The organism is Methanobrevibacter thaueri, from assembly GCF_015062905.1.
Lineage (GTDB): Archaea > Methanobacteriota > Methanobacteria > Methanobacteriales > Methanobacteriaceae > Methanocatella > Methanocatella thaueri_A.
This window is the reverse complement of the sequence record NZ_SUTK01000005.1, coordinates 1-56,524: the sequence shown is the minus strand read 5'-3', so window position 1 is coordinate 56,524 and position 56,524 is coordinate 1. Positions and strand designations below refer to the sequence as shown.

Annotated in this window: 67 protein-coding genes, 2 tRNA genes and 1 pseudogene (1 of these 70 cut by a window edge); 35 read left to right on the top strand and 35 right to left on the bottom strand. The window is 38.8% G+C overall.

Annotated features, from left to right (window positions below; all coding sequences use genetic code 11):
* Positions 1-1,236 carry the 3' portion of a cytidyltransferase gene (locus E7Z79_RS02155; protein ID WP_303738335.1) on the top strand. The gene continues 45 nt to the left of window position 1, outside the view, so the window shows 1,236 of its 1,281 coding nt (coding positions 46-1,281); its start codon lies off the left edge, out of view; it ends in the stop codon at positions 1,234-1,236.
* Here the strand turns inward: E7Z79_RS02155 and E7Z79_RS02150 are convergent.
* The 6 genes from E7Z79_RS02150 to E7Z79_RS02125 are packed head-to-tail and all read right to left on the bottom strand — an operon-like array spanning position 1,217 to position 5,982.
* A complete protein-coding gene (locus tag E7Z79_RS02150) occupies positions 1,217-1,960 on the bottom strand; it encodes an NAD(P)-binding domain-containing protein (RefSeq protein WP_303738334.1) in 744 nt (247 codons plus the stop codon). The genes E7Z79_RS02155 and E7Z79_RS02150 overlap by 20 nt on opposite strands.
* Before the next feature lie 11 nt (positions 1,961-1,971).
* The gene (locus E7Z79_RS02145) at positions 1,972-2,832 is read right to left on the bottom strand and encodes a DUF89 domain-containing protein (RefSeq protein ID WP_303738333.1); all 861 of its coding nucleotides are present in this window, start codon (positions 2,830-2,832) and stop codon (positions 1,972-1,974) included.
* 2 nt (positions 2,833-2,834) lie between these two features.
* A complete protein-coding gene (locus E7Z79_RS02140; RefSeq protein ID WP_303738332.1) occupies positions 2,835-3,038 on the bottom strand; it encodes a MoaD/ThiS family protein in 204 nt (67 codons plus the stop codon).
* 4 nt (positions 3,039-3,042) lie between these two features.
* Positions 3,043-3,960, bottom strand: a complete 918-nt coding sequence (locus E7Z79_RS02135) for a TIGR00269 family protein (RefSeq protein ID WP_303738331.1) — start codon at positions 3,958-3,960, stop codon at positions 3,043-3,045.
* 8 nt (positions 3,961-3,968) lie between these two features.
* The gene (locus E7Z79_RS02130) at positions 3,969-5,126 is read right to left on the bottom strand and encodes a VWA domain-containing protein (RefSeq protein WP_303738330.1); all 1,158 of its coding nucleotides are present in this window, start codon (positions 5,124-5,126) and stop codon (positions 3,969-3,971) included.
* 1 nt (position 5,127) lies between these two features.
* Complete coding sequence (locus E7Z79_RS02125; RefSeq protein WP_303738329.1) at positions 5,128-5,982, bottom strand: MoxR family ATPase; 855 nt, start codon at positions 5,980-5,982, stop codon at positions 5,128-5,130.
* 77 nt (positions 5,983-6,059) lie between these two features.
* On the opposite strand from E7Z79_RS02125, the gene E7Z79_RS02120 reads away from it, so the two are divergent.
* Positions 6,060-6,452: a hypothetical protein gene (locus E7Z79_RS02120; protein WP_303738328.1), complete on the top strand. Its 393-nt coding sequence runs from the start codon at positions 6,060-6,062 to the stop codon at positions 6,450-6,452.
* Between the two features lie 2 nt (positions 6,453-6,454).
* On the opposite strand, the gene E7Z79_RS02115 is transcribed toward E7Z79_RS02120, so the two are convergent.
* Entirely contained in the window at positions 6,455-8,059 is a 1,605-nt protein-coding gene (locus E7Z79_RS02115; RefSeq protein ID WP_303738327.1) for a dihydropteroate synthase-like protein, read from the bottom strand.
* Positions 8,060-8,338: 279 nt separating this feature from the next.
* On the opposite strand from E7Z79_RS02115, the gene E7Z79_RS02110 reads away from it, so the two are divergent.
* Genes E7Z79_RS02110 through E7Z79_RS02080 form a run of 7 tightly spaced genes read left to right on the top strand, consistent with a single transcriptional unit; the run spans position 8,339 to position 12,800 of the window.
* On the top strand, positions 8,339-8,860 hold the full coding sequence (locus tag E7Z79_RS02110) for a pyruvate ferredoxin oxidoreductase subunit gamma (protein ID WP_292602900.1): 522 nt from the start codon (positions 8,339-8,341) through the stop codon (positions 8,858-8,860).
* An 11-nt stretch (positions 8,861-8,871) separates the two neighbouring features.
* On the top strand, positions 8,872-9,123 hold the full coding sequence (porD, locus tag E7Z79_RS02105; RefSeq protein ID WP_292602902.1) for a pyruvate synthase subunit PorD: 252 nt from the start codon (positions 8,872-8,874) through the stop codon (positions 9,121-9,123).
* Entirely contained in the window at positions 9,124-10,272 is a 1,149-nt protein-coding gene (porA, locus tag E7Z79_RS02100; RefSeq protein ID WP_303738326.1) for a pyruvate synthase subunit PorA, read from the top strand.
* 5 nt (positions 10,273-10,277) lie between these two features.
* Positions 10,278-11,144: a pyruvate synthase subunit PorB gene (gene porB, locus E7Z79_RS02095; RefSeq protein ID WP_303738340.1), complete on the top strand. Its 867-nt coding sequence runs from the start codon at positions 10,278-10,280 to the stop codon at positions 11,142-11,144.
* A gap of 9 nt (positions 11,145-11,153) precedes the next feature.
* On the top strand, positions 11,154-11,657 hold the full coding sequence (locus E7Z79_RS02090) for a 4Fe-4S dicluster domain-containing protein (RefSeq protein WP_303738325.1): 504 nt from the start codon (positions 11,154-11,156) through the stop codon (positions 11,655-11,657).
* 7 nt (positions 11,658-11,664) lie between these two features.
* On the top strand, positions 11,665-11,907 hold the full coding sequence (locus tag E7Z79_RS02085; RefSeq protein WP_303738324.1) for a 4Fe-4S dicluster domain-containing protein: 243 nt from the start codon (positions 11,665-11,667) through the stop codon (positions 11,905-11,907).
* A gap of 50 nt (positions 11,908-11,957) precedes the next feature.
* Positions 11,958-12,800 (top strand): fumarate hydratase, encoded by an 843-nt coding sequence (locus E7Z79_RS02080; protein ID WP_303738323.1) that lies wholly within the window; start codon positions 11,958-11,960, stop codon positions 12,798-12,800.
* A 16-nt stretch (positions 12,801-12,816) separates the two neighbouring features.
* Here E7Z79_RS02080 and E7Z79_RS02075 read toward each other — a convergent pair whose 3' ends face one another.
* The 5 genes from E7Z79_RS02075 to E7Z79_RS02055 all read right to left on the bottom strand — a co-directional run bounded on the left by E7Z79_RS02075 (position 12,817) and on the right by E7Z79_RS02055 (position 15,356).
* The gene (locus E7Z79_RS02075; RefSeq protein WP_303738322.1) at positions 12,817-13,701 is read right to left on the bottom strand and encodes a PhoU domain-containing protein; all 885 of its coding nucleotides are present in this window, start codon (positions 13,699-13,701) and stop codon (positions 12,817-12,819) included.
* Positions 13,702-13,709: 8 nt separating this feature from the next.
* Positions 13,710-14,576, bottom strand: a complete 867-nt coding sequence (locus E7Z79_RS02070) for a hypothetical protein (RefSeq protein ID WP_303738321.1) — start codon at positions 14,574-14,576, stop codon at positions 13,710-13,712.
* A 164-nt stretch (positions 14,577-14,740) separates the two neighbouring features.
* Positions 14,741-14,813 (bottom strand) — tRNA-Thr (locus tag E7Z79_RS02065).
* Positions 14,814-14,845: 32 nt separating this feature from the next.
* A tRNA-Leu gene (locus tag E7Z79_RS02060) sits at positions 14,846-14,928 on the bottom strand.
* A 74-nt stretch (positions 14,929-15,002) separates the two neighbouring features.
* Positions 15,003-15,356, bottom strand: coding sequence for a hypothetical protein (locus E7Z79_RS02055; protein WP_303738320.1), 354 nt, complete (start codon positions 15,354-15,356; stop codon positions 15,003-15,005).
* A 138-nt stretch (positions 15,357-15,494) separates the two neighbouring features.
* On the opposite strand from E7Z79_RS02055, the gene E7Z79_RS02050 reads away from it, so the two are divergent.
* The 7 genes from E7Z79_RS02050 to E7Z79_RS02020 all read left to right on the top strand — a co-directional run bounded on the left by E7Z79_RS02050 (position 15,495) and on the right by E7Z79_RS02020 (position 20,730).
* Positions 15,495-15,662, top strand: coding sequence for a 4Fe-4S binding protein (locus E7Z79_RS02050; RefSeq protein WP_366208977.1), 168 nt, complete (start codon positions 15,495-15,497; stop codon positions 15,660-15,662).
* Positions 15,663-15,670: 8 nt separating this feature from the next.
* Positions 15,671-16,447, top strand: coding sequence for an adhesin (locus E7Z79_RS02045; RefSeq protein ID WP_303738319.1), 777 nt, complete (start codon positions 15,671-15,673; stop codon positions 16,445-16,447).
* Positions 16,448-16,459: 12 nt separating this feature from the next.
* Positions 16,460-17,740: an oligosaccharide repeat unit polymerase family protein gene (locus E7Z79_RS02040; RefSeq protein WP_303738318.1), complete on the top strand. Its 1,281-nt coding sequence runs from the start codon at positions 16,460-16,462 to the stop codon at positions 17,738-17,740.
* Positions 17,741-17,998: 258 nt separating this feature from the next.
* Positions 17,999-18,631: a cobalt transporter CbiM gene (gene cbiM, locus E7Z79_RS02035; RefSeq protein ID WP_303738317.1), complete on the top strand. Its 633-nt coding sequence runs from the start codon at positions 17,999-18,001 to the stop codon at positions 18,629-18,631.
* Positions 18,624-18,932 carry a PDGLE domain-containing protein gene (locus E7Z79_RS02030; RefSeq protein WP_303738316.1) on the top strand — a complete coding sequence of 103 codons (309 nt, stop codon included), beginning with the start codon at positions 18,624-18,626 and terminating at the stop codon, positions 18,930-18,932. Before cbiM ends, E7Z79_RS02030 begins: the two co-directional genes overlap by 8 nt.
* A 118-nt stretch (positions 18,933-19,050) precedes the next feature.
* A complete protein-coding gene (gene cbiQ, locus E7Z79_RS02025) occupies positions 19,051-19,881 on the top strand; it encodes a cobalt ECF transporter T component CbiQ (RefSeq protein ID WP_303738315.1) in 831 nt (276 codons plus the stop codon).
* 9 nt (positions 19,882-19,890) lie between these two features.
* On the top strand, positions 19,891-20,730 hold the full coding sequence (locus E7Z79_RS02020; protein WP_303738314.1) for an ATP-binding cassette domain-containing protein: 840 nt from the start codon (positions 19,891-19,893) through the stop codon (positions 20,728-20,730).
* Here the strand turns inward: E7Z79_RS02020 and E7Z79_RS02015 are convergent, their stop codons facing one another.
* The 4 genes from E7Z79_RS02015 to E7Z79_RS02000 form a co-directional block, all read right to left on the bottom strand.
* A complete protein-coding gene (locus E7Z79_RS02015; RefSeq protein WP_303738313.1) occupies positions 20,731-20,931 on the bottom strand; it encodes a hypothetical protein in 201 nt (66 codons plus the stop codon).
* A 45-nt stretch (positions 20,932-20,976) separates the two neighbouring features.
* Positions 20,977-21,207 carry a FeoA family protein gene (locus tag E7Z79_RS02010; protein WP_303738312.1) on the bottom strand — a complete coding sequence of 77 codons (231 nt, stop codon included), beginning with the start codon at positions 21,205-21,207 and terminating at the stop codon, positions 20,977-20,979.
* Between the two features lie 127 nt (positions 21,208-21,334).
* The gene (gene feoB, locus E7Z79_RS02005; protein ID WP_303738311.1) at positions 21,335-23,353 is read right to left on the bottom strand and encodes a ferrous iron transport protein B; all 2,019 of its coding nucleotides are present in this window, start codon (positions 23,351-23,353) and stop codon (positions 21,335-21,337) included.
* Positions 23,354-23,507: 154 nt separating this feature from the next.
* Positions 23,508-24,005, bottom strand: a complete 498-nt coding sequence (locus E7Z79_RS02000) for a hypothetical protein (RefSeq protein WP_303738310.1) — start codon at positions 24,003-24,005, stop codon at positions 23,508-23,510.
* Positions 24,006-24,066: 61 nt separating this feature from the next.
* Here E7Z79_RS02000 and E7Z79_RS01995 point away from each other — a divergent pair, with 61 nt between their 5' ends.
* Entirely contained in the window at positions 24,067-24,528 is a 462-nt protein-coding gene (locus E7Z79_RS01995; protein WP_303738309.1) for a MarR family transcriptional regulator, read from the top strand.
* Here E7Z79_RS01995 and E7Z79_RS01990 read toward each other — a convergent pair.
* A complete protein-coding gene (locus tag E7Z79_RS01990; RefSeq protein WP_303738308.1) occupies positions 24,525-25,238 on the bottom strand; it encodes a hypothetical protein in 714 nt (237 codons plus the stop codon). The genes E7Z79_RS01995 and E7Z79_RS01990 overlap by 4 nt on opposite strands.
* A 138-nt stretch (positions 25,239-25,376) precedes the next feature.
* Here E7Z79_RS01990 and E7Z79_RS01985 point away from each other — a divergent pair, with 138 nt between their 5' ends.
* Genes E7Z79_RS01985 through E7Z79_RS01975 form a run of 3 tightly spaced genes read left to right on the top strand, consistent with a single transcriptional unit; the run spans position 25,377 to position 27,603 of the window.
* Complete coding sequence (locus E7Z79_RS01985) at positions 25,377-26,630, top strand: tripartite tricarboxylate transporter permease (RefSeq protein WP_303738307.1); 1,254 nt, start codon at positions 25,377-25,379, stop codon at positions 26,628-26,630.
* Positions 26,631-26,638: 8 nt separating this feature from the next.
* The gene (locus E7Z79_RS01980; RefSeq protein ID WP_303738306.1) at positions 26,639-27,340 is read left to right on the top strand and encodes a hypothetical protein; all 702 of its coding nucleotides are present in this window, start codon (positions 26,639-26,641) and stop codon (positions 27,338-27,340) included.
* Positions 27,337-27,603 (top strand): hypothetical protein, encoded by a 267-nt coding sequence (locus tag E7Z79_RS01975; protein WP_303738305.1) that lies wholly within the window; start codon positions 27,337-27,339, stop codon positions 27,601-27,603. Before E7Z79_RS01980 ends, E7Z79_RS01975 begins: the two co-directional genes overlap by 4 nt.
* Here E7Z79_RS01975 and E7Z79_RS01970 read toward each other — a convergent pair whose 3' ends face one another.
* The gene (locus E7Z79_RS01970) at positions 27,604-28,509 is read right to left on the bottom strand and encodes a 50S ribosomal protein L11 methyltransferase (RefSeq protein ID WP_303738304.1); all 906 of its coding nucleotides are present in this window, start codon (positions 28,507-28,509) and stop codon (positions 27,604-27,606) included.
* Positions 28,510-28,634: 125 nt separating this feature from the next.
* Here E7Z79_RS01970 and E7Z79_RS01965 point away from each other — a divergent pair, with 125 nt between their 5' ends.
* Positions 28,635-30,059 (top strand): CpaF family protein, encoded by a 1,425-nt coding sequence (locus tag E7Z79_RS01965; RefSeq protein WP_303738303.1) that lies wholly within the window; start codon positions 28,635-28,637, stop codon positions 30,057-30,059.
* 5 nt (positions 30,060-30,064) lie between these two features.
* Positions 30,065-30,967: a type II secretion system F family protein gene (locus E7Z79_RS01960; RefSeq protein ID WP_303738302.1), complete on the top strand. Its 903-nt coding sequence runs from the start codon at positions 30,065-30,067 to the stop codon at positions 30,965-30,967.
* 6 nt (positions 30,968-30,973) lie between these two features.
* On the opposite strand, the gene E7Z79_RS01955 is transcribed toward E7Z79_RS01960, so the two are convergent.
* On the bottom strand, positions 30,974-31,690 hold the full coding sequence (locus tag E7Z79_RS01955) for a DUF4012 domain-containing protein (protein WP_303738301.1): 717 nt from the start codon (positions 31,688-31,690) through the stop codon (positions 30,974-30,976).
* A gap of 750 nt (positions 31,691-32,440) precedes the next feature.
* Between E7Z79_RS01955 and E7Z79_RS01950 the strand changes: the two genes are divergently transcribed.
* Both E7Z79_RS01950 and E7Z79_RS01945 read left to right on the top strand, forming a co-directional pair.
* Complete coding sequence (locus tag E7Z79_RS01950; RefSeq protein WP_303738300.1) at positions 32,441-33,055, top strand: TetR/AcrR family transcriptional regulator; 615 nt, start codon at positions 32,441-32,443, stop codon at positions 33,053-33,055.
* Positions 33,052-33,894 carry a CPBP family intramembrane glutamic endopeptidase gene (locus E7Z79_RS01945; RefSeq protein ID WP_303738299.1) on the top strand — a complete coding sequence of 281 codons (843 nt, stop codon included), beginning with the start codon at positions 33,052-33,054 and terminating at the stop codon, positions 33,892-33,894. The genes E7Z79_RS01950 and E7Z79_RS01945 overlap by 4 nt, the downstream gene beginning before the upstream one ends.
* A 143-nt stretch (positions 33,895-34,037) precedes the next feature.
* On the opposite strand, the gene E7Z79_RS01940 is transcribed toward E7Z79_RS01945, so the two are convergent.
* The 5 genes from E7Z79_RS01940 to E7Z79_RS01920 form a co-directional block, all read right to left on the bottom strand.
* Positions 34,038-34,307 (bottom strand): elongation factor 1-beta, encoded by a 270-nt coding sequence (locus E7Z79_RS01940; protein WP_303738298.1) that lies wholly within the window; start codon positions 34,305-34,307, stop codon positions 34,038-34,040.
* Positions 34,308-34,327: 20 nt separating this feature from the next.
* On the bottom strand, positions 34,328-34,489 hold the full coding sequence (locus E7Z79_RS01935) for a zinc finger domain-containing protein (protein ID WP_303738297.1): 162 nt from the start codon (positions 34,487-34,489) through the stop codon (positions 34,328-34,330).
* Position 34,490: 1 nt separating this feature from the next.
* Positions 34,491-35,153, bottom strand: a complete 663-nt coding sequence (locus E7Z79_RS01930) for a delta 1-pyrroline-5-carboxylate synthetase (RefSeq protein WP_303738296.1) — start codon at positions 35,151-35,153, stop codon at positions 34,491-34,493.
* 50 nt (positions 35,154-35,203) lie between these two features.
* Complete coding sequence (gene pth2 / locus E7Z79_RS01925) at positions 35,204-35,542, bottom strand: aminoacyl-tRNA hydrolase (RefSeq protein WP_303738295.1); 339 nt, start codon at positions 35,540-35,542, stop codon at positions 35,204-35,206.
* 135 nt (positions 35,543-35,677) lie between these two features.
* On the bottom strand, positions 35,678-36,226 hold the full coding sequence (locus E7Z79_RS01920; RefSeq protein ID WP_303738293.1) for a hypothetical protein: 549 nt from the start codon (positions 36,224-36,226) through the stop codon (positions 35,678-35,680).
* 200 nt (positions 36,227-36,426) lie between these two features.
* On the opposite strand from E7Z79_RS01920, the gene E7Z79_RS01915 reads away from it, so the two are divergent.
* Entirely contained in the window at positions 36,427-38,205 is a 1,779-nt protein-coding gene (locus tag E7Z79_RS01915) for a ribosome biogenesis/translation initiation ATPase RLI (protein WP_303738292.1), read from the top strand.
* A 1,048-nt stretch (positions 38,206-39,253) separates the two neighbouring features.
* Here E7Z79_RS01915 and E7Z79_RS01910 read toward each other — a convergent pair.
* The 5 genes from E7Z79_RS01910 to hmdC form a co-directional block, all read right to left on the bottom strand.
* Positions 39,254-39,658 (bottom strand): hydrogenase iron-sulfur subunit, encoded by a 405-nt coding sequence (locus tag E7Z79_RS01910; protein WP_292602974.1) that lies wholly within the window; start codon positions 39,656-39,658, stop codon positions 39,254-39,256.
* Between the two features lie 9 nt (positions 39,659-39,667).
* Entirely contained in the window at positions 39,668-40,807 is a 1,140-nt protein-coding gene (locus E7Z79_RS01905) for a Coenzyme F420 hydrogenase/dehydrogenase, beta subunit C-terminal domain (protein ID WP_303738291.1), read from the bottom strand.
* Between the two features lie 10 nt (positions 40,808-40,817).
* Positions 40,818-41,831, bottom strand: a complete 1,014-nt coding sequence (locus E7Z79_RS01900; protein WP_303738290.1) for a molybdopterin-dependent oxidoreductase — start codon at positions 41,829-41,831, stop codon at positions 40,818-40,820.
* A gap of 17 nt (positions 41,832-41,848) precedes the next feature.
* The gene (locus E7Z79_RS01895; RefSeq protein WP_303738289.1) at positions 41,849-42,199 is read right to left on the bottom strand and encodes a pilus assembly protein; all 351 of its coding nucleotides are present in this window, start codon (positions 42,197-42,199) and stop codon (positions 41,849-41,851) included.
* A gap of 458 nt (positions 42,200-42,657) precedes the next feature.
* A complete protein-coding gene (gene hmdC / locus E7Z79_RS01890) occupies positions 42,658-44,154 on the bottom strand; it encodes a 5,10-methenyltetrahydromethanopterin hydrogenase cofactor biosynthesis protein HmdC (RefSeq protein ID WP_303738288.1) in 1,497 nt (498 codons plus the stop codon).
* A 443-nt stretch (positions 44,155-44,597) separates the two neighbouring features.
* On the opposite strand from hmdC, the gene hmd reads away from it, so the two are divergent.
* The 7 genes from hmd to E7Z79_RS01855 all read left to right on the top strand — a co-directional run bounded on the left by hmd (position 44,598) and on the right by E7Z79_RS01855 (position 49,927).
* Positions 44,598-45,611, top strand: a complete 1,014-nt coding sequence (gene hmd / locus E7Z79_RS01885; RefSeq protein ID WP_303738339.1) for a 5,10-methenyltetrahydromethanopterin hydrogenase — start codon at positions 44,598-44,600, stop codon at positions 45,609-45,611.
* A gap of 129 nt (positions 45,612-45,740) precedes the next feature.
* Entirely contained in the window at positions 45,741-46,739 is a 999-nt protein-coding gene (gene hmdB / locus E7Z79_RS01880) for a 5,10-methenyltetrahydromethanopterin hydrogenase cofactor biosynthesis protein HmdB (protein ID WP_303738287.1), read from the top strand.
* A 24-nt stretch (positions 46,740-46,763) separates the two neighbouring features.
* Positions 46,764-47,246: a DUF3236 domain-containing protein gene (locus tag E7Z79_RS01875; protein ID WP_303738286.1), complete on the top strand. Its 483-nt coding sequence runs from the start codon at positions 46,764-46,766 to the stop codon at positions 47,244-47,246.
* Positions 47,243-48,028, top strand: a complete 786-nt coding sequence (locus E7Z79_RS01870; RefSeq protein WP_303738285.1) for an SAM-dependent methyltransferase HcgC family protein — start codon at positions 47,243-47,245, stop codon at positions 48,026-48,028. The genes E7Z79_RS01875 and E7Z79_RS01870 overlap by 4 nt, the downstream gene beginning before the upstream one ends.
* Complete coding sequence (locus E7Z79_RS01865) at positions 48,029-48,727, top strand: Nif3-like dinuclear metal center hexameric protein (RefSeq protein ID WP_303738284.1); 699 nt, start codon at positions 48,029-48,031, stop codon at positions 48,725-48,727.
* Positions 48,724-49,374, top strand: coding sequence for a hypothetical protein (locus tag E7Z79_RS01860; protein ID WP_303738283.1), 651 nt, complete (start codon positions 48,724-48,726; stop codon positions 49,372-49,374). Before E7Z79_RS01865 ends, E7Z79_RS01860 begins: the two co-directional genes overlap by 4 nt.
* A complete protein-coding gene (locus E7Z79_RS01855) occupies positions 49,367-49,927 on the top strand; it encodes a FeGP cofactor biosynthesis protein HcgF family protein (RefSeq protein WP_303738282.1) in 561 nt (186 codons plus the stop codon). Before E7Z79_RS01860 ends, E7Z79_RS01855 begins: the two co-directional genes overlap by 8 nt.
* Here E7Z79_RS01855 and E7Z79_RS01850 read toward each other — a convergent pair.
* The 4 genes from E7Z79_RS01850 to radB are packed head-to-tail and all read right to left on the bottom strand — an operon-like array spanning position 49,913 to position 52,949.
* A complete protein-coding gene (locus tag E7Z79_RS01850; RefSeq protein ID WP_303738281.1) occupies positions 49,913-50,290 on the bottom strand; it encodes a putative zinc-binding protein in 378 nt (125 codons plus the stop codon). The genes E7Z79_RS01855 and E7Z79_RS01850 overlap by 15 nt on opposite strands.
* The gene (locus E7Z79_RS01845; protein ID WP_303738280.1) at positions 50,287-51,003 is read right to left on the bottom strand and encodes a ferredoxin; all 717 of its coding nucleotides are present in this window, start codon (positions 51,001-51,003) and stop codon (positions 50,287-50,289) included. The genes E7Z79_RS01850 and E7Z79_RS01845 overlap by 4 nt, the downstream gene beginning before the upstream one ends.
* Positions 51,004-51,009: 6 nt before the next feature.
* Positions 51,010-52,185 carry a pyridoxal phosphate-dependent aminotransferase gene (locus E7Z79_RS01840; protein ID WP_303738279.1) on the bottom strand — a complete coding sequence of 392 codons (1,176 nt, stop codon included), beginning with the start codon at positions 52,183-52,185 and terminating at the stop codon, positions 51,010-51,012.
* A gap of 59 nt (positions 52,186-52,244) precedes the next feature.
* Positions 52,245-52,949 (bottom strand): DNA repair and recombination protein RadB, encoded by a 705-nt coding sequence (gene radB, locus E7Z79_RS01835; RefSeq protein WP_303738278.1) that lies wholly within the window; start codon positions 52,947-52,949, stop codon positions 52,245-52,247.
* Positions 52,950-53,166: 217 nt separating this feature from the next.
* On the opposite strand from radB, the gene E7Z79_RS01830 reads away from it, so the two are divergent.
* Entirely contained in the window at positions 53,167-54,069 is a 903-nt protein-coding gene (locus E7Z79_RS01830; RefSeq protein WP_303738277.1) for a hypothetical protein, read from the top strand.
* A gap of 3 nt (positions 54,070-54,072) precedes the next feature.
* Here the strand turns inward: E7Z79_RS01830 and E7Z79_RS01825 are convergent, their stop codons facing one another.
* Entirely contained in the window at positions 54,073-54,654 is a 582-nt protein-coding gene (locus tag E7Z79_RS01825) for an L-threonylcarbamoyladenylate synthase (protein WP_303738276.1), read from the bottom strand.
* Positions 54,655-54,690: 36 nt separating this feature from the next.
* On the opposite strand from E7Z79_RS01825, the gene pgsA reads away from it, so the two are divergent.
* Both pgsA and E7Z79_RS01815 read left to right on the top strand, forming a co-directional pair.
* Complete coding sequence (gene pgsA / locus E7Z79_RS01820) at positions 54,691-55,257, top strand: archaetidylinositol phosphate synthase (RefSeq protein WP_303738275.1); 567 nt, start codon at positions 54,691-54,693, stop codon at positions 55,255-55,257.
* The gene (locus tag E7Z79_RS01815) at positions 55,254-55,496 is read left to right on the top strand and encodes a DUF357 domain-containing protein (RefSeq protein ID WP_116592543.1); all 243 of its coding nucleotides are present in this window, start codon (positions 55,254-55,256) and stop codon (positions 55,494-55,496) included. The genes pgsA and E7Z79_RS01815 overlap by 4 nt, the downstream gene beginning before the upstream one ends.
* 809 nt (positions 55,497-56,305) lie before the next feature.
* Here E7Z79_RS01815 and E7Z79_RS01810 read toward each other — a convergent pair.
* A pseudogene (locus E7Z79_RS01810) lies at positions 56,306-56,524 on the bottom strand (lipoprotein-releasing system ATP-binding protein LolD); the annotation flags it as partial.

Sequence of the window (56,524 nt, the reverse complement as noted above, 5' to 3'; positions counted from 1 at the left end):
AAGGGCCATGAACATCTGATTGGCGAAGCGCGCAAGCTGGGGGATGAGCTGGACAAAAAGGTTGTCGTCTATCTAAATAAGGGATTCAGTGCAAACCATGCTCCGTTTTTTGTTGATTTTGATGCCCGCCGCGAAATGGCACTGGCTCTGGGGGCGGATGACGTCAAAGCATTTGAGGGACTTCATCACAGACTGGTATTATCATACAGCGTGCCGATAAGGCTTAAGCAGATGATTGATGACGGAGTGACAGATTACATCACTTCCGCAAGCATTTCACTCGATGAGATAAAGTCAAAGGCTCAGAAGTTCATCGATGAGGGCAACTTTGTCGGAATGCCCAAAAGCTATACCAACAGAAACGAGATTCGCTGGTATGCAATCAACGAATTTTTAGGCTCAAAGCTCAACTACCATGTTGTCGACGAGTTCAACAAGGACAAATACTCAGGAAGACTGATAAGACAGTCCATAATTGACAACGACATGATGATTACCAAACAGGTGCGGAAACTGCTTCCAAAGACCACCGTTGAAATCCTTCAGAGGGAGATTGATGCGGGAAGAACCCCTGGCGAGCGCAACTGGAAGGACATCTATAAACGGATGAACACCTATTCACGGGGAAACCTTGAAAAGATAGCTTACCTCAATGGAAATACAATCAATGAAATCATCAAAAGAAGGGTATACAGGGATCCCGAATCAATCTGGGCAGTGTTCAGGAGATCTGATTACGGGCCTGTAATGACACGTCTGGCAATCAGCGCCATTGAAATGGAAGTTACAAAAAAGGAAGTCATGGACCTGATGAAAAGCTATGAGTCCCAAGGCGTGATTCCCGACAATCAGAAGGTGCAGAGGGTTATCGACCGTGCATGGTATGTGGCATGTGAAGGCGAAAAGGGAATAAGCGCACGGGATGCGAACGAAAGGTTTCGAAGTGAAAACATTGCCGTCGAAACTCCTCCGGCAAGTCTTGAAGCCGGACTGAATCTGACCAAATTTGAAACAAAAATCACAAAAGAGGGCATAAACACTGACCTGTATGTCGATAAGAACGGAAAGATATCAGTTCAGTTCAAAAGCGAAGGCAAAAAAATAAAAACAAATTTGAGATTGCCTGCCCTGGAAGTCACATACTTAAGATACATTATGGATTCCCATTTCATTCCGGTTAGCGGAAGTATAAAAAAAGCCAAAAAGGGATTTAAGGTTAAGGTCGATATTGGCTGAGCTTTTCTAATGCCGCCCTGACCATTATTAACTCATTTTCATCAAAGTAATTTATTATTTCTTCCAGTTCCTCTGATTTTCTTTTGGAACTTTTCAGGGTATTGTTTATTCTGGACAATGACTTCTCCTTGAAATCATCCCCTTCGGTTAATGAGAGCATCTCAAAGAATTCATCTTCAAGACCATTGCTTTTTGCGATTTCAGCAGATTCTATCAGAAGTGCAGACAAAGCTTTTGTATATGTGCTTCTGAGCAGCTTCAACATGCTTGCATCACCGACATTGGCGCTGATTATTTCCGTTTGAATAAAATCATTTAAAAACAGCAATTCCGCAGCGTCCTCACCTGAAAGATACAAAATCGGATTGCCGGAATCGATTTTGCCTATGATGGCGCCATCCACCAAATTGTCAACGGCTTCATTGATTTTAGATGCGGTGTCTGGAGAAACGTTGTTCAAATCCAAATAGATTCCCTTTGCATATTTTCCATATCTTTCCGCAACGCTCAAGGCATTTTTCGGCGAAGTCGCTGAAATCAGAATATCAGACCTGCAGGCCACATCCTTAAAGGTATCCAGGACTTCAATGCCTGACTTTTCAATATTGCTCATTGTTTTTGGTGAGCGGTTTTCGGCCGATGTGATGAAACTAATATCATCTGATTTGAGCAGTTCAACCAGAGTTCGTGAAACCTTTCCAAAACCTATAAAACCGATTATCATAATCTCACTGGTTATTTTTTAAATAGAAGCATGTCATGCAGGTTTACGCCTATGTCCTTGGAAATTGTATTGCATTTTGCGCATAATAAGAAATAGATGTCCTTGTCTGACAGGTCAATTTCGGTCAATCCCTCATAATTTCCCATTCCCTTTGAGATTACAAAATCATGGCTTTCGAATATTTCCCTGAATTCGTCTGAAATTTCGCTGTCCACATATCCGACAGTTCCGCAGCCTATCTCAACGATTTCACCATATTCATCCAATCCCGCATCCAGGGCCTCCTCCATGCATGCATCATTCAGGATAGGCTCTGACTTGACCGCTATTGTAATCTTCAATCCGTATTCCCTGATTTTTGCCAAAAGTAGTTTGTCGAATACAATTTCGCCGGTATTGTCCACGAGATATAATACCTTATCATGAGTTTTCAGGGATTCTTCAAATTCTTCAATGTCCTTTACTGCCAAATCCTTTTTAAGGGCTGTTTTGATTACGCTTTCAATGTCATCATCCAAAGTGAATGCACCGAAATCCAGAATGTTACCAATGATAGCTATCTTGACATGATTTTCCAGACTGCTGTCCTCTTCAAGTATCTTTTTGACATCAGGCAGATACTTCAAGGCAATTTCATTTCCCTCAATCTTTTCCTTGCGATAGGGATCCCTGCAGCCTGTCTTTTCCTTTATCATCTTATGCATTGCAGAACCTGTGCCGTTTGAATTGGTATCCAATTTGAAGTTGCTGCTTAAAAACTTAAAGATATCTTCCATTATCTCCATCTTAAGAGTTTCGTCATCTGTTGACAGGTCCATTGCTTCACGAGCCTGTCTTAAAAAGCAGGGCCCGCATTCATAACTGATCTTCAAGCTTAACCCCCATAGATTATTTGGACGATTTGGATTTCATCATCTTCCTCGATGACTGTATCCTCAATGACCAGTTCGCCGTTCTGCTTGGATACAACAGTCTGGGCGGAAAGTTCAAGCTCGTCAAGTAAATCTTTGATAGTGTAATCTTCATTAGGTATTTGCCTTTTTTCGTTTAAATCCTTATATTTCAATGTGAATTCCATATTTTCATACTCCTAACTCTTCTAAAAATGAACAGGCTTTACATAAATCGTTTGCTGAAGGCTCTCCACATCTTTTGCATCTCCCATGAGCATACTCCTTCTGCATTTCCTTTTTTAGAACGCCCTTGATCTTATCATATCCCCGTAATGTTGAGTACTTGATTGTAGGGTGCTTTTCGGCCAGCTGATTGATGACCTCGGAAACCTCGCCCCTGAATGACTGCATTGCATATGGGCAGCTGTCAAAGTGGACTTCAAGCTCCTTTGCAACCACATATATGCCGATTTCACGTTCTGGAATTTCCCTTAAAGGCTTGATTTTAACCGTAAACTCTTCAGCTTTTGATTCTGTTTTTGCACCTAGCTTTGTCAGGTTATCGGTGTTTCCCTCAAGATAGTTCATCATGATGCCCTGGACCTCATCATCAAGATTGTGTCCTGTGGCTATTTTTGTGGCTCCCATTTCACGGGCGGCTTTATTTATAATTGTCCTTCTGAACACTCCACAGTATGTGCATGAACCCTTATGGTTCGGCCTTTGCATGATCTCATCAAGGGTTATCCCGTAATCCTCCTTCAGGGACACTACCTTATGCTCTATTCCTAATCTTTCGGCATGCCTTTTTGCAATGTCGACACCCTCCTGGCGATAATTGGCAATTCCCTCATCTACTGTCACCGCACAGAGGTCTATCAAATTCATTTCACGAAATGAGTTCAGTATCTCCAATGTTGTGACGCTGTCCTTTCCTCCTGAAAGGGCCACCAGAACCTTGTCTCCCTTGTCCAGGAGCTTTTCCTTCTTGACGGTTTTGATGACTTTCTTTTCGATTGATTCTATGAAACAATCCTTGCACAACAATTGTCCTGATTGCTCTCTTTTATAAATAACTTTAGGATTACCACATTTACTGCATTGCATAATACTACCTACATCTGTTCTACAAAGCGCGCCAGCTGATTTAAGGTGTTGACCTCAAATACATGCGCTCCCGCATCACGATACAGTGAAACGCAACTGTCCACTATATCCCATTTGTTCTTGTCTTCGGGATTCAGGATGACCACCTTTTTGGCATCCCTTACCATTTCCTCAACAAGCTCCACACTTGCCGGAATCTTATTCACTTTCGGGCCGGCCCAATCCCTGCAGTCTGATAAAATGATTACATAAGATTTATTGTTGATGTTTGCCTTTTCCTGGAACTGCTTGAAAGCGGAATACATGTCCGAAGTCCCATGCACCATCATGTTCTTGACCCTCATGTCCTTGACCTTGATAAAGGAATCGATGAGATACTCTTCCTTCAATGCCTTTGTTGTCTCTATTACCTTATTGTCGAATTCGAAGGTTCTGGACCTTTTAAAGGCTGTCTGGGCTGAAAACATCAGCATGAAAAACCAGCTGCTGATCCATTCGCATGAGCCGCTGATGTCATTTAGGAATAAATGTTCATTCTTATGGGGCCTTGGCTTTGCCTTTACAAGCTCCAGCGGCACGCCGCCATATTTCAGATTTGCCCTCATTGTTCGTCTCATGTCAATCTTATGGGAGTTGGCCTGAATCTTTCTTCTTGAACGCTTGTTGGCGATTCTTTTTCCCAGCCTTTGACAGATTTCAAGCATTCTTGGGTCGAACCTGTTCAGCTTTGTCAAATCCTTGTTCATCAGTTCCCCATCACGCTCCAGCCTTTTTGCTTCCTCAAGCAGAGGCTGGCCTGAAAGCATCTTCAGCTTTTCATTGTCGACTTTTTCCTTTCGAATCCTCTTGCCAATTGTATCCTGCTTTTTAATGATATACTTATTTGATTTAGGACCTGTTCCTCTGTATGCTTTGCTCTTGTTAAGGTCCTCCTTGATTTCCTTTTCAGGGTCAGGCAATGCGAATACTTCTTCAAAAACCTTTAAAAATTTAGGAATGTCATATCTGTCCTTGACATAAATTGCAAGCAAAGCTGTCTTAAGCAGGTCCCTATCCGTTTCACCCAGTTGGCTGTAGATCTGCATGGCCGCCTGTGTGCTTCTGATACTTACCGGAAGCCCTTCCTTTCTCAAGTCAGCTGATAGTGTTGCAATCTTTCTTATCATGTTATCTCTTGTCGAAAATATCCTTTTTGACACGTTTCTTGTCGCTTTCGGTTTTGATGGCTACGCCGACACTGTCCTCAAGGGACTTGTCAATGTCCTTGGTTCCCAGATTTGTGACTGACTTTACCCAGTCAACGGTACCCCTTACAGAAGGCTTTTTCATAAGATTGAGATTTCTTATCTGATGAACGAGTTTGACCACATAGGAGACTGTCTCATCATCGGCATCAGGCAGTTTGGATTTGACGATTTCGATTTCCCTTTCAACAGTCGGGTATGGAATGTATAAGAAAAGGCATCTGTCCTTTGTCTCATCGAGAAGTGACCTTTGTGAGTTTGAAGTAAGAATAACGATCAGGTCATTTTCTAACTGGAATGTTCCAAGATCGTTGATTGTGATTTCCTGCTCTCCCAATGCCTGAAGCAGGAAGCTTTCTACCTCTTCATCGGCCTTGTCGATTTCATCTATCAGCAAGACTGAATCCTTATCGTTCAGGAATGCATTGAGCAGAGACCTCCTTATGAAAAATTCGTCATCAAAGATTTCATCCACATTGTTTGAATCGTTTCTTGCAGCTTCAAGGTGAAGCAGCTGCTTTTGATAATTCCATTCGCCGACAATCTGTTCAAAAGTGATTCCCTCATAACATTGAATCCTGAAAAAATCCCTGTCAAACGCCTTTGCTATAACCTTTGCAAGCTCTGTTTTTCCAACACCCGGAGGCCCTTCAATAAGCATCGGCTTACCGAGCAGGAATGACAGATAAAGGGTTGTTGATATTTCAGTGTTAGAAACATAACTTTCTTCCAAAAGCATCTTGTCGATGTCTTTAATACTAATGTTTTCAATTTGCAACTTTTAACCTTCCTAAATTTTTGTTACTAAAATAATTATAACGATAAATTTATTTATACTTTATTATAATAGTTAAAATGATTAGAATTAAGGGAGGTAAAAATATGGAATCCGGTAATGCAATAATCATTGCATTGATAATAATTATAATAGCCGTTGTTGGAGTGTTCTTCTTTATAAACTCAAATGGAATTGCCACACAGCCGGACAATCAGATGGTTGATTCTTCAAATGTCAACACCGCAAACGTCAATTCCAATCCTACAGCTCCAACTGACAGCCAGTCACAATCTTCAGTGTCCAATGCAGAGCCAACTACATCAAGTTCCAGCAATGACCAGCAAGATAATAGCAATCCTGGCCAGGACACAAGTTCACAGGATGCCAGTTCACAGGACACTAGTGACGCTAGTTCAACACCTCAGGCTGGACAGTCCGAAGGAACATACGATCCAACAGACTTTGACTAGAACTATTTTTTAAATTCATCAGGATTTTTGAACAATTCAAAATCCTGAACATAATCTTTTCCAGTAATCATCGCTATTTCTGCCTTTTGAAGTTCCGAACCCAGATAGGCAGCATGCTCCATTCTTGTTACAAGATTTTTGGTTATTATCTCTTCATAGACCTCTTTTGCCGAATGGCCAACAATTACCAAATCGGGCTTGTTTTTCTTAAAATGAGTTGCGGTAATCTTACTTGACCCCACAGTTGTTCCATAATCAACGTTTATCTTGAAACTGCCGGCCTTATCCCTTACGAATTTCATAGGCTTGATTTGCCTTGTCTCTTCAATGCCTTCGCGCTCATTCAGGATGATATCATTTCTTTTATGCTTATCCTTGAAGGCAACCAGGTTAATTCCCAAATCCTTTGGGATTGATTTTCTGTGCTTTGCAAGAAACATCATCTTGGAAGCGGTTGAAAGCTCATAAACGCTTCCCCTTGTTTTACCACTTTCTTCAGGAGTGAAAAGTATGCTCACGCCCAATTCCATACCTATTCCTGCCAGAAGCACATTGACACCACCTGAATCGGCATCCATAAGCTCAGTTACATTGCCGACACCAAAAAACATTGGTGCAGGATTGGTTTTGTGGAATTCGTGACATGCAATGATTGATTCGACAATGCTTGCACTATTGACAGGGTCCAGAATCAAATCTGCAACATAGCGAAGCCCTTCAGTGTCCTTAATCAATTGATGCATTGCCTCAACCCTTTCGGCAGGGGATTTTGGGGATTTTCCCTGTGAAAAATTGGTTGGCAGCAGCACTGCAGGAATGTCCTTTTCCTTTAGGATTTCCTGAATCTCAGAGTTGTTTCCCAAATCAAGACTCAAAACAAAGTCGATGCCGTTTTCAGCAGCCACCCTTATCTCATCGGGATTCAGCGTATCTATGCTTAATGGCCTGTCGCCGACAATCGGCCTTAAGGTTTCAATCAGCTCGGGAATCTTATCTGAGAAATCCTCACCTGCAGCCATTCCAATGTCAATCATGTCCGCACCTGAATCGACAAAGTATTGGCATTTGTTGATCAGTGCCTCCTTTGATAAAAATGGCGCATTTGCGATTTCGGACAGGACCCTCATCGGGAAGTCTTCACCGACAGGAAGGTTCTTGATTAGAATGTTATTTGGTTTTTCGAGAAGCCTTTCAATATTTTCCTTATCGTTTTCAAACTCATCGATGAACCTGAATGCCTCCTTTCGCTTTTCCTCTTCAATCAGCTTATCGGCAGGCTTGTCTTCAGACAGGTCGATGCTTCCAATCAGATTCAGCACCATTGCAAGGTCGGCACCATCGGTTGAGCCCTTGAATGTAGGTATTCCAAGCTCCTTGGTGATTTCCTTTGTTCCTTTCTTTATCAGGCCCGGAACCAGAATCATGTCAATGTCATCAAGTTGATCGCTGAAACAAGTTTTTACCTCTTTAATAATTTGTCTTGGAGTTAGAAATGCAGCAACCTGAGTATTGTCTGCAATGTGCACTATTATGTCTTCCTTTGAAGCGGAGACCACTTCCTTTATCAATGGATATGCCAACTCACCTGTAATTATTAAAACCTTCATAAAACTTCCCAACCAAATTATTTTTATAATAATATTATATTTTTAAATATATTAAATTTTAATTTTTTTTAAAAAAAGTATTATTTTTCAAAAAAGATATAGAAACTGTAAAATGAAAAAAGAAAAATTATAAAAAGAATTTCAAAAAAATAAAGAAAAAATAAAAGATTTAAACAAAAAAATTAAAACAAAATTATCCAAAAATGAAAATTTAACATAAAATTTATATATTTTGTAATTTATAATGATTATACATGATAAATATATGGAGGAGAATTAATGATTGAAATTCGTTTTCATGGCAGAGGCGGGCAAGGCTCTGTAACAGCTGCTGAAATTTTGGCAAAAGCTGCATTCAAAGACGGCAAATCTGTTCAGGCTTTCCCATTTTTCGGAGTTGAACGTAGAGGTGCTCCAGTTATGGCTTTCACAAGAATTGATGATGAGCCAATCAAAATGAGATACCAAGTATACAACCCAGACTACGTATTGGTTTTAGACGAAGGACTGTTAAATGTAGTAGATGTATTTTCCGGAATTAAGGACAACACTGAAGTAATTATTAACACTAAAACATTCGAAGGTAGTGGAGATCATGAAGTCCACAAAATCGATGCGACCGGAATTGCGCTTGACATGTTAGGACGCAACATCGTGAACACAATTATCTTAGGATACTTTGCTAAAAAGACAGGAGTTGTAAGTATCGATTCACTTCTTGAAGTTATTAAAGAAACCTTCCCTGGAAAAATTGGAGAACTTAACGCGGAAGCTACCAAAAAAGCTTACGATATGGGATAATAGGTGAGATTATGGTAAATATAGGATGTGTAATTAAAACACCAGGAAATACTAAAAACAATAAAACTGGAAGCTGGAGAACTTTCAAACCTATATTGGATAAAGAATCATGTATTGATTGTGATAACTGTATATTATTCTGTCCAGATTCCTGTATAAACAAACAACATGATATTGATTACGATTACTGTAAAGGATGTGGAATTTGCGCATACGAATGTCCTTCAGATTCAATCGAAATGATACAAGAAGAGAGTGATTAGATGGTAAAAGAAGTAATGACCTCAAATAAAGCAGTTGCAGAAGCTGTAAGATTAGCTAAACCACAAGTTATTCCTGTTTATCCGATTACTCCACAAACTACAATTTCAGAATACTTAGCTCAATATGTTGCTGACGAAAAGATTGATGCTAAATATGTCAAAGTAGAATCAGAACACAGTGCTATAAGTGCTGCGGTTGGAGCAAGCGGTGCTGGAGTAAGGGTATTTACAGCAACATCTTCACAAGGATTAATGTTAATGCACGAAATTTTATATGCAGCAGCAGGTATGAGAACACCTTTCGTATTGGCTGATGCAAACAGAGCAATTTCTGCTCCATTAAACATTTGGAATGACCAGCAAGATTCCATTGCACAAAAAGATGCAGGTTGGTTACAAATCTATGTTGAAGATGCTCAAGAAGCATTAGACACAACCTTAATGGCTTATAAAGTTTCAGAAAATCCTGATATATTATTACCTTCAATGGTATGTTTAGACGGATTTATCCTGACCCACACAGTTGAACCTGTTGAAATTCCAGATCAAGAAAGTGTAGATGAGTTCCTACCTCCATATGTTCCAGAACATGCATATCTTGATCCTAAAGACCCAATGTCCATCGGTAACTTTGCCGACCCTGAATATTACATGGAAGCAAGACACGACATGGACGTTGCAATGAACAATGCCCTTGACGTAATCCAAAAGACCTGCGATGAATTTGCAGAAATATTCGGAAGACAATATGGTCTTGTTGAAGGATATAAAACAGATGATGCTGAAATCATTTATGTCGCTATGGGATCACTCTGCAGTAGTATCAGAGTTATCGTAGACGAGTTAAGAGCAAAAGGCGAAAAAGTCGGATTGCTCAAAATCAGATCATACAGACCGTTCCCTGTTGATGCAATCAACGATGTTGTGAAAAACTGCAGCAAACTTGCAGTTGTTGACAAAAACTTCGCAATCGGAATGGGTGGAGCATTATTCGGCGACATGAAACTTAAAATTGACAAAGAGATTTATGGATTCATTACCGGTTTAGGCGGAAGGGACATTACCCCTGAAGCACTGACTGAAATTTATGAAATTACCAAAAATGGTCCTGAAAATGATGTCACATGGATTGGACTTAAGGAGGAATAAAAATGGTGGACATTCCTGATAAAAATTTATTAGCACCAGGACACAGAGGATGTGCTGGTTGTGGAGCATCCATCGCAGTTAAATTAGCTTTAAACGCATTAGGTGAAAATACTGTAGCCGTTTCCGCTACAGGTTGTCTTGAAGTTATGACCACACCTTACCCTGAAACTGCATGGGAAATTCCATTCATCCACGTAGCATTTGAAAACTCAGGTGCTGTAGCATCCGGTGTAGAAAGTGCACTCAGAATTCAAGGAAAAGATGACGTGAATGTTGTTGCTTTCGGTGGTGACGGAGGAACAGTAGATATCGGTCTGCAATCCTTATCCGGAGCTATGGAAAGAGGACACAACATGACATACATCTGTTACGATAACGAAGCATACATGAACACAGGTATCCAAAGAAGTGGAGCAACCCCATACGGTGCAAGCACTACAACTTCACCAAGCGGTGTTGCAAGTTTCGGTGAAGACAAACCTAAGAAAAATATGCCGATGATTATGGCAGCACATGGAATACCTTATGTCGCAACAGCTTCAATTGCATACCCTGAAGATTATGTCAACAAGGTCAAAAAGGCTGCAGAAACCAAAGGTCCTGCATATATCCACTTACAACAACCATGTACTACCGGTTGGGGATTCCCTTCTGAAAGAACAATCGAAATGGGTAGATTAGCTGTAGAAACTGGATCATGGATTTTATATGAAATCGTGGACGGCAAATTCGAAATCACTTACAGGCCTGAAGAAAGAAAACCGGTAAAAGAATACTTGGCTCCACAAAAAAGATTCAGACACCTGAATGACGAGCTCATTGAAAAAATCCAAAAATATGTTGATGCAGAGTGTAAAGAACTAGGCTTATAAGGTGATACAATGGAAAGTATTGTTGTAAATAGCAATTTGTGTGATGGATGTCTCAACTGTTCAAATATGTGCGCATCAATCCATAATGCTAGCAGAATAAAAATAATAGAACATGATTCTTCCTTTTATTCCATTGTATGTCAACATTGTGAAAGTGCACCATGTATAAAAATCTGTCCTACCGAGGCAATCACCGACGATGGCGTCGACACTGAGAAATGTATCGGTTGCGGATTGTGCGTAATGGTTTGTCCATTCGGTGCAATGACTTTCCAATCAAAAGTTGCCGAAAAATGTGACCTCTGTGCCGACAGAGAAGAAGGACCTGCATGTATCAAAGCATGTACCAAAAGAGCTATTACTGTTGCCGATCCTGAAAAGGTCAGAGCCAAAAACCAAGAGAAATACTTGGCCAAAATGGCAGGGCTGTATGAACCGGACAGTAGTGGAAAAGGTAGCTTTGTCCATGTGATTACAAGTCAGGCAAGAGCAAGACTTGTCTTAGACGAATAGAAAAATTATGTTTAAATCAGGAAATTGTACTGAATGTACAACCTGTGGAAGTTGTCAACAAACACCAAATGTTGACACTCCAACCTTATTTTGTATGAATTGCCAACCACCATCAGAGGCTCCATGCTTATTGGCATGCAAGGAGAATGCCATCGAGATTTTGGGCGGTGCCATAACCATCAACAGCGACAATTGTACCCGCTGCAGGGATTGCGTTGAAGTTTGTCCACTGGATGTAATCAAAATTTAAATATTCCAAAAATCAAAAATAAGATTAATTAATTTTACAAGGTTATTAATTTGATTACTAAAGATGTTATTAAGGAAACAGTCTATGAACTTTACAGGCAAGCGGTTATCGTTCTTGGTGATGATGTAAAAAAATCACTTGAAGATGCTCTTAAAATAGAAGAACATGAACTTGCAAGGTTAAATATTGAAGCTATCTTAAAGAATATTGAACTTGCAGAAGAAAAAGGAATTCCGATGTGCCAGGATACAGGTCTGCCGGTTGTTTTTGTGAAGTTAGGTAATGTGGAAGTTGAAAATCTGCGTGAAGGCATTGAAGAGGGAATTAAAAAGGCCACAACAGATGTTCCAATCAGGCCGAACATCGTAGATCCCCTCACACGCGAAAACACCAACATAAACGTTGGGGATTACATTCCTCCAATCGACATTGAACTGATTGATGAAGACTACATTGAAATAACAATATTGCCAAAGGGATTCGGTTCAGAAAACAACAATGCAATGAAGATGGCCCTTCCTGCCGAAGGTATCGAAGGCATCAAGGAATTCGTTGTCGAATCAGTTCTTAAGGCAAAAGGAAAACCATGCCCTCCAACTGTTGTGGGCGTTGGAATCGGAGGAACTTCCGATTTATGCTTAAAACTAGGTAAAAAGGCATTGCTTGGAAAAATCGGCGAAAGAAACCCTGACCCTCAGATAGCCAAACTTGAAGAGGAAATCCTGGAGGAAATCAATGCATCAGGAATAGGTCCGATGGGACTTGGCGGAAAAACAACCACTTTAGATGTAAAAATTCTAAAAGCTCATACCCATACTGCAGGTCTTCCAATCGGCGTCTGCATCCAATGTTGGGCCGACAGGCATGCCACAACAAGGATATATGACGAATAGAGTCAGTAAAAAAAAATTATCTGAAAGTCCTTGGAGTTGTCGGTCTTGGAATGTTGTCATGAAACTCGACTGCAACATCCATCATTTCAACGGAAATGTCTCCAATCCTTTTGAATGCCTTGATGAGTCTGAACAGGTAGATGAAATAGTTTGAACGTTCCTTTTCATCAAATGTGCTTTCGGCCATTTGGGTCGCAATCAGATTGATGGCCTTGGATTGCATGATATGAATTGTCTCTTCCTGTTTCATCAAATCATCCTTTAAGTCAGTATCTCCTTCGATGAATGCCTTCATGGATATTCTGATCATGGACTGTGCTGTCTTGTACATCTTTTTGAGTTTCTTCAAGACATTCTTATCGACTTCATAAACATCATTGATGACGAATTTTGCAATATGGCCGCAATAATCGCCTATACGCTCAAGGTCATATGCAATTTCATTGTATAAAATTGATTTTGAAATTTGAGAATGCTTGTTGAGACTTACGATTGTCTCTACAGATGTCCTTATTTTTTCAACCATGTTGTTTGTGGCATAATCCATTTCCAGGGCCTTATTGGCCTTATCCTCATCATATTCCAAAACCGCATCAAAGGACATTTCAAGCTGGGAGTGGACATGCTTTGCCATGTTTTCCAGCATATCATTAATCAGGGCGTTTCCGGTATTGGTTTTTGTTCTTGAATAATCTCCTACAGAGGAGACTATTTCTTCATAGTTCTTCAAATCAATCATATATGCCCTTTTGACAGTTCCGTCTTTTACAAGAGGCTGCAGGAGCTGAGTGACATACCTTCTAGAAATGCCCAGCTTTTCAGCTATCTCATCCTGAGTTGAGGGATTTTCGTATAAAATAAAATCCAATATGTCCTTTAATGTTTTATCCTTTTTGCCCATTTTATCAACTATTTCCTATAATCGTCAAGCAGGTCATTAGATTCGAACTGAATATTGCCTGAAGATTTATTTATACCGGCATCATGCTTTTCATCAACACTTTGATCTTGGGATTGGACTTCGGAGTTGGCATTAGGCCTTTTTGGTCTGTGATACCTTTTTGTGCGAATCTCTTCCATTTTTTTATCATAATCAAAATCTGTATGTTTTTTTGAATGATGAACCTTTTTAACATTATGCGCGAAATTTTCATTATCATTATGCTTAATTATCCTAAACTCTTTTTCAGAATCTTTTGCAGACATTAAAATTCTGATTATCACGAATAAAATCAAAATCAATGCAAGAACTGCTATTGGAAAATCAAAGACAATGAACACATCGTCATAAATGTCTGTAATTGCATTTCCCAAATCTACAAAACCACGGGCCAAAAATATTAGCCCGACAAATGCTATGATAACCCCGTGAGCCTTTTTGATAATATCCGGTTTTAGAACAAGAGGATACACGCTTATAATTATCATTGCAATACCTAAAATCCTATATAAATTATTATTAGCTAAATTTTGCAAGGACAAATAGGCATTGAGGAATGTAGTAGGCAAAATTCCAAATTCAGACAGCATAGCGAAAATTAACAATAACTGAATTAAAGCAATGACCGCAAGTGGAAATATATATGCAATTTCCCATTCGAAATTGGTGCTGAATTTTGCGGTTGAGACAGGTTCCTCTAAAGCTTCTGAAAGCATGTTATAAAGCATGGATGAAATAACTGAACCTATAACAGTACCTGCAACTCCTAAAACAGAAGTTAAAACAGCAACAAATGCGGAAATAAATCCCACAAGTATAATCTTTTTATAATTCACAATTTTCACCTTTAAAAAATTTTTGAAAATAAAATGTTCATAAATATTATTTAATTTAAAGTTATTATACTTTAAGTAATTTATGTAAAATATTTTTTACATCAAAATCGAAAAAGAAAAAAGGCATGATGCATAATGAAATTGTCATGAAAAAATAGCTTGAAAGCCTTAGGGGGGATTCGAACCCCCGACTTCTACCTTACCAAGGTAGCGCTCTACCACCTGAGCCACTAAGGCATAATCGAAGATAACAAAAAATTATAAAATAGTGGATGGGAAGGGATTCGAACCCTCGGAGGCCTATGCCAAAGGATCTTAAGTCCTTCCCCTTTGGCCGCTTGGGTACCCATCCATACAAATAGACAGTTATAATATTTAATTACATCATATATAAAGGTTATGGTTTTTTTGAAATTTTCAACAATTTCATACCAAACCATTATTAAAAGAGTACAGCCATAATGAGACGGAAGTCAATACTAAAATCACCATTAACCAGATAACAATGAATACTTTCTTTGGATCGGATTCCCCTTTTGTATAATATTTTTCACCGGGCATATCACTTGATACCTGGCGGTTGTTCTTGTATTTGTCGTCATTTCTAAGATAGTTATAGAACACCCTTGTAATAAAATAGAATATTACAAACATTACCAGGCCCAAAAACGGAACCAAACCGCCATTTAGAAATATGACTGATATTGTCGAGAAGAATAAAGCCAGAAACAGGAAGAACAAACCTGACAATATTATTGAAATCCACTTGTTGAAAATCATTACATACACCAATTACCTATATGCACTTCATAATATTAAAACTTTAGGAATACCTAAAAATTATCTTGACAAAAATATATAAACATTAAGATAGTTAAATTAAATTATATTTCTTTAAAAATTTTTTTGGTGGATGAATTGAAAGTAGATATGGAAGAATGCGGAGTCTGTGAAGACTGCATTGACGTATGTTTGGAAGAAGCAATTGAAAGAAGAGCATATACAATCATAATTGATGAGAGTAAATGCAATAACTGCGGCGAATGTGTCGATGTTTGCCCTGTTGGAGCATTATATGAAGATTAGGTATAAACATGAAAATCAAATTCACATTAATTGACTACATCATAATAATATTGGTGGTATGTGCAATTGCATTTGCATTTATCCATATTACCACAGATGATTCATCTGATTTGAAAAAAACTGCTTTTGACGAATCAACAGTAAATAAAATACCAGACACTTATTTAAAATATTATAAAGACGGTTTTATTGTAAAAGCCAACGTTGAAGGTTTCAATTCATCAAATGGAAATAAAACCACATTAAACGGTACTGTCGTTTGGGAAGACGACAACGGAGGAAATGGCGTCAGATTGTTAATCGATTCTAATAACGAAACATATCTGGCCGGATTATATCGCAATGTCCCAAATGCAGATATTTACATTGACCACATCAGTTTAGAGAGCAACGGAGAGAAATATAAGAATTTATGTGAAATCAAAGCGAATCCGATGGAGATAAGTTCCCTAAAGGATTTCACAAGCAAGATTCCGGCTGATGCAGATTATGAAATAACAACCGGCGTGTCCGTAGATTCCATGAATACCAAAGACGCCCAAAAAATCAGCAACCAACTCTCAAATAACGGCAAAAGAGAATCTATAAAAGCATCCAATAATGACAATGACGATTACATATTCATTAAAAAAGCAACAAAAGAAAATCTCAATGATGCTGATGCAATTTTAGGCAATATCAACGGTTTGACTGATGACATTACCATCAGAGTCTATGACTGTTCGGACAGCCAAATAAAAGAAATCAGCAAAAACTTTGATGTTACCAATATACGAAAATTTTAAGTCGTGTGGACCATGAGCGTGATTTACTCCACTTTAACTTCCGTGATAAATAAGATCAGTGACGAGTTTCACAAATCTTTTTTATTTACTTTTATTTTTACCATATTAGGTTTTATTGAAAATCAGTGGGTCAACAGCTATTTCAAAAGGTTCTATCCCAGTGAAAACTTCTTAAATTTCCTGAATAAAAATGAAATCCTGAAAAATCATATATTCAATCCATTAATCGTGCTCTTCTTATTCGCATTATTCCTGCTTTTGTCAATGAGCAAGCCTTCAGACAGCCTGGTCATCACATTGATTCTCGCATTTGCAGGATTCTTTATCGGATCTGCAATACTTCCACGACATTTCCTGAATAACAATTTAAAGAATATTGTTGAATTCGAAAGAAGGGACATTTATTCAATTGGCTTTTGCCTAATATTAATAAGCATCGTATTTTTCTTCGTAAGCATTGCTTCCGTTGGCGGAATTCCACTTTTAAAGCCGTCAATCAGATATCTGCTAAAGCCTATTCTCACTATGCCTGTATTTTTAATCATACCAGGAACCTGCCTGATTGCAAGCGCATATCTTAAGGACTTTCAGGACAAAAAAATTACACGTTCACAGGCGAGATTCAGATTTCTGTTTTTGCTATTTATTGACTGTGCATTTTTATTGCTTTTAGGTTATAGGACACCACTACTTGCAGCATTTCTCATCATAATTATCATAGGTTTCTATGGAAATATCGTTTCACTTTGGGAAGTTGTTATCGGTGCAGTTATTGGTATAGGTGCAATCATTGGAATTGGCTATTTTCGATCACTTGGGGAGATGACAATAACATCATCAACCAGTCCGCTGTACTCCCTGCAGTCAAGGGCAGACTTTACATTACATGTATTGAACCTGCTTGATTTCCTTGGAGGCAATTTCGGCCTTACCCATGGCCATATGCTGGTAAGTTCAATTCCCGGAAGCGATTTAGGACCGAGGATGATGGTTGGAAAGCTTATCGCATGGAGAACCGAAGTGACCGTCACACCAACTTTAATCGGCCAGATGGTGGTTGACTTCGGAAAGGTCGGAGTACTGATTGGGATGCTGCTTTTAGGTTTCATTCTGGGCATCGGATTCAAGATAATGCAGAAGACCAAAAACTATTTCTATATTGGGATTTACTCCCTGATTTTAACATACACAATTTTAGGTATTGAAACCGGAATTCTGGACATACAGGTTTTAATATACTTTGTAATAGCCGTTTTCATCTATTTGATTGACATCAAAAATACAAGAAATTAAGCTCATTTTATGGCATCAAGTATTACAAAAAAGCTAAAATAATACTAATTTGTATTACTTTAATAACATTTATATATAAAAATCGGCTTAAAATATTAAATGTCAAGAATAGATACTGTTTTATTAACCATTATACTTAATAAAACTCCCAATTAACTTGATATTACTCAAATGAAGTAAATATAATACTTTTTAGTAATACTTATTTTATAAATGAAAAGTAAAAAAGTATTACTTTAAAAAAATGGAGGAATAAATTTGCATATACCTGACGGATTTATACCTATTGCACAGTGTATAGTATACTATGTGATTCTGATTGTCGCATTATACTTCTCCGTGAAATGGGCAAAATCCAACTTAGATGAAAAACGTATACCTCTTTTAGCAGTTCTCGCAGCAGGTATTTTTGCAATCATGTCCATGAACATGCCAATTCCATTCGGTACTAGTGGACACATGGTTGGAGGAGCTTTAGTGGCTATCGTATTTTTAGCACCTGAAGCTGCAGTACTTGTATTTACAGTGGTACTTCTCATCCAAGCACTGATATTTGGAGACGGAGGAATTACTGCTTTAGGGGCAAATGTACTGAACATGGCAATCGTTGGAGGTTTTGTTGGATTATATACCTTCAAAGGATTAAACGGAATGATTGGAAAATACGCAGCAGCTGGAGTTGGAGCATGGTTAGCAACCGTAATCGCAGCTTTGGCCTGTGCTATCGAAATGGCAATCGCAGGAACTTTCCCAGCAAACGTAGGTATTCCATCAATGGTACTATACCACTTCTTTATTGGAATAATCGAAGCTGTATTAACTGTAATAGTTCTTGTAGCATTAGACAAATTCAGACCAGATCTACTTGCATGGAATGAAGGAGATGCATAAAATGGAAAAAAAAGACATGGCTTTAATTGGAGTTGCAATCGTAATTTGTGTCATCATATGTGTTCTTTCACCATACATCGCATCTGGTGACCCAGACGGATTGGAAAAATCTGCAGAAGATTCCGGACTTGCTGAAGACTTCTCAGTCGAGGAAATAAAAGGAATCCCAGATGCACCATTCCCTGATTATGCGTTTGCAAGCAGTCCTGACAACCAAGTATTACAGATTGTAGCACTGGTTATAGGGGTAGTTGTAACTCTTCTATTAGGATTAGGAGTTGCATACGTAGTTAAAAAGTAGAAATTAACCTTTAATTTCTATTTTTTTCTTTTTTTTAAAAGTAATTGAAATTTAATAAAATGCACATAAGCAAATAATAATATATTACGAGTTTTTAATATTATATTAGTGAATCAATATGGTAGACATAACACAGATAATGCGGTTTGACGATTTGGCTTCCCAGGATAGCCCAATACATAATCTGGAGGGAAGGATTAAACTAATCTCCACAATTTTCATCATTGTAGTCTGCGTTATCTCCCAGGAAATCTTCATACCAATAATCCTTGAAATATTTCTTTTGATAGTCCTGAAAATAGCTAAGTTGTCATATGTTGATTCATTTAAACGATTATTAATGCTGTTGCCGTTTGGTGGAGCGATCATAATTTTTCAGCCGTTCATACAGCCTGGAAACATCATCTGGAGTTATTCATGGCTGCATGTAACCGATGCAGGACTCAATTGGGCAATCCTTCTGTCAGTCCGATTAATCGTGTCCCTGACAGCAATCATAATCTATTCATCAACAACACCATTGCAGGAAATGGCAAGCTCCTTTAGAAAGCTGAAAATGCCAAGGGACCTGGCAATGATATTGTCCATCATGGTAAGATTCCTTTTCCTCTTCGTTGACGAGCTTGCGGCAATCAGGAAAAGCCAAAAGTCAAGAAACTTCAACATACACAGCAGCAACACCCCATACAAATGGAGGGTGAAACAGGTCGGATACACCATCGGAATGATGTTTTTAAAGGCATATGAACAGGGAGAAAGGGTTCATAAAAGTATGGTGAGCAGAGGATTTTCCGACGCGTCAGAAATGTTTGACGAGAAAAAATCCCCCGAAAGAAGCGATTACTTATATCTATTTACAATTATACTGATTGTCGTTGTGCTGGAAATCATAATGTTCCGGTATGCTGGGCAATTGGGTTACTTCGGTCAAAAGTTAGGAATCAATTAGGTGAGAGAAATGGAACAAATTCATTTAGAGACAAAAAATTTATCTTATACATACCACGACGGCACTCAGGCTTTAAAAAATGTCAATATCAAAATCAAAAAGGGAGAAAAGATAGCTATCATGGGGCCTAACGGTGCGGGTAAATCAACATTATTTTCTCATTTCAATGGCTTAAGCGAACCTACCTCCGGACACGTTGAGATTGAAGGTAAACAAATCATATTCGAACGTGAAGAGCTGCTTAAGGTAAGGCAAAAGGTAGGAATCGTATTTCAGGATCCGAACGACCAGCTCTTTGCTCCAACCGTCAAGGAGGATGTTGCCTTCGGACCGATGAATTTGGGCCTCGATTATGATGAGGTCGAAAGAAGAATCAAGGAAGCTCTGGAGATGGTGGGAATGGCAGGCTTTGAAGAAAAGACCCCTCACCACTTAAGCGGGGGACAGCAAAAGAGGGTGGCCATTGCCGGAATCATAGCCATGAGGCCGGACATAATGATTCTTGACGAGCCCACTGCAGGCCTTGACCCAGAAGGTGTCGACAAGGTATTGAATATCCTGAACAACCTTAACGATGAAGGAATGAGCATAGTAATCTCATCACACGACATAGAGATGGTCAATCACTTTGCAGACAAGATATTCGTCCTGTATGACGGGGAAATCATAGCTGAAGGCGACAAGCACCAAATCTTCTCCGATAAGGAACTGCTAAAAAAAGCTCATCTGAAGGCACCGGTGACAACTGAAATACTCTACAAGCTAAAGGCAAACGGACTGGATGTCGATACCGAAAAAATCAGCATTGATGAAACCGTTGAAGAAATATTGAATGCTAAAAACAGCTAATCAGTGCCCGTTTATCCTATTTCTAAGTTTATCCTTAAGTTTTGCAATGAACTCGAATTCCTCTTCAAATTCAGGGTGATTGCCGAATCCGCAGTTGGGACAGTGAACCTGATTGCAGTTGTCGTGCTTTCCGCAGCTTACGCAACCACGATTTTCCAATTTTGTCTCATCAAACTCAAAACCGCACATACGACATTTCACAATAAACACCGCATCAAAAATAGTTATATAAATGAAAAACTAAAGCTATATCACTTCAATTTTTTCCGCTTCCTCTTTTCGAAGACAGACCTCACATCCTCTGATGCTCATTTCAATTGGATCGCCAAAAGGGGCCACTTTCTTTACATGGACTTTAGTTCCCTTAACAAAACCCATACCCAACAGGTGTCTTCTTAACTCAACATCACCGGAATGATGGTATTTAACAATAGTTACTGTTTCACCCGGCTTTACGTCTTTTAAGGTTTTAACCATAATATCACTTATCCTAAAAATAATTTTTAGGTAAATAAAAATTTCTTAATTATTGTTATGTAACAAGCAATATATAAATATTTAGTTATGACTAAAAATTTTAAAAAAAGAGTATAGGGATTATCATTCATCCAAAGCCGAGCAATACTCCTACATTGAATATCATGAAAGTTACAATATAAGCAGTAACCAGTGTGATTGCTGTCATTAAAACCGGCCATTTATAACTGTTGGTTTCCTGTTTGATTACACCAAGCACTGCAATACATGGTATGTAAAGAAGTGAAAATGCCATGAATGTGAATGCTGAGAGAGGAGTGAATGTCTCATGAACCAAACTTGTTATGCCCTCTTCATCGTCTTCCTCAAGGCCGCCCAATGTTCCCAATGTACCTACAATGGCCTCTTTAGCAAGCAATCCTGCAATGATTGCAACCGCTGCCTGCCATGTTCCAAAACCGAGAGGTGCAAAAACCGGTGCAACTGCAGAACCGAACATTCCCAAAAGACTTTGCTGTGATCCGTAAGGCACACCCAATGGGAAAACGCTTAACACCCAAATGATTATTACGGCCGCCAGAATAATTGTTGCCGCCTTTTTGATAAATCCTTTCACCTTTTCCCAGGTATGAATCAGGATACCTTTTACGGAAGGCAGCTTGTATGTCGGAAGTTCCATAACAAATGGTGCGGACATTCCTTTGAACAATGTCCTTTTAAGCACTGTCGCAACTATAAGCGCCACACCAATACCCAACAGATACATCACCAACAGCATGGTTCCCGCATGGTCAGGGAAAAATGCGGCTGTGAAAATCGCATAAATCGGCAATCTTGCAGTGCATGACATGAACGGGATGAGCATCATTGCAAGTATCCTGTCGGATTCATGCTCCATAGTCCGGGTTGCCATTACAGCGGGAACCCCACAACCGAATCCCAGAATCATTGGAATGAATGCCTTTCCATGAAGTCCCACAAGCTTATGCATCACCAAATCCAAGGTAAATGCCGCTCTTGCAAGGTATCCGCAATCCTCCAGAAAACTTAAACATAAAAACATCAGGAAGATGATCGGCAGGAATGTTAAAACACCACCTACTCCACAAAACAGTCCTTTTTGAACAAATGATGCCAGATATGGGTTAGGTATTGATGCAGCGGCAATTTTTCCCCATTCGGTGAACACCGCATCAATGAATGCCTGCATAGGAGATCCGAGGGTGAAAACAATCTGGAACATCACCCACATTATTACAAGAAAAATAGGAATTGCAAGAACCCTATGGGTCAAAACACTGTCAATCTTGTCTGAAATGGACGGCTTTTCCACTTCCGGCTTATCGACAGCCTCGGCAATCAAACCGTCAATGAATGCATATCTTGCATTTGCAATGACCTCTTCAGAACTTTCTTTATAAATGTCATAAAGGTGTTTGCTCACCTTATCAACTTCAATCATGATTTTGGAGTTCAATGGAGATTGCTGGACTTTCTGAATTACAATGGAATCCTTTTCCAAGAGTTTTATTGCTGTCCAGATGGATGGAACATCCAGTAAGTCCTTATCCTGTTCAATCAGACCCTGAAGGTCTTTGAGATGTTCATTAAGCTCTGCGCCGTAAGCCAATTTCTCACTGGTGTTGATGGGATTTGCAGCCTGCTTTTCAATAGTGACCAGCAGCTCTTCAATACCCTCCTTGTTTTTTGCATTGATATCAATGATTGGAAAACCCAATAGCTCGCTCATCAAGTCGATGTTGATATAATGTTCCCTTCTTTTGGCGAAATCATTCATGTTCAGCGCCATAATCATGTTGGCGCCCAATTCCATCATCTGAACTGTCAGATAGAGGTTTCGCTCGATATTGGCCGCATCAACCACATTGACAATGACATCAGAGTCGTCATCCACAATGAAATCCCTTGAAACGATTTCTTCAATGGAATGAGCACTTAAAGCATAATTTCCCGGCAAATCAACAATTTGATACTCATAATCGCCATGATTGAAAAATCCTTCCGCCCTTTCAACGGTCTTTCCGGGCCAGTTACCAACATGCTGGTGCATACCGGTCAATTGATTAAATACGGTAGTTTTGCCCACATTGGGGTTTCCAGCCAATCCTACAATCAATTTTTTCATCAATCATTCTCCTTTTCAATACAATAATGGCATCAAATTTTGCCGTTTAAAAAAAAATTAGGTAAACTAAATTATGTTATTCATATTATTTAAATATTTAAGCATGCCAAAAAAAAATAAATTGGAATATTGAATTATGACCAGACGTCAAACATCAGATGTTCCATGCCTCGTTTTCGGGGTCGTCAACATCATCATAGATTTCCTCATTCCAGTAATTGTCTCCGATATAGTCATCGACTTCCTGGTTGAGACCCCAGTTGTGGTTGTCATAATACGTATAGGCATCAAAATCATTCGTTACAGTAATGTCCTTGGTTTTTTCAGCCCCCTTATATTTGGAATCACCCTTGAATACCACATTGACGTTGTAGTGGCCCACGTCATATTTGACCCTTATGCCGCTGCCGTATGACTTGCTGACCCATTTATAATTGCCGTTGTCATCGGTGATCGTATATTTTATCATTCCGTTGGATCTGATTTCCCTTCCGTTCTTGTCAACCAATTTGATTACGATATAACCCTTGTTCTTGATTACGCAGTCATCGGTTGAAATCTTAACCTTTACCTTCTGCTTTGCAACGACTGGACTTGCAAGCAGGATGCATACCGCAAGTATTGCCAAAATGATGATGATTTTTCTTTTCATGTTATTAACTTGTTACAAATACTATTTAAACGTTGACACTAAAATATTAATTAGTGATTTTATGATTGAATACGACGATATAATCAAGGATTCCCCATTTATTGCCAATCACTTGATTACCCTAATCAAGACTCATGATTTCTACATGAACAAGCATATAAAAAGCGGAACTGACATCCTGCCCAGCCAGTATTACATGCTGCTATTTTTATATTATGAAATGGGCACAAACCAGTCAGATATTGCAAAGGCATGCCTGATGGACAGAAGCGGGGTTTCAAGAGCATTCAAGGACTTTGAGGAAAAGGGACTCATTGTTAGGGAAATCGATAAGGAAAACAAAAGGGCATATAAAATCACATTAACCAAAAAAGGAATTGAAACAGCGGAATTTCTGATTAGAAAGGAAAAGGAATGGGATGACATGATTTGCGAAGAGTTGAATATTCCTCGCAATGAACTGCTTGAACTTCTTTCATGCATCTCACTGAAATCACTGGAATTCAACCGTGAAAAATTCTAATCATATCCCTGAGATTCCAAATAGCTGTCAATATCGTAATTGTCACCATATTCGTAATGGTCATAATAGGCGCCGGGATCGGTTCTTGACAATGTGTATCTGTCTGGAATCACCGTGTGATAATGACTTGAACCACCATCATAGCTGCTCGGATAGCTGTAGGTGGCCGTAGAGTAGGTTTGCTTAAACTCAGACCGGTTCAAATCAAGAATCGTATACATCAAGTGGGCTTCGGAGCATTCGATATCATCGCCCGCAACGATTATTCCATAGACCGCATCCTTATCGGGGAAATTGACCAAAAAGCATGTTCCGTTCATTGCCCCGACATAATCGGATATGTATTTTGCCTCTTTTTCACTTGAAAGGATAGGATAATTCTTTGGAGAATCCTTCCATACAATCATATATCCCTTATTGGCGTAAGTATCCACAAAACTGATGTTTTTTGCATTTTTCCAGCCGAGATTGAAGTTCAAGTCTGTTTTAAAATTTCCGTCAGGGATATCGTTTCTAGACACTTCAGCACAGCCATTTAAAGTTGCAACCAAAGCATTGTCTCCGCCTATATCCTCAACTATACTGTCACTGTAAACCGCTTCGGAAGGCGGAACGAAAAGATTGATTGCAGTGCCTACAAAAAATGAGATGAGCAGCAGGGCCACAAACAATCCTATTAAGATCACTCCAACTTTTTTGACATTTGCCATAATATTATATTAACACATTAATAACATTTATATTTAATGGAAACAATATTACCAAATCACCTAAATATTCAAAAACAAAGTAAATATTCCTTATTGGCTTAAACAAGCTTTAAATTATAGTTTGTTCAATTAATAGCTATGATAGAATTAGTTATAGCATGTTTTATAGGAATAGCAATAGGAACAACGACAGGCATGATACCCGGCATACACGTCAATACCGCAGGAGCGATAATCTTTGCATCCTCAACATTCCTTTTGACGATAGTGTCGCCGGAATTCCTATGTGTGCTCATGGTTTCGATGTCGATTGCCCATGCGCTTATCGAATTTGTGCCTTCGATGCTTTTGGGAGTGCCTCAGGAGGGAACGGCAACATCAATACTTCCGGGACACCGGATGGTGCTTCAGGGCAGGTCAAAAGAGGTTATAAGAGTCGTCTCCGTCGGAGGATTCGGGGCAATTATCGTGACAATCCTGATGCTTCCAGCCTTTGCAATAGCCCTGCCGATTCTGCACGACGTATCAAAGCCATTTACATGGATAATACTTCTTGCCGCATCAATCTATCTGACACACAGCATGACCGGAAACTTCAGGGACTTTCTGTGGGCCCTTCTTCTCTTTGTGCTTTCGGGAATCCTCGGATGGATAATTTTCCAAACCCCAATATCATCCGGAATCACGCTGATGTGCACATTTTCGGGACTTTTCGGAATAAGCACAATACTGTTCAGCCTGAACGACTCCTCCACAATACCGCATCAGAATCCCTTCTACGAGCTCAACATTGATTACAACAAGTTCAAAAGCATATTTGCAGGAGGAATCACAGGCGCAATCCTCGGCTTTCTGCCGGGCTTCGGACCTGCACAGGGAACGGTGATAGCACAGGCTGTGAGCGGAACAAACGACAATGACGATGAAGATACTGTGAATTTCCTTCTTGCAACATCCGGACTGAACATTTCAGACTGCCTGTTCTCGCTGATTGCAATCTACATTATAGGAAACCCGAGAAGCGGAATAGCGGTCTACATGTCATACCTGATTTTTGAAATGGGGCTGAACCATCTGGCAATCTTCATTTTCGCATCATTGATTGCCGTGTCCGTCTCATTGATGCTGTCATTGAAACTGGGGGACTCATTTTCAAGGCTGATGGGCGGTGTTGATTATAGGAAACTCTCGATTGGAGTGATTATTCTCCAGATTGTGATACTGTACCTTTTCATCATCTACTATAAGGCACCGGTCTTATACATGAGCCTGGCTTTGGTTACCTCAACTGCGATGGGAATGCTTCCCCACTACATTGGAATCGGCAAATCCCACCTGATGGGCGTTCTGATTATTCCTGCAATTGTTATCTACATGCAAATGTTTATTTAGGTGATTTGATGAAAAGAATATTATTAAAGAAATTTGAAGAATATGAAAATATGAAAAAGAAAGATATTGAAATGGATATTGGTGATTTTAGTCCAACTGTTGCTTTGCCAATGATTAACAATGAGAAAATTAATTTTAAAAAAATAGATTCAATTAGAAAAGTTAATGTGAATACTGATAATTCGGAAGAAATATCAAATGAAATCTTAGAAGAATTAAACATTAACCAAAACAATATCACCACCCTAAAATTTGTTTTTCATGAATTAATCGCAAATATTTATGACCATTCAAAATTTGAAAATGCATATGTCATGGGTAAAAATGACGGCAAGTTCTATGAATTTGGATTTTTAGATGATGGAATAACCATACCTGCTTCTTTAAAAAAGCTTCAATGTCCAATAAAAGATGATTGTGATGCAATTATGCAAGCAATTAATGGGTTATCCAGTAAAAATGAATTAGGATACATTGAAAGAGGAACTGGATTAAACAACACCATAAATATTGTTATATCCGGTAGCAATGGGGAAGTATTAATTGTTTCAGGATGTGCATTAATACATATAACTAAAGACCGCATCACTGCCAGAAAAATCCCTCATGATTGCGTTAAGGGAACATTAGTTAGTTTAAGAATGAATTTGGACTCAAAAATTGATATATATAAATATTTAAAACAAGTAAAATATGAACAGATAACATGAGCGAAATTGAAGTTTTTCTAAAAAAAGAAATCGGCACAGATTTAGGATCAAGACAAAAAATCGAAAAACTGTTCAAAAACATTGATAAAACTGTTTCAAAGGTAATTATGAATTTTGAGGGCGTTGAATTCATGGGCCGTAGCTTTGCCCAGGAATATCTTAATAGAAAGCATATTGCTCCTTTCGAAGTTATAGAAAAAAATATGCCTGAAGATATTGAAAAAATGTTTAAAATTATCCTAGAATTAAATAATAAACTGTAACTAGATAACAATCACATTTTCAGCCATCTTTTCGGCCTTTTTAACTATTTCTTCAACATCCACACCAGGGAATGCATCGATGACGCATAAATCCACATCACCAAATTCCAAATCCTCGAATGCCCCATTATATATTTCATAGCCATCGGAAATGCCGTTTATTTCCAGATTGTTCTTTAAAGCATCAATCATTTCAGGATTGATGTCGTTGAACATCACCTTTTCAAATCCGTATTTGAGCAGATAGATTCCAAGCGCCCCAAGACCGCACATGCCGTCAATTGCAGTTCCTGTTTTGACATCGTTGTTTTTCAGATAGTTGTGCAGCCTGAGCAGCTTCTCTTCGGTGGTCATTGCAACTTCGATGTGGTGTCTTGACTGACTTTTGACCAGAACCACCTTTTCCTGCAGCAGGGTCCTCATGACATTTATCTGGGTGTCGTCGCCTTCAAGAATTTCAAAGTGGCTGATTTGTGAATTCCTGTCCAGTTGGCCCACTGTATTCTGAGGACTTCCTTTAAGGACACATTTGACTTCGGGAACCTCATTGATCAATCTTGATGCAACATCTGCTGTAAAATCAGGATGCAGCAATATGAGTGTCTTTTCTCCAATAAACTGAGGGTTCAGGCTGCTGTAGTAAAATCCGGATAGAGGAACAGGAGAGTTTCTCCTGAGAGTCGCCTTTTCGGGAACGATGGCCTCTTCAATCATTATTTTAAGGATATGGCTCATCACAATATCAAGCGGCCTTTTTCCGCATTCGCATCTCATATATTCCCCGTCCAGGGTTTCAAAATCTATCAGGTCCCTCAATGGGGTAAATTTCTTTATTTGGACATCCTTGCATTTCTCACATTCTTCAAGCGATTTGATTTTTTCATCGATTTCAATGATAAAGACCACCTCAAAATGCCTTAATGTTTAAATATTGTTCTATATCACTAATAATGCTTTCAAAAGTAATAAAAACTTTATAAATTAGTAATACTAATTAGTAACTATAACTGAAAATCGCCATTGGTGAAAATATGAACAAAGATATAATACCACAATATGACGTAACAAAGCAAGAATACTCTCCCGAAGAGAGAATCCTTTTGGGAGAAATGCGCGAGAATCTGGTTGACCTGGCAATATCCGCCGGCGACAATTTCCAGGTGAGTGAAGAGAAGCTGCTAAATGATATCCGGAGCTTTCTGTTCTTAAGGCTGAACGGAACAACACAGGACAATGACATCCCAAATGAATATCTGGACGGCCTGTCACGAAAGTTCCTGAGGGACATCATCGGATACGGTGCAATAGACCCGCTGATTCAGGATGACGAGCTTGAGGAAATAATGATAATCGGAACCGGAAAGCCCATATTCGTCTATCACCGTGAATACGGAATGATGAAGACGAATCTTCAGTTTGATGATGAAGGAGAACTCAGGGACCTCATCGATTCGATTGCAAGGCAAATCAACAGAAGAATCGACCAGGAATCCCCAATCCTTGACGGAAGGCTAATTGACGGCTCCAGGATAAACGCCACAATACCTCCGGTTTCGGCTGACGGGCCTTCACTTACAATAAGAAAGTTCAGACGGGACCCCCTGACCATCATCGACCTGATAAATTCAAGGACAATTTCACTGGACCTTGCAGGGTTTCTGTGGCTGTGCATCGACGGTCTCGGCGTCAAATCGGCAAATGCAATAATTTCAGGCGGAACAAGCTCCGGAAAGACAACTACACTCAACGCCCTTTCGGCATTCATCAATCCCAATGAGAGGATAATCACGATTGAAGACACGCTGGAGCTTCAGATTCCCCATGAGCATGTCATCCGCATGGAAACAAGGCCAGCCAATGTCGAGGGCAAAGGAGAGCTCACCATGAACGACCTTGTCAAGAATTCCCTGAGGCAGCGTCCGGACAGAATCATTGTCGGAGAGGTGAGGGCCGACGAGGCAATCACCCTTTTCACCGCCCTGAACACCGGACATTCAGGCTTTGGAACATTGCACTCAAATGATGCAAGGGAAACAATAACAAGACTTACCAACGAACCGATGTCCGTTCCGGAAATCATGATACAGGCAATCGATTTCATAATAATGCAGAACAGGATTTACACCCCATCGGGGGTTTCATTTAGACGAATCAGCGAGGTTGCAGAAGTTGTCGGCATGGAGGAGGGCACCGTCCAGCTGAACAAGATATTCCAGTGGAATCCTGAAAGGGACAGCATCGACAACATCAGCATAACAAGCAATACCCTGCAGCAGATTGCCAGCTTAAGCGGAAAATCCATGGTTGAGCTTAAACATGAGATTGAAAACAGAAAGCTGGTCCTGAAGCATATGATCAGTCAGAACATCCGTTCCGTTGAAGGGGTCAACAGCGTTATCGAGCTGTACTATAAAAATCCCCAGAAGGTCCTGAACAGAATCATCCTGAACAGGTGATAATGATGCTCAACAGCTTTTTCATATTCATTGGAGGAGGAGTGCTGTCTGTCGTAAACTTTTTCGCCAGCCTGTCATTAAAAAGAGAAAATGACGGTCAGGACAAACGAATTGACCCGTCAATACTTGAAAAGTTAAACTTTGACATCAGCACAAAACAAGGGAAGTATGATACACGATTCGACAGGCTGAGGGACGAATTGCTTGAAGTCCTATTGAAAAGGCATGTCATCGGATTGCTGCTTACCGGATTTGCGGCAGTTTCATTCATTGCCGGGGCGGAGCCGGGAGGAATGTATCTGATTATAGTGATTATGGCCTACATCTTTCTGCTGAAGTATCCGCATATGAAAGAGCAGCGGGGATATTCCGACCTGAATCAGGAGCTTCCCTATGCGCTGAGGCACATGAGCATTGAGCTTAAGGCTGGAAGGGGACTTCATGATGCCTTGATAACCATTAGAAATGCAAATTACGGATCACTTTCCAGAGAGTTCAACAGGGTTCTGGAAGAAATAAAATTCGGAAGGCCGACAGAGGATTCGCTGCTTGAGATGTCCCGCAGGGTTAAGTCCGAAGGTCTCACACGGGCGATTCATCAGATTGTTGGAACCCTTAGGGTCGGAGGCAATCTGGCCGGCAGCCTGGAGATTATTGCAAAGGACATATCATTTGACATGCAGATAAAGTTAAAGGAGTTCTCGCAGAAACTGAACTCATTCATATTGATCTATACGTTCATAGCGATTTTGGCACCGGTAATAAGCCTGATCATGCTGATGGCCGGATCGACAGTGATGGGAGACGTGATATCATCAGAACTGTTATTTGTGATTTATGTGATATTCTTCCCGTTGGTTGTGATGTTTATGGGACTGTTCATCAAAAAACTAGAGCCTAAAATTTGAATAGGGTTAGAATATTGATTCAAACCCTTTTGATGCAAGCAATCCTGCAAAGTCTCCTTGGTCATCCATTACGATGTTTCCTTTTGAGTATTGGTCAAGTGCAGCATTTATCATTGCGGATTTTACACCAGGATTGCCGGAAGCGGCATTTGCAACAGCTTTAACAACCTTTATTACCGCATCACCTCTGGATACTCCGCTGCCGTCATCTTCACGGATTATGTCGATACCGCTTGCATTTGTAATTTTTCCGTCGATTTCCAATGGTCCTGCTGCGGAAAGTATTGCATCCAGTGCCTGGCTGTTAATTGCCACCACAGAATCGATTTTGGTGTTTGTGCGGTATTCAACTATTTCCTTTGCAAACTGCAGACCCTTCTGATTGTCTGCATCCCAAAATGCATCGTGAAGCAGCAGTGCTGATCCTGCACCTTGAGCCTGCGCTTCCTGCGGTTCGGAAGCTGTCGGATGTGTCATGTCTCCAGGATAGAAAGGAGTGTAATTTTTAAGAGTACCATCTTGTAAATTAACGATGAATGCCATGTCACAAGCGCCCATTCCAGGCCTGCTTTCGCTTTCATCAATTGCACATACCAGTATGTTCTTATTTCCATGAGTAAGTTCACTGTCATGTCCAATGAATAGTGCTCCTGCGATAATTGCCATCAATCCTATTAGAATAACGACAAGTATCAAGATAATAAGTCTTCTTGTTCTATCCATGATAATTACCTACTTTATTCGATTAATTTCAAGCATATAATAATTAAAGTTTCATTATAAATATAGTTATGTATTGCAAAAAAATTAAAAAAAATGAATAAAAGGATAGTGAAATTAAATATGGGATCCATATTTAATTTCTGAGAGTAGTTATATGTTTTCATCTAAAATAGATAATAATTGGTGTTTGGGTTGAGGAGAGTTAAACACCAATTCGTGTTTTTCGGGAAATTTTTGGCAGAAGATTTCCCTGCATCAAATTAGAGAAATTGTGAAAAACTAATTTGACAGATTTTTTTATATTTTGGAGATTGTATTATTATCGACTGATAATATGTTTTGTCAAGTGAATATTTAGGCGTGCCCAAATATATGTCACTTGTATAAAAGTAGGTCATCATAGTATATAAAGGTTTTGGTAATTTTTAGGTAAACCTAAATTTTTTTACACCATGAATCTGAAAAATTAACATGTGTTATATAACAGTAGTGCCACATGATATATAAATATTTTGATTAACCAAAAAATTTAAAATACAGTCAAGCTGGTGGAAAAACCGCCTACAATTTTCTATTTTTTCACAGGTAAACCAAGTATACAAACACCATCAACCTCCCAAGTGAAAATATTTATATATTATAATTTTCATATTAGAATTAAAAACCGACTAATAGTCGAAAAATGATTGACGATAACAAGAGGTCAACCATGATATAAAAAACAACCGATGGTTTATTTTGGAGGAAATTATGAAAAAAGGAGAAAAAAGGAAAAAAGAGCTGTTAAAAATAGCCTATGATATGTTCATCACACAGGGATACGAGAATACCAGCGTTGACGAAATCATAGAAAAGGCTCAGATTGCCAAAGGCACATACTACTACCATTTCCAAAGCAAAGAGCAGATGCTCGAAGAGGTCATAGACATGATGATCGCCAGCGAGACCGAAATGGCAGAGCAGGTTATCGGGATGGACATTCCCGTACCGCAAAAAATAGTCATGATAATTACATCAGTAAAACCTACCGAAGCGGAACAACCCATAAAGAACGCTCTTTTCCAGCCGGATAACGTGTTAATGCACCATAAAGTCAGAAAAAAATTGATCAACGTCATTACTCCAATCCTATCCGAAGTCATAAAAGAGGGAGTGAATGAAGGCATCTTTGAATGCGATAATATACCCGAGCGCGTTAAGATGCTTCTTATCCTCAGCGACGGTACCTTTAATGAAGGCACATTCAGCGAACAGGACATTTCCGTCTTTATAGACATGACCGAAAAGCTTCTCGGAGCAGAAAAGGGAACAATGGGTTTCATTTATGACCTGATTGACAAAAGTGATATGGAGGCAGCCGAGTGAGCAATACTGCACAGTACAAATACAAACCGGTCCTGTTTTTCGCTCTGGCATACCTTTTTACCTGGATATTCTGGATTCCTGCAATCTTTTTGCCGGAAAGCATCAGTCCAATGCTCATGCTGATAGGACTTATGGCTCCGGCCATCGTGTCTACAGTTTTCATTATGGCGTCAGGGTCAGATGCGCTTAAGCAGGACTTCAGGAATAAGATGGTCGGCTTTTACAAGGTAAAATGGCTGAATGTGGTTTGGGCCGTGATTGTATTTGCGATTGTAATAGCCTGCTCCATTTTGCTGTCGCTGCCCTTAGGACAGTCAATTAACCAGTTTTCATTTACTGAAAACTTCTCTTTCACCGGTGTTGGAATAGCCGGGGCATTCATTACCATTACGATTGCTTCTATAATTGAAGAGGTGGGATGGAAAGGATACTGTGAGGATTCAATCGGCAACTATATGAACTGGTTCTGGGAATCCATGATTTTTGGAGTGCTGTGGTCTTTCTGGCATTTTCCTTTAATCTTTATTCAAGGAACCTATCAGGCGGGACTTATGGTGAATCCCCTTTTTGTGATTAACTTTTTTGTCAGCGGAATCCCTATGGGATTTGTCATTACTTGGGTCTATCTTGAAAGCGACCGTTCGATATTGGCTTGCATGATATTCCATTTCTTCGTCAATTTCATGCAGGAAAAAATAGCTTTAACTCCCGAGACAAAGTGCCTGGAGACAATAGTGATAACATTGGTTACTGTCATCATAGTCATGGCCAAAAAGGATATGTTCTTTGAAACCCGCCATGTCGGAAGATTGCTTGAATACAGCACCGGCCAGCATTAAAGCAATCAATGACTGCAATAAGTACCAAAAAAGTAAAAATAACAATCAAGTAACTCGCTTCGGCTAGTTACTTTCTTTTTTAATTTTAAATAAAAATAAATGGGAAAAAATCAATTAATTCTTCCCACTACAGAGAATCAGTTTTACATTAATCTTCCGACACCAGTAATCTCGATACTGGCTACGCCGTCAATAGCAGAAACCATTTCTTCAACAGGTTCAGATCCGCCTTCACCGTCTTCAGTGATGAAATTTAAGATGATTGCAACTAAACCGAATGCAATTGGTTCTTCTGAAATTTCGTGGATTCTTGCGCCTTCTGGCATTGAACTTTCGATAGTTGATTTGATAGCTTCTAAGTCTACTTCCGGACTGTCTGGCATGATTTTCATAGTAGTTAATACTTCACCCATTCTAATTCCTCCTTTTATATTTATGGTCCTTCAAAACCACATTCACATTTGTAACCGTGACCGAATGTACGGCATTTTTCACATCTTGCTATTTTTGCTCCACAAATTGGGCATTCGAATTCAACGAATGTTCCAGTTAATGGAATTTCTTGTTTACATGAAATACATTCAACTTTTTTCATTCTATTCACCTATTATTTGTGTGTAATCGAAGTTATAATCATTTATATTATCGTCTATTAAAGACCTTACCCTTTCTGGGAACTTCCCATTCACAACATAACAATCAGACCCATACCTCAATAAAAGAGTCGGCAGCATTGCATCAATCGATGACTCTTGAAAAGTTAGTAATGTTGTTGCATCGATTTTACTTATGAATGTCGAACCCGGCTCCTTCGGCTCTTGGGTATATATACCATTTACATCTGTTACTATAAAAAGGTTCGCATTTAACAGGTTTGCAACATATGCCGCAATCGAGTCCGAGGTCACATCCCAGCTGCACTCGAAGGGGTCTTCAGCTTTCAAAAATCCGGAAACGACAAAAATCGGAGTGAATCCTTCATCTGATATTTTACGTGCCTCATCAATCGTATACGCCAATCTTGAGGAATCGACCTTATCGTTTACAAGTTTTGCAATGATTTCCATGCAATCGATAGCTGTCCAATGGTTTGCCTCGTCGCTGAACTTCATTTCAGAGTCGTATCTGCGAATCAGATTCGCAAACTCGCCTCCGCCCAAAATTATAAGGGAATCTGTGTTTTCGAGCTGCTTTGCCAGTTCCACTGCATATTCCGGGAACAGGCTTCCCCCTATTTTTACGACATGTTTTATGCTCATGATTTCTACCACATTTAATTAAAAGTAGCTTCGATTAAACGACACCTTGCCTAAAGAAGTTTCAAATCCCCTGTCACTTCATCAAGGATTTCATCCTCATCAGGCCCGAGCGCCAAAACGGTAACGCTTGATGTAGGTATCTGTGTCCTTCCGGCATCAACCACAAGATAATTGGCGATGCCCTTCTGATCTGCAATTTTTTTAAGTTCAGTCAGCTCCTCTAAGGTCTGAACCTTTAAAACCACCTTTGCATAGGCCTCATTTTCCCATTTCCTGATTTTATCGGCTGGTGATTTCTTATATGCTCCAATGGCTCCGTGACAACATTGGGCTGCGATTTTTCCCTTGCGCATCTTTAAATCCGTTCTTACAATCATGACCTGTTTCATAATATCACTGAAAATAAATTGGAATAAAAAAAGTAAATGAATAAATTTAATTCCTGATTATACATATTTTTTAAAAAAAGAAATATATAAATTTGATTGAAAAAAAATTATAAAAAACTAGAAGATTCTAGTTTTTTACTCGAATTTGAAATATACCCATGCAATAGCTGCAACAACAATAAATACACCAATGATCAATGCTATAATCAATACATTATCGCCCATGTTGTTCTCTTGAACCGGGGTGATATTTGTATGATTTGCAGTGTGGTTAGTCACATTCTGAACGGTATGGTTATTTGTTGTGTTTACCGGATTGGTTGAAGCAGCATCCCCGCTGGAAGCGCTTGAGTAAGTGGATGTTGGCTGGTCATATGAATAACTGTAACTTTGACCGTCACCGGAATCCGCATTGCTGTCTGTAGCCTCATTGGAATTGGCATTTGAATTAGCATTAGAATCCGTTTGTGTATCAGTACTGCTCGGAGCATCCTGACTACTGGATGAACTATCCGCAGGCGCATCTGAAGATTCACTAGGAGTATCAGATGAAGAAGAACTGTCGGATGATGAATCTGAACTGTCAGAACCGGAGTCAGTTGCATCTTCTGCAAAAACAGCCCCACAAGCGGAGATTATTAAAACAAATACTAAAAGTAAACTTAATATTTTACCGATTTTCATTTAATCACCGAAATTAACTCTATAATTTAACTTTTGAATTTATTATTTAAAACTTTTTTTATATTCGTGTCAAAATTGATGATAATTTGCAATGAACCGGAAGAATCGATGATGAAACTCTTGCTTCACCAAATTTTGCAATAGTTTAATTAAATAGTATCAACATAACTATTAATGATTATATTTTTAAGGAGATTATAATGAGTCGTATATCAATTTTAGACAAAGACAGATGTCAACCTAAAAAATGCGATTATCTTTGTATACACTACTGTCCGGGCGTCAGAATGGACGAGGACACCATAGTTGTAGACGAAGAGACAAAAAAGCCGTTGATATCTGAAGAATTATGTGAAGGGTGCGGAATATGTACAAACCGATGCCCATTTGATGCTATTTCAATTATAAACTTGCCTGAAGCGGCAGGAGAACCTATCCACAGATTCGGACAAAACCAGTTTGAGCTTTTCGGACTTCCGAATCTTGAGGCAGGAACAGTCCTTGGACTTCTCGGTCCGAACGGAATCGGTAAGTCCACAATCATGAACATCCTCTCAGGAAGCCTTATTCCTAACTTCGGAGACTTTGAAAACACTCCTGAAAACTGGGATGCCGTGATTGAGTTTTACAGGGGATCATCCCTGCAGAAATACTTCCAGGACCTGTCCGAAGGCAACATCAAGACCATCCTGAAGCCTCAGATGGTGGACAAGCTTCCGAAAGTTGTAAAAGGCAAGGTGAAAGACCTTTTAAGCAATGTGAATGAGCGCGACAAGCTTGAATACGTTACAAAGGAACTGCAGCTTGAAAACGTTCTGGACCGTAAGATGGAAAACCTGAGTGGAGGAGAGCTTCAGAGGGTTGCCATAGCCGCAACAGTCCTGAGGGAAGGGGATTTCTACTACTTCGACGAACCGACCTCCTGGCTTGACGTGTCACAAAGGCTGAATGCGGTCAAGGTAATCAGGTCACTTGCCGAAGAGGGCAAAAGCGTGCTCGTCATTGAACACGACCTCGCCACCCTGGACGCACTGTCCGACAATATCCATATTCTATACGGACAGCCTGGAGGATATGGTGTAGTTTCAGGAAGAAAAGGAGTTCGTTTAGGTATAAATGCATACATCAACGGATTCTTGGCTGAAGAGAATGTCAGAATCAGAAGAAATCCAATCGAGTTTACAATCAGGCCACCGACACCTGAAGACGAAGGGGATGCGCTTGCAAGCTATTCCGACCTGTCAAAGGAGTATGACGGATTCAGCCTGAGTGCAGACGGCGGCGAAATATTCTATGATGAAATCGTCACAGCATTCGGGTCAAACGGTATAGGTAAGACCACATTTGCCAAAATGCTTGCAGGAGTTGAAGAGCCTACATCCGGTGAAGTCGATGAAGAGGTTACAATAGCATACAAACCGCAATATATCGTTTCAAACTTCGAAGGAACCGTCAGTGACTTTTTATACATGAACGCACCTAGTTACGGATCCAAAATCTTTGAAAGCGAAATCATGAAACCTTTGACATTGGATGAAATGCTGGACAAGCCGGTTAAAGGATTGAGTGGTGGGGAGCTTCAAAGGCTGGCAATAGCCGCAACACTATCCAAAGATGCCGAAATCTATCTTTTCGACGAACCTACAGCATTCCTGGATGTCGAGCAAAGGCTGATAGCTGCAAGAGTCATCCGTAAGATGATTGAAAGCAGAAATGCCGCATCATTAATCGTTGACCACGATATCGTGTTCATAGACTACATTTCCGACAGGGCAATGGTGTTTGACGGAACCCCTGGTCTCAACGGTCATGCCTCAAAGCCGACCGATTTGAGAAATGCAATGAACGAGTTTTTAGGAAACCTCAACATTACATTCAGAAGAGACAAGGAAACCAAAAGGCCAAGGGTGAACAAGCTCGACAGTTACAAAGACCGTGAGCAAAAAGAAAAAGGAGAATATTACTACTTATCTGATTAAATCTCCAATCCATCACCATTAATTAAAAAAAAGAGTTATTAAAGCAGAGGAGAGAAACTTTAATAACTGAAAATAATCCATTAACAATAATCGAATCAATTAATGGATACAAATGACTTAACGAAGATAATTAAAACATGTTAACTATCTTTCTAAGATTATTGACCGAAACAATAATCTTAGAAGGATAATTAAGATAGAGAGTAAATAGCCCTAACGGCTATTTACATAGTTATATGACCTAATTTATAATTGAGGTATGGACATATAAGAATTATCAATTGAGGTAGTTTGATAATTCTATACTATACTAATTAGTAATAACCATATAAATGTTATTAAAGTATTACTCCTTTAATTAAGCTTTAAATCGTAAAATATGAATAACATTATTTTTAATTTAGCAAATCAATAATATTAACCTTGATTATTCTAAACAAATGTTTCTACACCCTTAGTTTAAAAAAGATAATAACTCTAGAAATCATGAAAATTATATTAAATTAAAAAAACAATAAAACAAAACGCTTCAATTATTAAAAATTTGATTAAAATCAACTATTTAATTCAACCAAGACATTATTTTAGTTTATATGACTAAAACTTTACCAAAATAGTGAAATAAAAAATGTAATACTTTTTATAAAAATAATACTACTACAAATAATATTTTATTATGAAAAAGTAATAAATATTTAAAAAAAATAGCTATTAAAGACGAGAGGAGAATATTGCTTTAATAGCTATTGTAGACAGTGAAAGAAACCCATATGCAAATATACAAATCTCTTTTTAATTATTAATTATCCTACGTTGATGGAGAAAATAAGCAATATCGATTGGTTATGCCAGCAACCAATACCGCTCGGCTAATGATGAATTATCAACATAAAGACAATTAATCGAAAAACAGCCAAAATATTCGCTATTTTAACTATTTTTCTAACATTAGTGAGGAACCCACTAATCTTAGAAAGACAGTTAAATCATGAAAGTAAATAGCAAAAAGCTATTTACAATCATAAATATGGCTTGACTATATTTGACCCTATTCCAATTCTAATGGCCCTAATTTTGTGAGAGTTTTATGAAATTCCTCCATTGTTCTTTGGAATTTTTCACCTTCAGACGCTGAAATCCATTCATGGCGGAACCTTTCCTTTTCTATTCCGAATTCCTCAAGAATGTCCTCAACAATTTTTGATCTTCTGGACCATTTGTAGTTACCTGCATCATAATGGCAGTCACCAATATGACATCCTCCTACAAACACTCCGTCAGCACCTTCCTGAAATGCTTTAAAAATCATTGAAGGATTGATTCTTCCGGAACACATTACACGAATGATTCTGATGTTTGGTGAGTATTGCATACGAGCAGTTCCTGCGGTATCGGCACCACCATAACAACACCAGTTACATAATAAACCTACAATTTTTAAATCATCAGACATCAAATCACCTCATAATTCTGTTTTTTCTGGACTGTATAATGGAGGTTTGATGTCATCTGAAACTCCAGCTACATAACCAGTTCTATTATAGTATTTTTTCTGCAATTTATCGAAGATTAATGAAACAGGAATGTCCATTGGACATACGTCATCACATTGGCCACAGTCCACACAGCTGAAGCTCATGTGGGACAATCTTACACCCTGGAAAGCAATTGGGACAGGTGGAATGTTGGCTTCATCCTTGAAGTAAGGCTTGTTCAGTTCGCAGTTTTCAAAGCACCAGCAGATCGGACAAACGTCACGGCATGCATAGCAGCTAATGCAGCGGCTCCATTCTGTCATTTCACTGACTGTAGGATATGTTGCATCCTGATTCTTTTTGGCCATCTTAATCATGATGTTCTCAACCTTTGACCTTCCCTCAACAGCAGCATCGGAAGGAGATTTGGTTTCAAGAATTCCTGCCTTTTTAGCGCCGTCTATTAATTCCTGACCCTTCTCGTCATTGATTTCGATGAATGTCCATCCGTCTTCTGCACCCCAGTTTCCACAGGCAATATTGGCTTTTCTTGGGATTTTCACATCACATCTTTGGCAGTTGCTACGGCGTCCATATCCCTCATTTTCGAGGTCGTGGATTTTAACAGCCTCTTCTGATCCGTCAGCAAGTTCGATGATGAACTGACCCTTATCAATTTCCTCACTTACGACATCATCAGGGTCTGCTTCATAGAACAAATCAATCATTTCCCTACCGCTGACCGGTGAAACTGTTCCTCCACAGTTCAAACCAATCATGTAGATGTTGTCCCTATTAATCTTATGCCTTGTGATAAGCTCTTCAACTGCTCTCATATCACATGGCTTGACTGTAAATGCGACTTTCTTATCAATGAAATATTTTTGAACAATGTCCCCTATCATTGTTGGAGCACAATGGTAAGACCCTGCAGTTTTCAACAAGTCCTCTGAATCGGTGACGAAAACAGGGAACGCATCATAAACATCATCATGAGGGCTTAACGCCAAGACTCCATCAACCAATCCTTCATCAAGCAGATATTTGAGAATACTGGTTACAGCACCTCCGCATTCACCTGCTTCAAGAATTTCATTATTTTGAGATTTTGCTAAAACATAACTCATATTATCCCCTCTATTTGTTTAACTCCTCGATAACTTCGACGATACCAGGATTATCGGATTCAACTACTGAAGTGAAATTTTGCTCTTCACCCATCGCATTGACAAAAGATCCGTCTTGTTCCAGCCATGATTTAACCGGAATGACTATGTCCGCAATTTTTGTAGTGTCGTTCTCACAGCATGCCAAAGTGATGATTTTGGATATTCTTGTAAAGTCATAATCAAAGTCGTCAACAACATCATCATTGAAAACCAATAATAATTTAGTGTTATCAAACAATTCCACCATTTCATCAGTGGATTTTGAATCAATGATAGTTAAAGCGCCTTTTGTATTAGGCTTGCTGAAGACCGGCAAAACTTTACAGCTCAATGATTCCAGTTTATCCAGATCCCCTGCCGCATCCACATAGTTGAATACGACAACTGAAGATTCATCCATTTCACCGGCAAACTTGTCTAAAAATTCCTGAACGGAGGAAGTGGATGTTTCATCTGCAATGTTGAAAGTGACTGCATTTTCATTTTTGCTCAAAGCGTATATTTTTGCGTCATTTTGCTTTGCATGAACGATTCTTCTTCCAATCAATGGATTTTCATAGAGCAAATCACCGATTACAAATACCTTGCCTGCGCCTGCAAGCTCATCATAGGAAGCAACATCATCAAAATTTTTCAAGTCATCAGCATAAAATCCAACATTAAAACCATTGGATTCAGCGAATTCTTTAATCGCTTCAATCTCTTCAACGGTATCATTACCGGAACAAATCACAGATACATCTGATGCGTTACAAGATTTAATTTCATTTAAAGCATCTGCAATTGCTTTATCAGAATCTACGTCTTTAAATTTGCTATTATAGCAATCAATAGAATTTCTTCCATTTAAACAGTTTTTACCAGCATTGACTGGATGCCTTTTATATGGAAATGTTCCAACAATTTCTTCACCATCTAAAATCACATTAATACCACAACCAACACTACATGAAGGGCATAACGTGTGTTTAATTTCAAACATAATACATCACCAAATCTTTAAAAAGCAGCATTCAGATTTACTGCAGATTCAACATCATCTTTCAATAGCTCATAATTAGACTGCCTGGTTAATGAGATCATGTTCATCAACATGGTACAGGCATGATGGAAAACAATTTGAGAACATTCCTGTTGGAGAAACTCTTCAAAAATGTCTAACCGGATTAATCCCTCAACTTTAAAATTCAAATTCAGATATTCGGAGGATCTTAAAACAATATTGTAGTTTACATCTCTTTGGTCGGTGTTTGTATACTCAACTGACCAGTCAATGTCCAAATTCAAATTCGCATTATTGAGATTGCGGTTTTCTCTAATCATTGCTATTTTTTCTACAGTAATTTCCACACTACTCTCTCCAATTATTATTAAATTAATCGCCAAATTATTCAAATTAACAAATTAATTAAAATAATCTATATAATACTGAATAGTAATAACCATATAAATGTTATTAAAGTATTACTGATTGGATTGAACGATTTAAGCAAAACTAAAATAATTAAATGGTTAAAAAGATAAATAAAGAATAATTCAATTTATACTATCTTAAAAAAGTGTTTTCATTGCTTTTTGAAAAAAAGATAATAAAATGAAAAATCGTTTAAATCTTCTAAAAATAGAAAATAAATGAGAACAAGATTTTTTTCGAAGCACGACAAACGAATTAAAATGCTTTTTTGAAAATAGCTAATTAAAATAAATTAAAAAGGAAAAATATAATTGAAAGTGTAAAGATAAAAAAAGTAATACTTTTTATAAAAATAATACTACTTGATAGCATAATAGTTTATAAAAAATTATTACTAAACTATAGTCAATGCATCCGGAACTTTTTTCAGAATGTTTTCCTTGACCGGAATCATTGTTGATGAGGCAATTGAAAAGTCTGCACTGTCTGCTGCAGCCTTATCATCCTTCTCGGCAATGATTGTAGCATCCAAAGCACTTTGAAGATTATTCACAGTATTTTTCAATACCCAATCGTCAACATCAGATATTATGATTTCATCAACATACCTGTCCAGCTCGTTTGCAATAACCCATGAAATGAACCTTCCGCCATGTAATGCAATGGTATTTCCACGGGCCAATTCGACAATGTCCCCCAAAGTATGTTTCAGTTCGATATTCTGATACATCCTTGAGTTGACCAAAGTCGCCCAGTGAGCGTCGCCAACATGATAAGAACCGATTTTTCTAGGATATACATATTCAGGACCTGCAATCTTGACAGCTGTTGCCAATGACAGCAGATCATGCTTTTGGACCGGAAGGCCACGGTTCGGAAATTCCTCATTGATAATCTGTATGATTCTTGGAAGTCCGAACTTTCCGCGCCTGGCGGTTCCAGGCTCATATCCGCACATATATCCATGATGATTTTTAGGAAATCCTGTAATAACCATGTTCAATCCTGTTCTCAAACCTGCCCTGACCTCATGCTCATAGGCCCCGTTGGTGGCCACAACCTTTCCCGGAGACAATATCCTTGCAGCCGCAATTGTTTTTGCAAATGCCTCTGTTGTGTTTTCGCATCTGTTGAAAGGACCTCCCTCAACAACAATGACATCCGCACCGATTTCAATGGATTTTTCAAATCCGGTTATGACCTCATCATAGCCGTCGCCAACAAACATGATTGATTCAAGGCCTCTACCATATTTTTTAGCCAATTGTGCAATGTCTTCGGCTTCCCTCAATGGAGCTGCATGGCCGTCGCCTGTCTGCTCACAAGTGACATTTACCGCAACGGATGATGACAGTTTAACCCATTCCTCCTTATCATCCTTCTGTTCCAGTTCCTTATCAATCAGGCGCTCGTGAATCCTACCCCGAGGACATTCAGTGAATGCTGGACCCTTATTGTAACATTCACCTCCGCAACCGCTAATGTTTTTTGGAAGCCTCATGGCGCCGTTTTCACCGAAATGATCCAAATCGAGGGGAACATCAACAATCTCGTGGACTCTTTTCATCACCTCAAGTCCGGTCATTCCGAATTTTTCCCCTATGTCTGAAAATGCATATGCGCAGATATGAATTGGAGCGCCTATCATATCTGACAAACGGCAGTTGCCCAACAAATCATTTATCTCCAAATCAGAGGCGCATGTTCCGGCAACGACTTCAGTCAGGTCACAGCCCAAAGGAAATCTTTTAAATTGCATTCCCAATTTCATTGTCTCTTCGAGGGAAAGTTCTGAAATCGCATCAACGACAGAGGTCACATCCTTGTCCATTTTCGAAATTTGAATTGCGGCATCATCATCATGAACCGCTCTTTTTATTAAGTCATACATGAAACTTTACTCCAAAATTATATTTATCTAATATATTTTTCAGTGAAATCATCAATAAATAAGTTTCGATTTAGGCAAACCTAAAATTAATTTACAATACTTTATTAATAAAATAAGAAGTATTACTAAACTTAATTAAAATAAAAAAATAGTAATACTAGTATTACAAATAACTAAAAAAGAATAGAAAAAATAATACTGAAAAAAGAGTAATAACAAGTTTTAAATAGTACGATAATTTAAATAATATTTATTACTGCATGGAATAAAACTACCATAATTTTTATTACTCTTTGAGTTCTTCTCATAGAGTCTCCATGCAGTAAAACTTTTGAAATAGTTTCGGCTATTATGAAAGTTCAATAAATTAAGGAGACAGAAAAATGGTACTTTCTAAATTAAAAGAAAAATTTGGAAACCATGATAACAAAGGAGACAAAAAAATGAAAGTAGCAATTTTAGGTGCAGGATGTTACAGAACACACGCTGCAAGTGGAATTACCAACTTCTCAAGAGCTTGTGAAGTTGCAGAAGCAACCGGAAAAGAAAACATTTCAATGACCCACTCAACAATCGAAATGGGTGCAGAATTATTAGAATTAGCTGGCGTAGATGAAGTAGTCGTATCCGACCCAATTTTTGACGGAGACTTTGTAGTAGTAGATGACTTTGATTACGCAGAAGTAATTGAAGCACACAAAGCAGGAAATCCGGAAGAAGTAATGCCTGCTATCAGAGCAAAAGTAAACGAATTAGCTGAAACCGTACCAAAACCAGCTAAAGGTGCTATTCACTTTACTCACCCTGAAGACTTAGGTATGAAATGTATTAACGATGATTCCGAAGCTGTAGCAGACGCTGACTGGGTTATGACCTGGTTACCAGAAGGTGGTATGCAACCTGACATCATCAAAAACTTCGCTGATGACATTAAAGACGGTGCAATCGTAACCCACGCATGTACCATCCCAACTCCTGGATTAAACAAAATCTTCGAAGACTTAGGTAAAAACGTAAACGTAGCTTCCTACCACCCAGGTGCTGTACCTGAAATGAAAGGACAAGTTTACATTGCTGAAGGTTTCGCTGACCAAGCTGCAATCGACACTTTAGTAGACCTAGGTCAAAAAGCAAGAGGATCCGCATTTACCTTACCTGCAAACATGGTTGGTCCAGTATGTGACATGTGTTCAGCAGTTACCGCTATTACCTACGCAGGTCTTTTAGCATACAGAGACACAGTTACTCAAATTTTAGGTGCACCAGCTGGATTTGCACAAATGATGGCTAACGAAGCTTTAACTAACGTAACCGCATTAATGCAAAACGAAGGTATCGACAAAATGGACGATGCACTAAACCCTGCTGCATTATTAGGTACCGCTGACTCCATGAACTTCGGTTCATTAGCAGAAATCGTACCTACCATACTCGATTACTTAGGAAAAGACGAATAAACACAATAAGTTTAATTGTTGGTTAAACCCAACAATTTTTAACTTATTTTTTAATCGTTGAGAAATTAGCTATTAAAAAATAAGTTGAAGCAATTTCAATAAAAAAAAATATTAGAGATAGATGGTTATATGATTGATGAAATTTTAATAAAAGCAAGACAAGGAAAAGAATTAAGCGATGAGGAATTTTTAGAATTGTTAGATATCGAGGACAATGACGATTTGGAAAAATTGTTCAAGATAGCATGCGACATAAGAGACAGTCAATCAAAAGTAATCAAGCTAACCTCTACAGTACACCTTACAAACAAATGCCAAATTCAACCTAGATGCGAATATTGCGGATTTGCAGAAGAAACATCAGAAAAAGGATATTTCAATGCATTCTACAAATCCAATGATGAAATATTAACTGCTGTTAAATCTATAGAAGAGGCCCATATCCCCCGTGTAAGCTGCTCCGGAGGATATGGATATAAAGGAAAGCAGGCCGTTAATGCATGCAAAATCGTAAAGGAAAACTCAAACTTGGAAATTCTTGTCAATGTGGGCGGAGACCTGACCGAAAAATCAGTGCAGGATTTGGCAGATTTGGGTGCAGACACAATATGCTGCAATCTAGAAACCATAAACGAGGACGTGTTCTATCAAAGAAAACCTGGAGATTCCCTGGATCAAAGGATACTTACCTGCAAAAGGGTGAGCGATGCAGGTGTTGGATTATCTTCAGGACTGCTTTTAGGGCTTGGAGAAAGCAAGGAAGACAGGATAAAGCACCTGCGTTACCTGTCCAACTTCAAGACACTGGAAGAGATTCCGATAATGGGATTCAATCCATATGAAGGAACCCCTATGGCAGACTGGCCACCATTCCCATTGAAAGAGCAGCTGAAGATGGTTGCGATTACACGCATAATGTATCCTTCAATCACAATCACCATGCCAACTCCAACAGTCGGCCCTGAAAACGTCGAATTTTCACTTAAGGCGGGAGCGAACAACTTGGCAACAGTCATAGCTGACAATTACCCTCACGAAGTCAAGGGCGTCGGCTCTCCTGATTACGGCAATTACACAGAAGTTGTCAATGTTATTGAAAAATTGGACTTGGTGCCTCAAACCATTTAATCTCTTTTTTTAGGATATGATAATATGGCATTTGAAAGAATGATTAAAAATGCATTTGAAGAGTCCAGAAACGACTGCAGATTCGGAGACACCATTGAAGAAATCAGAGAGATTCAGGATTATATCAGAAATGCTGAAAAAATTTACATACCAAACAAGAACGGCATAAAAGTGGAAGTGCTGAATCAAGTATTAGGCGAATATGGCCTACCTTCCGCAGAAATACTTAATATCAATACCAATACTGCAGACACCAGCAGGATTCCCGCTCTTGCAAAGGCCTATATGGCACTTGACCAAAGCGATGCAGATTTGATAATAGCAAGAGGGCGATTGGGAATTCCAGGATCAGGCTCCCTTTTAATTTTAATTGACAACAAGGGAAGAATATTGACTGCAGGAACTTCACCTTCACATATAATTCATAAAAAAACAATTGAAGAGGCCGTTTACAGTGAGGCATGTGAAGCTCTTGAAAAGATTGGTTTCGAGAAGGTTGAACAATGAACGTCGATACAGGAATTACTTCAGAAGTATTCACAATCAAATCCGAAACTAAACTGATTGATATCTTCAACAGGATTATAGACAAAAAGTCAAAGGCGGTTTTTGACTATATTGAAAGCTTGAATTTTAATGAAAACAAAAGGATAATCGTTATCGGAACTTATTTCACCGGAGTCGGAATCGTCAAAAGATTGAGTGAAAAATACAAAAACATATTATTGATTGACATTTATCCCCATCTTGAAGAGCTGCTTCACACTGATTTGGGTGGCGGCCCTATAAATAATGTTGATTTCTCAACCGATTTGAATTTGATCTATTCAGGGGATGTCGTAATAGACACAACAGGATTCGGAGGAATCAATGTTGAGCAGTCATCAAAATTTGATGTTGACACATTCATAATAGAAGACCCTGTAGCTGAAGACAATGATGAGCTTTTGGCTGAAAAAAATAATATTCATGAAAGATTAGATGTCGTTAAAGCTAAGGATAAGGCAATTATAAAAACAAAAGGCATCAATACAAAAACTTCCGGAACGATGACGTTGACAATTGGTGCTTTAACCAATTTATTAAATAGTTTTATTGAAAAGGAAGGTGTTCTTTATTGCGCCTGTGAAATGGGATTCTATGAAGAAGTCATTTTCAAAGAAATGAACATTGAGAAATTCATTGAACTGACTAGCGTTAATGCCTTCAAGGTCTCAACAATCAAACCTTTCGATTTGGATGAGCTGATTGCAGAAGAGATAAGCAAAATCACCTCGGAAATGATTTAAATGAAACTTAATGACATTATTGAATTTTTGGATGAAAAAATCCCCCCATCATTGGCTCTGGACCATGATGAAGTCGGATTTAAAGGGAATTACGATTTAACACAAGAGATTAATTCAATAAAGATTTATATGGACCTGCTACCCGAAGATGACTTGAATTACGAAAATACTTTAATAATAACACATCATCCGCCATTGTTTGTGCCTAAAACACCAACATATATCATACATTCAAATTGGGACATAATCGATGGCGGAGCAAATGATGCGCTGGCAAAAGCATTGAACCTGGAAGTTGCAGGCCGTTTTGATGATGAAACCGGTATCGGAAGAGTCTGCAAAACAGAGGAGAAATTCATTGGATTGAAAAGAGAGATTTTAGATAACTTCAGCAATGTTAGAATTGTGAATAGCTTAGATGATGATAAAACAATCAAAAATATTGGAATAATTTCAGGCTTTGGATTAAAAAATCCTGAATATATTTTACTGGCTAAAAAAAAGAATTTGGACGTATTGATATCCGGAGACCTGACACAGGAAACTGCCATTCTGGCAATGAATTTGGGAATTACATTGATTGACCTGAATCACCATGAAAGTGAAATACCCGGATTATATGCCCTTGGAGATGTTTTAAAAGAACTCAAGATAAACGTAGGAATTGTTGACAAAAAACCGATACAGGTGATGAAATGACAGATGAAATTAAAAAAATGGAAGACCTACAGGTCCCTAAAGGAAGAATCGATTTGATTGGCTGTGGAAGATTGGGTTTGAGAATTGCAATAAACCTGATGCAGGTTCACAGGGGAGGACCAAAGACAATAGCTGCATTTGACGGCCAGAAAATTGATGGAGGCGATGTGATTTTTACACTTCTTGGAGCGGAAGTCGGGCAAAACAAGCCGGATTTCATAAAACAGCTCTGCACCCATAATGAAGAATTCAGAAATATCATAAGCTATCCCGAATACATTGATGATGACAATCTTGATTTGGTCGAAGGAGACGTGGTGATTATTGTAATTGCCGGAGGAAACACAATCCCGACAGCGGCCAAGATAATAAAGCATGCCCACAAAAAAGGCGCCAAGACAATCGGAACTGCAGGAATATTCGGCTTCGGAAATGAGAATATTGAAATAAAGGACATTTCAGAATATGACGAATCAAATCCTGCCGTTGAGGAGTTGAGAAAGCAGGGCATAACAGAAAACCACTTGATTTTGACCACCAACAAACTGATTAGGGACAATGAACCGGTGACACCATATACACTTGATGAAGTGGCAAAAGTCATTACAATCAATGCATTGAAACTGTTGAGAGATCAAAATGATTAGGATAGCGACTGCAGAATGTTTCACCCAGGGAAAAATCGGAAGGGAACTTCATGCGATAGCCCAAGGCTATGAGGGCAATTTCGGAAGGAAATACGTGAAAAATCTTGAAAGTTATGGTGATTTCGATTATAATGAGCTCAGCGTAACCTGCAGCCTATTCATCCCAACGATTGAAGCGGTTGTGAAGATTTTGAATGTTGATAATCCTCCAAAACCGAATAAGCTAATCAAAGGAATTAAGGTTTATGATGAAAAAGGAGACATTGAAGTCAGCAAAATCATGGCCCGTGCCGTTAAAGACCTTACTGACTGTGACATTGCAATAGGAACTACAGCGGGCATTGGCTGTGGAGGAATTTGCATAATCACTGATGAATATGAAATTTCAACTACAACCGACGTCTACGCTGACCTGTGTGAAAACAACAGTGAAGACCTATTCCAAAGGTCACAGAACGGAATCAGAAAAACATTGGAAATCATTCTGCTGCTTTTAAACGATAAATTTGATGAAATTGAAAAGCAAGAAAATATTGAATTAAATATTCTCTAATTCTTTCAGAATATATCTTTTCAATATTTCAACAGCCTTTTCACCGTCTTCATCAAGACGGACCGCATCCAATGGATTTAAATCGTAAGCTTTGACAATTGCATCTGCTGCAATATTTTTAACGGATTTTACATTCTTTTCATTCAGGATTACTGAAGCGCAGTCGTCGCCGCAGCCTGTAATTGTAACAATCTTTGCATCATCCAATATAGGTGAGCAGTTGTTTGGCTGTGCTGAATACTCGGTAATGCAAGCCGCAACAATATTGTCGTTTTCCAAGGCCAGTTCGACACTGGCAGCCCTTACAACTAAACCTAATGGAGATAATCCACTGCATGATACCAATGCTATTTTATCACTCATTTTTTCATCCTCGAATATCTTTTTTTGACTTTTTCATAACCTCTTTTGTAAAACGGACAGAAATTGATGCATACGCTGCACCCTTCACGATGGGCAGTGCATAATTTCCTTAAAAACTTCCCCTCATCATCAAATGCCTTTTCAGGGCATCTGTCAATGCATACTCCACATGTTGAGCAGTAGTCTCGAACCCATTCCAGCTCATTTTCAGTTTTAAACGGCAGGTTTTCAATTGATGTTTCAATCATGAAAAATCCAAGGTTCAAACCTTCCTTAAAGAGACACATGTTGCTTCTTGTGATTACTGCATCATTTGACTGAAGGGCAATCGCTCTTAGACTCACACGGTCATCCAGGGGATTGATCAAATCTGCCTTAAAGCCGTTTTCCCTCAGGATGTCTGCAAGCGCAAATGCCTTTGCACCCACTTCCTGGAATTCCTCATCCATCAATATGCACTTTTCCCTTGAGGGCTCCATCCTCAAGATCTCTTCAGACATGGGATATTTCAGTATGATGATGTTGTCCCAGTCGATTTCCCATTCGCTCTTGAACTCGTCGCCCAGCTTGGCATAGCTCAAACCTGCAAATCTTGAGGCAACGGCAATGTCTGTAAATTCCTTTAAAAAATCGTCAGTAATGGTGGTTTGGGGATGGTGAGGGTTTTCAATTTCATAAAAATTTGGAATAGGTTGATGATATCTGAATCTCATGCGAACCTATTTTGTCCTTAAAGCCTCAACGGCCTTAGGGAACTCTTCACAGAATACCTTTATTTCCTCTGTCGGAATTGAGAAACTGATACGCAGGTATCTGTCTCCAAACTCTTCGGAAGTGTATTCCCCTTCTCTTGTAAAGAGTTTCTTATCAACCAGATAATTTGACATGACCTTCGGATCAATTCCTGCTCCTGATAAGTCAATGACCATCATGTTTGCCTGTGAAGGGTAAACCGGCAGGAACACGCCCTCAATTGGGTCAATCATTTCTTTTATCAACCTTTGGTTTTCAAAACATGTCTCTCTCATGCTTTCAAACCATTTAGGTTTTGATTTGAGACCTGCAATTGCACCGTATTGTGAGATTATATTCACACCCAAATCGTTGACAACCGCATTCTTTATGGAATCTATGATTGGTTTTGAGGAAATCACTCCTCCGATTCTCAATCCTGCCATTCCAAATATTTTTGAAAAACTGTAAATTGTCAATGTTTGGCCTGGAGCATAATCCTCCATGTTGAAGTGCTCTTGGGCAAAGTCCTTATAGGTTACGTCATGCAATAAGTATAAATCGTTTTCCTTTGCGATTTCGGCGAATTCCTTCAATTCGTCTTCATTGTATCCTGAACCTAATGGGTTTAACGGGTCAATCAATATTACCATACGAGTATTCTCATCCATGTTCTTCCTTAAAAGTTCAGGAGTCAATTTGTAATCGTTTTCCTCATAATAGATTGGAACGTATCTTGCTTCATCTGCAAAACGGTTAGCAAAGTCTCCGATGATGAAATAACCCGGATCAGATAAAATCACATTATCTTCTGGCTCCAATAGGGCTTGCATAACCAGATATAATGATTCTGTTGCGCCGGATGTCAATAATACTTCCAAATCCTTTAATCCTAAATCATCTAAAATCAATTGTTTAAGTTCGCTGAATCCTTCTGGGGCAGGATATTTACAATAATTCTTTTCCTTAATGGCTTCAATCATCGCATCGGCTATTGTATCATCATGTAAATGGTTGGTGTTCTGGCCCATCCAAATCATGTCATTGTCCATATACATATCTTCAAAAAAGTCGTTAGCACATTCATATCCTTCTGGAGGTACTCTTTCGGTTTTTTGAAATTTCTTCCTTGGGTTTTTAATATCGAAATCCTTTTCCCTCATAGTTATCACTCAAACAATTCCAAAATAAATATATATTTTTAATTGTTAATAAAATTAACCTACTCAATACCGGTTGAGGTGATTGAAAAAGTAACCTGCCTTCCTTCGGGAAGACTTCTGTGGCGCATTAAGGTAGCAATTCTCTGGTCAATCTCGCTTCCGCGCTCCAATCTGATGATGACCTTGCTGATGTAGGCTATGATATCCCCGCCGACTGCCTTGACCTCACTGTTTCCCTCATCATCAAATGCATTGTAGATCTGATTTGTGATGATTACCGCAATGTCATACCTGCGGGCGATGTTGGACAAAAGCTGAATCTGCTTTCTGAGCTCCTTGCTCAGCTTATAGGACTTCATGTCGTCCACCCTGTAAAGCGCAACGGCTGAATCCAGCACAATCAGGTCAACCTCCTCATGGTGCTTTCGAAGCCACACGTCGATTGACCTCAGATTCTCGGTCTGCTGCAGAAAATCAGTCGGTTCGAAAACCATTATGTTATTGGCCACATCTGAAAAATAAGGTCCTGAAATCTGCTTGATTCTGTCGATTGATATTCCGCCTTCGGTGTCAATGTAGATTACTTTCCTGCCGGTCTTTGCAACATTTACGGTCAGCATCAATGCAACATTGCTTTTTCCCGAACTTGGAGAACCGAATATCTGGGTTATGCATCCCTTCTCAAAGCCCCCCTCGAGCAGATTATCGAGTGATGAGTTTGACGGGATTTTATGATTGTCTTCAAAATTGGCCAATACCTTCATGATAAAATATTGATTCTTATATGTTATAAAAATTTTTAATCGATATCAAATATTGGTTAATGAGGTTAAAGCATTAAAATAACAGTGCAAATCAGTTATTCTGATTTTATTTGAAATTTTAGCCGTTATTTAATCCATAGTGACCAAACAGTTACCTTACCTTTATATATAACCTCATACAATGCCAATAGTACAAAATCATAAGAGGTGAATAATATTGAAAAAACCCCTGATTACAATCATAATGATAATATTCGCAATCACAACCTGCCTGAATTTCGTATCGGCAGAAAACGAGACAAATATCTTAAGAAGCAGCGAATCTGAGGAAGAAGTCCGTGCAAGCGAGGACGGCCATGTCAACATCAGCTTTGAAAACGGCTATAACGGTTACTGCATAAACTATGGAGAGCATGAAGCCGCCGCAGGCCAGGAGTATAGTGTACAGGATACAACATATGCCACAAACAAGAATTCAGGAGAAAGCGTCGGCAACTACTTAAAGGTCTACTTTGTGGACTATTATGAAGACGCCATGAGAGACGAGATTGTCACACAGCATACAATATGGCACTTTACCGATGATTTCAACGGATGGAGAATAGATCCGATTTTGATTGAAAACATCAAAACAACAGCATCAACAAAAACAATACCCGATAATGGAGCCGTAAGGCAAATCAACAATACAACTGAAGCGGTGTTTGATTTCCAGGTGTTGAGTTCAGACAAATCAGACCACCAGAACTTCTTTGCTTATAAGATAACCTACAGAGACATTGTAAAAGACATAATTGACAATGCAACCAGTTCAAACAGCACAGCAAGTGAAAATCAAAATATTACTAACGCTACTGAAAACACTACCTCCACTGAGAAACATGAAAATAATGCCAGTTCCATTGAAAACACTACATCAAAAGAAGAACAAAAAAATATTGCCGAACCTACAGAAGGCAGCGGCAAAACAGCAGCAGACAATACCCAAAAAGTTTCAAAAGAGAATAATTCCAAATCAATAAGCCTGTCAAAACAGGTTACCGGAAAAAGAACAATTGGAGTAATCCTGCTATTGATTGTGCTTGTAACAATAGCCACAATAAACGTCAGAAGAGATTAATCCCTAATCTCTTATTATTTTTGGCTTGAAACCGGTCAAATCGATGATTGATGATGCGCTTTTGGATTTTAGCTCACCCACATCAATCACCAGGTCCACTTCGCAGTCAAGCTGCTCCAGGATTTCTGTCGGACGTGACATCATTTCGTCATCTGAGAGATTGGCGCTTGTTGTGGTTATCGGGAAAATTCCGGCCAGCCTGCAGGCGATTTCACAGTCCGGAACCCTGACACCCACATTGCTCAAACCGCCGGTGACTGATCTTGGCACGATTTTCCTTTTTTTTAAAATGAATGTGTATGGTCCGGGAAGGTGTTCACTGATTGTTTTCTTTTGAGACAGTGACGCCTTTGCGACCAGGTCTATTGCGCCAACATCACTTACAAGTATCGAAAGGGGCTTCAGATAGCTTCTATGCTTGATATCGAAGACTCGTCTAACGGCGTTGTTATCAAAAATATTGGCGCCCAGCCCATAGACTGTGTCTGTTGGATACAGCACCACTCCACCGTCTGCAAGGACATTTATTGCCTGAGATATGACGTCCCCATCAACTTCATCAATACTTGTTTTTAATACTTTCATTCATCTTTATATTGTATAAAATCTTTATATATAATTATGCTTCAAAGTTTAAGACCATTATTGACAAGAATACTGAACCCGCTAGCCCGAAATCTGAACATAAATCCAAATATCGTAACGGTAATCTCTCCATTCGTTGCAGTTCTTGCGGCATATGGATTTGCAAATCACAATCTGATTTTAGGATGCATAGCAATACTGTTTTCAGGATTTCTTGATGTTGTCGACGGTGCGGTTGCAAGATACCATGACAGGGCATCCCCCTTCGGCGCATTCCTTGACTCAACAATGGACAGGTTTGCGGATGCGATAATCTATATCGGAATCATATTTGGAGGATACTGCGACTGGTTTGTCGGAGTTCTGGCAATACATTCAGCGATAACAGTCAGCTATGTCCGCGCAAGGGCGGAATCACAGGGTGCGGAGTGCAACATTGGAATTGCTGAAAGGGCAGTCAGGATGATTATACTGATGGTCGGAGCAATAATCGGCTACTTTGCAGGCGACATCTACTTTACATACATCATTTACTTGTTAGTAGTATTATCCTACTTTACTGTAGCACAGAGAATCGTTTACGTTTGGAGGCAATTGAAATGACTGAACTGGAAAGCCCGGAAAAGATAGCAAAGGACATTGCAAAACTTGAAAGGAACCTTAATCAGGTGGCCCACATTGAGTTTGTCGGAAAGGAGAAGGAAGTCTATGACAGGGCAATTGACTACTGGAACGATTCCAAATATTACCTTGAAAAAGAGGACATGAGGACCGCATTCGGCTGTATCGAGTACAGTCACGGTTTGCTTGATGCCTTACGGATGATTCATGGAATCATCTGATTTCACTATTTTTCATGAAAAAAATAAATTAATTAAATTTAAAACTGAAATAACTCCTACAAAGAGTTTTCAAAAAAATTTAAAATAAAAAAAAATAGCAAATTAATGTCATTGTAGAGAAAAAAAATCTCCACAATATCCCATAGACATTAACTATATACATTTGCTCTCAATAGAGATTTACTTAATAGTATTCTCTTGATTATTTACATTGTTTGTTTGAATATATAAGCTTAACTAATATGAAGAGGTAACTAAATAGTGGCCATCTCAGGAGAAAAGGCCTCATGAAACATCAGTTTCCAGACCATCATTGACTTGTTGATATTTAATTACCTCAATGTGAGATGAAAAATTGAGTTATTATCTTCCTTCTTTCAAAAGAAGCAATAATGTCATGATATCAAAACAATATGTTCCTATAAAGAAGATAATTAACTCCACTATTCTCACCTCCTTTTGAGAGCACGGAAAGAACACCAAAACAGTTATGGGACGAAACCGCATGATTGATAAATAAACATGATAAAAAAAATATTTTCATGATTATCTACCTCCTTCCAAATGTATCTTAAATTGAGGCCTTTTCAAGAAATAATATATAAATTACAATCTATTTAAAGCTTGTTGAAGCCACTCCGTAAAATTGTACTCATTAAAACATAATATATAAATTTTTTGTTGAGAATTTTAAAAAATAAAATATCTCCTATTAAAATTAAAAATTTGATACATGAACTATTTCTAAAAAAAATATGGTTATTGGAAACATGGAATATCTTAAAAAAAAAGAAAGTAAAAGTTGATGTCTAAACATCAATTTTACTGTTGATCAAAGAGTCATCACCTGCAGATATTATCTCACCATCCAAAACTTCGATAACTCTGTCTGCAAGTTTAGCCACATCCATATCATGAGTTACAATAATCAATGTTACATTCTTCTCTTCGTGCAAATCGATTAGTTGCTTAAGGATTTTGCTACTTGTCTTTGAATCCAGTGATCCTGTTGGTTCATCCGCCAATAT

Coding starts and splice junctions, on each gene's coding strand:
- E7Z79_RS02020 (WP_303738314.1), top strand. CDS start 19,891: ATGGAACAAATTCATTTAGAGACAAAAAATTTATCTTATACATACCAC.
- E7Z79_RS02120 (WP_303738328.1), top strand. CDS start 6,060: ATGATTAGAATTAAGGGAGGTAAAAATATGGAATCCGGTAATGCAATA.
- E7Z79_RS01815 (WP_116592543.1), top strand. CDS start 55,254: ATGACTGAACTGGAAAGCCCGGAAAAGATAGCAAAGGACATTGCAAAA.
- E7Z79_RS02055 (WP_303738320.1), bottom strand. CDS start 15,356: ATGATTTTCAACAAGTGGATTTCAATAATATTGTCAGGTTTGTTCTTC.
- porA (WP_303738326.1), top strand. CDS start 9,124: ATGGTAAAAGAAGTAATGACCTCAAATAAAGCAGTTGCAGAAGCTGTA.
- E7Z79_RS01930 (WP_303738296.1), bottom strand. CDS start 35,153: ATGAGCATAAAACATGTCGTAAAAATAGGGGGAAGCCTGTTCCCGGAA.
- cbiQ (WP_303738315.1), top strand. CDS start 19,051: ATGGTAGACATAACACAGATAATGCGGTTTGACGATTTGGCTTCCCAG.
- E7Z79_RS01960 (WP_303738302.1), top strand. CDS start 30,065: ATGCTCAACAGCTTTTTCATATTCATTGGAGGAGGAGTGCTGTCTGTC.
- E7Z79_RS01935 (WP_303738297.1), bottom strand. CDS start 34,489: ATGAAAAAAGTTGAATGTATTTCATGTAAACAAGAAATTCCATTAACT.
- E7Z79_RS02010 (WP_303738312.1), bottom strand. CDS start 21,207: ATGGTTAAAACCTTAAAAGACGTAAAGCCGGGTGAAACAGTAACTATT.
- E7Z79_RS01855 (WP_303738282.1), top strand. CDS start 49,367: ATGATTAGGATAGCGACTGCAGAATGTTTCACCCAGGGAAAAATCGGA.
- E7Z79_RS02090 (WP_303738325.1), top strand. CDS start 11,154: ATGGAAAGTATTGTTGTAAATAGCAATTTGTGTGATGGATGTCTCAAC.
- E7Z79_RS02085 (WP_303738324.1), top strand. CDS start 11,665: ATGTTTAAATCAGGAAATTGTACTGAATGTACAACCTGTGGAAGTTGT.
- E7Z79_RS02045 (WP_303738319.1), top strand. CDS start 15,671: ATGAAAATCAAATTCACATTAATTGACTACATCATAATAATATTGGTG.
- E7Z79_RS01920 (WP_303738293.1), bottom strand. CDS start 36,226: ATGAAAATCGGTAAAATATTAAGTTTACTTTTAGTATTTGTTTTAATA.
- E7Z79_RS01825 (WP_303738276.1), bottom strand. CDS start 54,654: ATGAAAGTATTAAAAACAAGTATTGATGAAGTTGATGGGGACGTCATA.
- pgsA (WP_303738275.1), top strand. CDS start 54,691: ATGCTTCAAAGTTTAAGACCATTATTGACAAGAATACTGAACCCGCTA.
- E7Z79_RS01910 (WP_292602974.1), bottom strand. CDS start 39,658: ATGTCTGATGATTTAAAAATTGTAGGTTTATTATGTAACTGGTGTTGT.
- E7Z79_RS01870 (WP_303738285.1), top strand. CDS start 47,243: ATGAACGTCGATACAGGAATTACTTCAGAAGTATTCACAATCAAATCC.
- E7Z79_RS01850 (WP_303738281.1), bottom strand. CDS start 50,290: ATGAGTGATAAAATAGCATTGGTATCATGCAGTGGATTATCTCCATTA.
- E7Z79_RS01840 (WP_303738279.1), bottom strand. CDS start 52,185: ATGAGGGAAAAGGATTTCGATATTAAAAACCCAAGGAAGAAATTTCAA.
- E7Z79_RS01900 (WP_303738290.1), bottom strand. CDS start 41,831: ATGTTTGAAATTAAACACACGTTATGCCCTTCATGTAGTGTTGGTTGT.
- hmdC (WP_303738288.1), bottom strand. CDS start 44,154: ATGTATGACTTAATAAAAAGAGCGGTTCATGATGATGATGCCGCAATT.
- E7Z79_RS01995 (WP_303738309.1), top strand. CDS start 24,067: ATGATTGAATACGACGATATAATCAAGGATTCCCCATTTATTGCCAAT.
- E7Z79_RS01985 (WP_303738307.1), top strand. CDS start 25,377: ATGATAGAATTAGTTATAGCATGTTTTATAGGAATAGCAATAGGAACA.
- E7Z79_RS01915 (WP_303738292.1), top strand. CDS start 36,427: ATGAGTCGTATATCAATTTTAGACAAAGACAGATGTCAACCTAAAAAA.
- feoB (WP_303738311.1), bottom strand. CDS start 23,353: ATGAAAAAATTGATTGTAGGATTGGCTGGAAACCCCAATGTGGGCAAA.
- E7Z79_RS01940 (WP_303738298.1), bottom strand. CDS start 34,307: ATGGGTGAAGTATTAACTACTATGAAAATCATGCCAGACAGTCCGGAA.
- E7Z79_RS02075 (WP_303738322.1), bottom strand. CDS start 13,701: ATGGGCAAAAAGGATAAAACATTAAAGGACATATTGGATTTTATTTTA.
- E7Z79_RS01905 (WP_303738291.1), bottom strand. CDS start 40,807: ATGAGTTATGTTTTAGCAAAATCTCAAAATAATGAAATTCTTGAAGCA.
- E7Z79_RS01950 (WP_303738300.1), top strand. CDS start 32,441: ATGAAAAAAGGAGAAAAAAGGAAAAAAGAGCTGTTAAAAATAGCCTAT.
- E7Z79_RS02030 (WP_303738316.1), top strand. CDS start 18,624: ATGCATAAAATGGAAAAAAAAGACATGGCTTTAATTGGAGTTGCAATC.
- E7Z79_RS01980 (WP_303738306.1), top strand. CDS start 26,639: ATGAAAAGAATATTATTAAAGAAATTTGAAGAATATGAAAATATGAAA.
- E7Z79_RS02000 (WP_303738310.1), bottom strand. CDS start 24,005: ATGAAAAGAAAAATCATCATCATTTTGGCAATACTTGCGGTATGCATC.
- E7Z79_RS02040 (WP_303738318.1), top strand. CDS start 16,460: ATGAGCGTGATTTACTCCACTTTAACTTCCGTGATAAATAAGATCAGT.
- E7Z79_RS02140 (WP_303738332.1), bottom strand. CDS start 3,038: ATGGAATTCACATTGAAATATAAGGATTTAAACGAAAAAAGGCAAATA.
- E7Z79_RS01965 (WP_303738303.1), top strand. CDS start 28,635: ATGAACAAAGATATAATACCACAATATGACGTAACAAAGCAAGAATAC.
- radB (WP_303738278.1), bottom strand. CDS start 52,949: ATGAAGGTATTGGCCAATTTTGAAGACAATCATAAAATCCCGTCAAAC.
- hmdB (WP_303738287.1), top strand. CDS start 45,741: ATGATTGATGAAATTTTAATAAAAGCAAGACAAGGAAAAGAATTAAGC.
- E7Z79_RS01865 (WP_303738284.1), top strand. CDS start 48,029: ATGAAACTTAATGACATTATTGAATTTTTGGATGAAAAAATCCCCCCA.
- E7Z79_RS01975 (WP_303738305.1), top strand. CDS start 27,337: ATGAGCGAAATTGAAGTTTTTCTAAAAAAAGAAATCGGCACAGATTTA.
- E7Z79_RS02130 (WP_303738330.1), bottom strand. CDS start 5,126: ATGATAAGAAAGATTGCAACACTATCAGCTGACTTGAGAAAGGAAGGG.
- pth2 (WP_303738295.1), bottom strand. CDS start 35,542: ATGAAACAGGTCATGATTGTAAGAACGGATTTAAAGATGCGCAAGGGA.
- E7Z79_RS01955 (WP_303738301.1), bottom strand. CDS start 31,690: ATGGATAGAACAAGAAGACTTATTATCTTGATACTTGTCGTTATTCTA.
- hmd (WP_303738339.1), top strand. CDS start 44,598: ATGAAAGTAGCAATTTTAGGTGCAGGATGTTACAGAACACACGCTGCA.
- E7Z79_RS01875 (WP_303738286.1), top strand. CDS start 46,764: ATGGCATTTGAAAGAATGATTAAAAATGCATTTGAAGAGTCCAGAAAC.
- porD (WP_292602902.1), top strand. CDS start 8,872: ATGGTAAATATAGGATGTGTAATTAAAACACCAGGAAATACTAAAAAC.
- E7Z79_RS01990 (WP_303738308.1), bottom strand. CDS start 25,238: ATGGCAAATGTCAAAAAAGTTGGAGTGATCTTAATAGGATTGTTTGTG.
- E7Z79_RS01845 (WP_303738280.1), bottom strand. CDS start 51,003: ATGAGATTCAGATATCATCAACCTATTCCAAATTTTTATGAAATTGAA.
- E7Z79_RS02150 (WP_303738334.1), bottom strand. CDS start 1,960: ATGATAATCGGTTTTATAGGTTTTGGAAAGGTTTCACGAACTCTGGTT.
- E7Z79_RS02135 (WP_303738331.1), bottom strand. CDS start 3,960: ATGCAATGCAGTAAATGTGGTAATCCTAAAGTTATTTATAAAAGAGAG.
- E7Z79_RS01860 (WP_303738283.1), top strand. CDS start 48,724: ATGACAGATGAAATTAAAAAAATGGAAGACCTACAGGTCCCTAAAGGA.
- E7Z79_RS02115 (WP_303738327.1), bottom strand. CDS start 8,059: ATGAAGGTTTTAATAATTACAGGTGAGTTGGCATATCCATTGATAAAG.
- E7Z79_RS02110 (WP_292602900.1), top strand. CDS start 8,339: ATGATTGAAATTCGTTTTCATGGCAGAGGCGGGCAAGGCTCTGTAACA.